We start from the raw sequence: 57,671 nt of genomic DNA on the forward strand, positions 1-57,671 counted from the left end.
ACGAGCGCCATGGGAAGGAGACGCAGACACAGCGTGTGTGCGCCGAGCCTTCGCCTCCCCCCGGACCTGCTCGAGTAGAGCTTGTCTATCACTGCTGAATTCTTTCTTGTCGCATACCGAGTGCCGTAGTTCGGCGCGGTGAGCATAGCCTCCGATTCGGGCTGACATAGCTCATTCTTGACACTCGGCTAATTGCTCTTTCCGACATCGGCTGGGCGGACGGGCGCCGATCTCTCCTGCCTTGCCCTCGGCGTACTTGAAGTAACACATTCTTTTTTGGACGAATGATGGCCTGAACGCGTCCCACGCCTCAGTGAAATCAGGCGAGATGGTAGCTTCCTCCGAACTGCCCCTCTCTCCCCATTGCGCACGGCCCCTGCCGTTGCCCGTCCTGTAAGGGAACCCTGGTGATATCGCGCGCACGCAAGATGCTCTACGCAGGCGCTGCCGGTGCCGTTTCGGTCGTCCTCGGGCTCTCGGCCCTCGGTGTTGCCGTAGCCGATCCGGCACCTGGCGGTGATGACGAAACCCCGCCGACCGGGGTGGAAACCTTCAGCTACCCCGACGCGGCGAAGCTCCGGGAAGAACGGGGAATTACCCTGCGCAGGGGAGACGGGCACATTCTGCTTGCTGACTGCGGTGCTTCGAACGACATCGCCATCATGACCTCGAAGACACACCCGGGACAGAACCCCAAGAACACCTACTGCTTCAAGGTGACCGGCGACGGAAAGAACGGCTACCTCACCCTCGAAGTCCCCGAAACCTTCAACATCATGACCGGCGGCCATGCGGTGCGGGCGACCGGGATCGTCGCCGGGCGCACGGAGACCGTCGAGGTCAACAGCAAGAAGAAGGTCGGCAGCATCGGCGAGGGCAAACCTGACCAGGACGACAACACCGCGATCCTGGTCGAGCTCCGGCTCATCGGCTGACGGCCGGCCTCCCGTATCCACCAGCACAACCGCCTTTTCTGCCTCAGACAGGAACACCATGCCCGCCAGACAACCGCGGATGGCCCGGGTGGCCGGACTGCTTGCAACCACTGCCGCGACGAGCCTGCTGCTCGCCGTCCCGGCCGATGCCGTTGTGGGTGACATCCCCAAGGACGGCACGTTCGCCTTCACCGCGAAACTCAACGTCGGCGAAGAGCGCGGCTGCTCCGCCGTCCTGGTCGACGAGCAGTGGCTGATCACTGCCGCCAGCTGCTTCGCCGACAGCCCCGCGCAGGACTTCAAGATCGCCGCCGGCGCACCCAAGCTGAAGACCACGGCAACCATCGGTCGTACCGGCGTCGGCGAGGCGGCCGGCCAGGTACGGGACGTCGTGGAACTCGTCCCGCGTCAGGACCGTGATCTCGTCATGGCCCGTCTGGCCACTCCGATTACCGGCATCGCTGCGGTGGGGCTCCCCGCCAAGGCCCCGACCGCGGGCGAGGACCTGATGGTCGCCGGATACGGCCGCACCAAGAACGAATGGGTTCCCGACCGGTTGCACAGCGCCACGTTCTCCGTGGCTTCGGTCAAGGACTCGACGCTTCGTCTCACGGGCAAGTCCCCTGAAGCCGTCATGTGCCAGGGCGACACCGGCGGGCCGGCGTTCCGTCAGGTCAATGGCCGCTACGAACTCGCCGCAGTTCACAGTCGCTTCTGGCAGGGCGGTTGTCTCGGCACCGATCCCAAGGAAACCCGCACTGGTGCCGTCGACACCCGCGTGGACGACGTCACCGGCTGGATCCAGCAGGTCCGTTCCCTGCCCAAGCGGTACGCGACCACCACAGGTGACTTCGACGGCGACGGCAAGACAGACGTCGCCATGCTCACCGACTACGGCTTGTCGAAGGACGGCAAGAGCCAGGCCGCCCTGTGGGTCCACACCGCCAACGGTGAAGGTTTCAAGGAGCCGCGCGTGGTGTGGGAGACCGGCGCGCCGGGGACGCTCGACGCCTGGCGGTGGGATGCCAGCAAGCTCACCTCCGGAGACTTCAACGGTGACGGCAAGACCGACATCGGCGTGCTCTACGGCTACGGCAAGACCAGCGACGGTGCCAGCAAGACCGGTCTGTGGACCTTCACCAGCAACGGCAACGGCTTCAACGCCCCCGAGAAGGTGTGGGAGAGCGGTTCCGGCGCTTGGAAGAGCTGGAACTGGGACAACAGCAAGGTGACCGCTGGCGACTTCAACGGCGACGGCAAGGCCGACCTGGCCGTCCTCTACGGGCTCGGCAAGAATCCGCAGGGGCGCAACGAGACCACGCTGCTGACCTTCACCAGCAACGGCAACGGCTTCGCCGCCCCCGTCAAGGTGTGGGAGAGCGGGACGGACAGCTGGAACTGGAACACCAGCAAGCTAACGTCCGGCGACTTCAATGGCGACAAGAAGGCCGACCTCGCCATCCTCTACGGCTATGGCAAGACCAGCGACGGCCGCAACGAGACCGCTCTGTTCTTCACCTCCAACGGCAACAACGGCTTCAGCGAACCCCACAAGGCCTGGGACAGCAACGCGTGGACGAGCGGCGGGCGGAGCTGGAACTGGGACAACAGCAAGGTGACCGCCGGCGACTTCAACGGCGACGGCAAGACCGATGTCGCCGTCCTCTACGGCTACGACAAGACCAGCGACGGCCGCAACAAGAGCGCCCTGTGGGTGTTTTACGGCACCGACACCGGGTTCCGCGACCCCCTCAAGCTCTGGGAAAGCGGCGTCCCGGGCTCCATCGACGCCTGGAACTGGAATGCCAGCGAACTGACCGCCGGGGACTTCAACGGTGACGGCAAGGCTGACGTGGGCATTACCTACGACTACGGTCAGAGCATCGACGGCCGCAACGAGACCGGACTCTGGACCTTCACCAGCAAGGGCGACGGCTTCAACGAGCCCCGCAAGGCCTGGACGAACAAGCTGTAGCACCGAGTGGTGCTACACAGCGCGGCACTGAACACGAGGCGGCGAAGTAACTCGGGTTGGTCTGCCAGTGCCGGAAAGTACCGGCAGACCAACTTCGCTACAGGCCGTCCAGACGTAGGTGAATACCTATCGCCGTGGCGATGGAAGCCGCCGTTTGTCGGTCGCTAGCCCGGAGGGCTTGGGCTCGCTTGCGTTTGATGTCCCAGCACTTTCGCAGCGTGGTTGCCGGGGGAGGCAGGGTGTCCGCTGTCTCAGCGGTCTGCTCGCTCGTTCCCCCCCCCCCACCTCCGACGGCTGCGCCGGTTGGCCTCGGCCACCTTGGCTCGGAGCTCGCTGCTCAGTGCCGCCCGGGCCTCCTGAGCCAACGCGTGCGATTCGAGCGTGCCCCTCCGCCAGCGGATTCCGTTGCCGGTGTGGCTGTGCCGCCGCCCGAAACCGCCTACTGGCTGACGCCGGAGTTCAACCCTCTGAACATAGGGCTCTTCACGCTGGCAGTGGGGCGCTACGACGAAGCCGCCGATCACATCTCTGCGGGACTCGCGGGCTTGCCCGAGGAGCGGTGTGCCTGGCTGTCTCCCCAAACGGGGCTTGGCCGGAGCGGGGGAAGCTGAAAGGCTTCGGGGTCTCCTTGACGGCCGGCTGATCCGCGTCTGAAGAGTGTCCGAGCACGCCTCTACAGTTCTCCTCTGACCTGATGGACCGTTGGACAGAGAGCGTGCGGTGACCCGAAGACCGTCTGAGAAGAGCACCCCTCCGCAGTACCCCGAAGGCTGGCGGACCGGGCCCGCGTGGCGGGAGATGGACGGGCGGGCCGCCCGCAGGCGACGGATACTCGGCGGCGTCGGCGCCGTCCTGGTCGTCGCCGTGGGCGCCACGATCGTGGCCGATCCCGGTGACGTCCGCTCCCGGATACCCGGCGACTGGGGCAGGAAGAAGGAGACGACGGTGGCGGCGGACACCGCCACTCCCGACCGCCCCTTCGCCGGGTCGCCGGCGGAGGAGTACGCCGACGGAGCGGCGGGGATCGTGCCGCCCGAGGCCACGGCCGTGGGGGAGTCGTCGAAGGAGCAGGTCGCCTCGGCCCTGAAGCTGACCAAGGACTTCCTCGTCGCCGCCAACCTCGACCCCGCGACGCTGCGCGGCGAGCGCCCGGCCGCCGCGCTGGGGCTGATCGAGCCGGGGGACGATCTGATCGGCAAGATGAACGCCTCGCTGAGCAAGCCCGGCAAGGAGAACGACCCGCTCGCCTTCTTCAGCCGCTTCGACCCGGATCAGGTCCGCATGGTGGGCGGCACCGTCAAGACGCGGGGCCGGATGACCTTCGCCGAGCGCGAGGCGGGCGTCGTCACCGTCCACGCCGACTACACCTTCGTCTACCCGCTGACGAAGAAGGACAAGAAGTCCCGGCAGGTCGCGCGCACCATCGTGCGCCGTGTCCTGGACGCAGAGGTCCCCGACCCCGCCCGCTTCCGGGTGGAGCCCGGCAAACTGGTCGTGCGCCGGCACATGATGGACATCGGCAACACCACCTGTGAGATCCACGACGGATTCATCCACCCGGAATTCCCCAGGCTCACGCGCCATGGCGACGGGCAGGACGAGTCGGAGCGGTCCGGGCCCGCCGTCGACCCCTACGACAGCAGCCGCGAGCTTGGTGCCCGTCACGATGTGTGCGGGACGGTCACCCGGACGTGAACCACCGGTAAAACCACTCCCGCGTTACCCAGACGTAGCCCCGGGTGGGGTGCCACCTGTGCGTTCCGGCAAGGTAGCGTCGGGGGTGCCATGAATCTCGCATACATCCCCAGCCCCTCGACCGGTGTCGTCCACCTCGGACCGATCCCGCTGCGCGGCTATGCCTTCTGCATCATCATCGGCGTCTTCGTCGCCGTCTGGCTCGGCAACAAGCGCTGGATCGCACGTGGCGGCCGGTCCGGGACGATCGCCGACATCGCCGTGTGGGCGGTGCCCTTCGGGCTCGTCGGCGGGCGGCTGTATCACGTGATCACGGACTACGAGCTGTACTTCGGCCCCGGGCGGGACTGGGTCGGCGCGTTCAAGATCTGGGAGGGCGGCCTCGGCATCTGGGGCGCCATCGCCCTCGGTGCCGTCGGAGCCTGGATCGGCTGCCGCCGGCGCGGGATCCCGCTGCCCGCCTACGCGGACGCCATCGCGCCCGGCATCGCCGTGGCGCAGGCCATCGGCCGCTGGGGCAACTGGTTCAACCAGGAGCTCTACGGCCGGCCGACCGATCTGCCCTGGGCGCTGAAGATCGACCCGGACCCGGCGATCGGCCGGATCGGCGGCACGTACCACCCGACGTTCCTGTACGAGTCGCTGTGGTGCCTCGGCGTCGCGGCGCTCGTGATCTGGGCCGACCGGAAGTTCAAGCTGGGGCACGGGCGGGCGTTCGCGGTCTACGTCGCCGCGTACACCGTCGGCCGGTTCTGGACCGAGTACCTGCGGGTCGACACGGCCCACCACTTCCTGGGCCTGCGGCTCAACGGCTGGACCGCCATCCTGGTCTTCCTCGCCGCCGTCGCCTACTTCGTGATCTCCTCGAAGCGGGTCCCCGGGCGGGAGCTCGTCGTCGAGCCCGGTGCGGCCGAGGACGAGGCCGCGGATGCCGGTGCGGATGCCGCTGCGGACGCCTCCGAAGGTGCGTCCCCGGACGGTGCCTCCGAGGGGGCGGCCAAGACCGACCTCACCAAGCCCGCCTCCGGCGTCGACAAGCGCTGACAGCCAAGCGCTGACACCCACGCGCGTCACCTCAGCCCCCTGCGGCCCTCGCCGCAGGGGGCTTTTTGGTAAACCCGCAGGTCAGCGAGGTAAGTTCGGCCTTCCTTGCTAGCGGATCATGCCCATTCGTGCGTACCTTCGACTCGTACGCGATACGCGAGAGGGAACGCGGGCGATCCGTCCGCGCCCCTGGGGAAGGGAGCATCTGGAGACATGGCTGTCCTCGATACGGCCGCGGCAACGCACATAGCCCACCGCGACAATCACACCCACCGTGATGTGAACGGCGGCTGGCTGCGGCCCGCCGTGTTCGGGGCCATGGACGGACTGGTCTCCAACGTGGCCCTGATGACGGGCGTGGCCGGTGGTACCGCCTCGTCCAGCGCCATCGTGATCGCCGGCATGGCCGGGCTCGCGGCCGGCGCGTTCTCGATGGCCGCCGGTGAGTACACCTCCGTCGCCTCGCAGCGCGAGCTGGTCCTCGCCGAGCTGGACGTGGAGCGGCGCGAGCTGCGCAAGCACCCGGCGGACGAGCTGGAGGAGCTGGCCGCGCTCTACGAGTCGCGCGGCGTCGAGCCCGCGCTGGCCCGCGAGGTCGCCCGGCAGCTGTCGAAGGACCCCGAGCAGGCGCTGGAGATCCACGCCCGCGAGGAGCTCGGCATCGACCCGTCCGACCTGCCCTCGCCCCTCGTCGCCGCCGTCTCGTCGTTCGGCTCGTTCGCGCTGGGCGCCCTGCTGCCGCTGCTGCCGTACCTGCTCGGGGCCACCGAGCTGTGGCCCGCCGTGCTGCTCGCGCTCGTGGGGCTGTTCGCCTGCGGCGCGGTCGTCGCCCGGGTGACGGCGCGGACGTGGTGGTTCAGCGGGCTCCGGCAGCTGCTCCTCGGCGGTGCCGCGGCGGGTGTGACGTATCTCCTCGGTATTGCCTTCGGGACCGCCGTCGGGTAATTCTTATGCGCGCTGCCGTATAACGTGCGTGTTTCTCCCCGGTTTCATTTCCCCGGGGGCAGGGCACAATCCGGTAGCGCTGCGGGCAATGCCGCCCGTGCCGCACCACTCTCGGGCGCGGCCGGGCCTGGCGATCCCAGGGAGCCCGGAGCGCCGCCCGAGCCCATCCGGTGTCCACATGATGGACCACCCCTTCCGCTCTTCGAGAAGCGACCCATCATGTAAGCCTGAACAACCTTCTTCCGCGAGGGCCAACGTCGTCCCTCGGCACATGCGTCACGACATGACTGCCAGACGACGACGGGAGCGCCGATGCGCCACGCATCCCACCCCGCCCACCAGGGGATGTACGACCCGCGGAACGAGCACGACGCCTGTGGCGTGGGCTTTGTCGCGACTCTCACCGGCGAGGCGAGCCATGAGCTCGTCGAGCAGGCGCTCACCGTCCTGCGCAACATGGAGCACCGCGGCGCCACCGGCTCCGACCCCGACACCGGGGACGGCGCCGGCATCCTGATGCAGATCCCCGACGCGTTCCTCCGGGAAAGCGTCCAGAGCGTCGAGGGCTTCACGCTCCCCGCCGCCGGCGCGTACGCCGTCGGCATCGCCTTCCTCCCGGCCGACGAGCAGGAAGCGGCCACCGCCGTCTCGCGCATCGAGACGATCGCCGCCGAGGAGGGCCTGACCGTCCTCGGCTGGCGCACCGTCCCCGTCACCCCCGAGCTGCTCGGCGCCGACGCCCGCGCCACGATGCCCGCCTTCCGGCAACTGTTCGTCACGGACGGCGTCAACGAGAACCTCGCCCTCGACCGCAAGGCCTTCGCCCTGCGCAAGCGCTCCGAGCGCGAGGCGGGCGTCTACTTCCCCTCGCTCTCCGCCCGCACCATCGTCTACAAGGGCATGCTCACCACCGGGCAGCTCGAGCCGTTCTTCCCGGACCTCTCCGACCGGCGCTGCGCCACCGCCATCGCGCTCGTCCACTCGCGGTTCTCCACCAACACCTTCCCGAGCTGGCCGCTCGCCCACCCCTACCGCTTCGTCGCCCACAACGGAGAGATCAACACCGTCAAGGGCAACCGCAACTGGATGCGCGCCCGCGAATCCCAGCTGGCCAGCGACCTCTTCGGGGACAAGCCGCTGGAGCGGACCTTCCCCGTCTGCACCCCCGACGCCTCCGACTCCGCCTCCTTCGACGAGGTCCTGGAGCTGCTCCACCTCGGTGGCCGCTCGCTCCCGCACAGCGTGCTGATGATGATCCCCGAGGCCTGGGAGAACCACGCCTCCATGGACCCCGCCCGGCGCGCCTTCTACCAGTACCACTCCACCCTCATGGAGCCCTGGGACGGGCCGGCCTGCGTCACCTTCACCGACGGCACCGTCGTCGGCGCCGTCCTCGACCGCAACGGCCTGCGCCCCGGGCGCTACTGGGTCACCGACGACGGACTCGTCGTGCTCTCCTCCGAGGTCGGCGTCCTCGACATCGACCCCGCCAAGGTCGTCCGCAAGGGCCGCCTCCAGCCCGGCAAGATGTTCCTCGTCGACACCGAGGCCCACCGCGTCATCGAGGACGACGAGATCAAGGCCGCCCTCGCCGCCGAACAGCCCTACCAGGAGTGGCTGGAGGCCGGCCTCATCGACCTCGCCGACCTCCCCGAGCGCGAGCACATCGTCCACACCCACGCCTCCGTCACCCGCCGCCAGCAGACCTTCGGGTACACCGAGGAGGAGCTGCGCGTCATCCTCGCCCCGATGGCCAAGTCCGGCGCCGAGCCCATCGGTTCCATGGGCACGGACTCGCCGATCGCCGCGCTCTCCCAGCGGCCGCGGCTGCTCTTCGACTACTTCACCCAGCTCTTCGCGCAGGTCACCAACCCCCCGCTGGACGCCATCCGCGAGGAGCTCGTCACCTCGCTGATCTCCTCCCTCGGGCCGCAGCGCAATCTGCTGGACCCCACGGCGGCGTCCTGCCGCAGCGTCACCCTGCCCTTCCCCGTCATCGACAACGACGAGCTCGCCAAGCTCATCCACATCAACGCCGACGGCGACCTGCCGGGCCTCAAGGCCGCGACGCTCTCCGGCCTCTACCGCGTCGCCGGGGGCGGCGAGGCGCTCGCCGCCCGCCTCGCGGCCATGTGCGCCGAGGCCGACGCGGCCATCGAGAACGGCGCCCGGCTCATCGTGCTCTCCGACCGGCACTCCGACGCCGAGCACGCCCCCATCCCCTCCCTGCTGCTCACCTCGGCCATCCACCACCACCTCATCCGCACCAAGCAGCGCACCCAGGTGGGCCTGCTGGTCGAGGCCGGTGACGTCCGCGAGGTCCACCACGTCGCGCTGCTCATCGGTTACGGCGCGGCGGCCGTCAACCCGTACCTGGCGATGGAGTCCGTCGAGGACCTCGTCCGCGCGGGGACGTTCCTGCCGGACATCGCTCCCGAGGACGCCATCCGCAACCTCATCAAGGCGCTGGGCAAGGGCGTTCTGAAGGTCATGTCCAAGATGGGCATCTCCACCGTCGCCTCCTACCGGGGCGCCCAGGTCTTCGAGGCCGTCGGCCTCGAGGAGTCCTTCGTCGACGCCTACTTCCACGGCACCGCCACCAAGATCGGCGGCGCCGGGCTGGACGTCGTCGCCCGCGAGGTCGCCGCACGCCACGCCAAGGCCTACCCCGCCACCGGCGTCCCCGCCACCCACCGTCGCCTCGACATAGGCGGCGAGTACCAGTGGCGCCGCGAGGGCGAGCCCCACCTCTTCGACCCCGAGACCGTCTTCCGGCTCCAGCACTCCACCCGCGCCCGCCGCTACGACATCTTCAAGCAGTACACGCGGCGCGTGGACGAGCAGTCCGAGCGGCTGATGACCCTGCGCGGACTGTTCTCCTTCAAGAGCGACCGCCCCTCGATCCCCCTCGAGGAGGTCGAGCCCGTCAGCGAGATCGTCAAGCGGTTCTCCACCGGCGCCATGTCCTACGGCTCCATCTCCAAGGAGGCCCACGAGACCCTCGCCATCGCCATGAACCGGCTGGGCGCCAAGTCCAACACCGGTGAGGGCGGCGAGGATCCCGACCGTCTCTACGACCCCGCGCGCCGCTCCAGCATCAAGCAGGTGGCCTCCGGCCGCTTCGGTGTCACCAGCGAATACCTCGTCCACGCCGACGACATCCAGATCAAGATGGCCCAGGGCGCCAAGCCCGGCGAGGGCGGCCAGCTGCCCGGCCACAAGGTCTACCCCTGGGTCGCGAAGACCCGCCACTCCACCCCCGGCGTCGGACTGATCTCGCCGCCGCCGCACCACGACATCTACTCCATCGAGGACCTCGCCCAGCTCATCCACGACCTGAAGAACGCCAACCCGGCCGCCCGCATCCATGTGAAGCTGGTGTCCGAGGTCGGCGTCGGCACGGTCGCGGCGGGCGTCTCCAAGGCCCACGCCGACGTCGTGCTGATCTCCGGCCACGACGGCGGCACCGGCGCCTCCCCGCTCACCTCCCTCAAGCACGCGGGCGGCCCCTGGGAGCTGGGCCTCGCCGAGACCCAGCAGACCCTGCTCCTCAACGGCCTGCGCGACCGCATCGTCGTCCAGACCGACGGCCAGCTCAAGACCGGCCGCGACGTCGTGATCGCCGCCCTCCTCGGCGCCGAGGAGTTCGGCTTCGCCACCGCCCCCCTCGTCGTCTCCGGCTGCGTCATGATGCGCGTCTGTCACCTGGACACCTGTCCCGTGGGCATCGCCACCCAGAACCCCGTCCTGCGCGAACGGTTCAGCGGCAAGGCCGAATTCGTCGTCAACTTCTTCGAGTTCATCGCCGAGGAGGTCCGCGAGCTCCTCGCCGAACTGGGCTTCCGCACCCTTCAGGAGGCCGTCGGCCAGGCCGAGCTCCTCGACACCGCCCGCGCCGTCGGCCACTGGAAGGCCCAGGGCCTGGACCTGGCCCCGCTCCTCCACGTCCCCGACCTGCCCGCCGGCGCCGTGCGCCACCACACCACCCCCCAGGACCACGGCCTGGCCAAGGCGCTCGACAACCAGCTGATCAAGCTGGCCGCCGACTCCCTGAACACCGTCGGCGACGAGGCCCCCCAGCCCGTCCGCGCCCAGGTGGCCATCCGCAACGTCAACCGGACCGTCGGCACCATGCTCGGCCACGAGGTCACCAAGAAGTACGGCGGCGCGGGCCTGCCCGACGACACCATCGACATCACCTTCACCGGCTCCGCCGGCCAGTCCTTCGGCGCCTTCCTGCCGCGCGGCGTCACCCTGCGCCTGGAGGGCGACGCCAACGACTACGTCGGCAAGGGCCTCTCCGGCGGCCGCGTCGTCGTCCGCCCCGACCGGGGCGCCGACCACCTCGCCGAGTACTCGACCATCGCCGGCAACACCCTCGCCTACGGCGCCACCGGCGGCGAGATGTTCCTGCGCGGCAGCGTCGGCGAGCGCTTCTGCGTCCGCAACTCCGGCGCCACCGTCGTCTCCGAGGGCGTCGGCGACCACGGCTGCGAGTACATGACCGGCGGCCGCGCCGTCGTCCTCGGCCCCACCGGCCGCAACTTCGCGGCGGGCATGTCCGGCGGCGTCGCCTACGTCGTCGACCTCGACCCCCGCAACGTCAACAAGGAACTGGCCGGAGCCGTCGAGCCCCTCGACGAAGCCGACCGCCGGTGGCTGCACGACGTGGTGCGCCGCCACCACGAGGAGACCGCCTCCACCGTCGCGGCCGGCCTCCTCGCCGACTGGGACACGGCGGCGAACCGCTTCCGCAAGGTCCTGCCCACCACCTACAAGGCAGTGCTCGCCGCCAAGGACGCCGCCGAGCTGGCCGGTCTGACCGAGACCGAGACCCACGAGAAGATGATGGAGGCGGCGACCCATGGCTGACCCGAAGGGCTTTCTGACCACCGACCGCGTCCTCGCCCGCACCCGCCCCACCACGGAACGGGTCCGCGACTGGAACGAGGTCTACGTCCCCGGCTCCCTCCTGCCCGTCATCAGCAAGCAGGCCGGCCGCTGCATGGACTGCGGCATCCCGTTCTGCCACAACGGCTGCCCCCTCGGAAACCTCATCCCCGAGTGGAACGACTACGCCTACCGCGACGACTGGCAGGCCGCCTCCGAACGGCTCCACGCCACCAACAACTTCCCCGAGTTCACCGGCCGCCTGTGCCCCGCCCCCTGCGAGTCCGCCTGCGTGCTCGGCATCAACCAGGCGCCCGTCACCATCAAGAACGTCGAAGTCACCATCATCGACAAGGCATGGGAATCCGGCGACGTCACCCCCCAGCCGCCCGAGCGGCTCTCCGGCAAGACCGTCGCCGTCATCGGCTCCGGCCCCGCCGGCCTCGCCGCCGCCCAGCAGCTCACCCGCGCCGGCCACACCGTCGCCGTCTACGAGCGCGCCGACCGCGTCGGCGGCCTGCTCCGCTACGGCATCCCCGAGTTCAAGATGGAGAAGCGGCACATCAACCGGCGCATCGAGCAGATGCGCGCGGAGGGCACCAAGTTCCGCACCGAGGTGGAGATCGGGCGCGACATCGACGCGGCCAAGCTGCGCCGGCGCTACGACGCCGTCGTCATCGCCGCCGGCGCCACCACCTCCCGCGACCTGCCCGTGCCCGGCCGCGACCTCAAGGGCGTCCACTTCGCCATGGAGTACCTGCCCATGGCGAACAAGGTGCAGGAGGGCGACCTGACGGTCTCCCCGATCACCGCCGAGGGCAAGCACGTCGTCGTCATCGGCGGCGGCGACACCGGAGCCGACTGCGTCGGCACCGCCCACCGGCAGGGCGCGGCCTCCGTCACCCAGCTGGAGATCATGCCCCGGCCGGGCGAGGAGCGGAACGCGAACCAGCCCTGGCCGACCTTCCCCATGCTCTACAAGGTCACCTCGGCGCACGAGGAGGGCGGCGAGCGCGTCTACTCCGTCTCCACCACGCGCTTCGAGGGCGACGAGGACGGCAACGTCCAGTGGCTCCACCTCGTGGAGGTCGAGTTCACCGACGGCAAGCTCCAGCAGAAGCCCGGCACCGAACGTCGCATCCCGGCCCAGCTCGTCACCCTCGCGATGGGTTTCACGGGAACGGACCGGCAGAACGGTCTCGTCGAACAGTTCGGCCTCGAACTGGACGACCGGGGGAACATCGCACGCGACGCGGACTACGCCACCAACGTGCCGGGCGTCTTTGTCGCCGGTGACGCCGGCCGGGGCCAGTCCCTCATCGTCTGGGCGATCGCGGAAGGACGCTCCGCCGCGCGCGGCGTCGACCGCTACCTGACGGGTTCCAGCACGCTGCCCGCGCCGGTCCTCCCGACCGACCGCGCGCTGACGGCGTAACGGAACCGCACACCGGACGGGCCGACGAAGACGTCGGCCCGTCCGGTCATTCCGTGACGGCTACTCCGCCGGCTCCGCCGCGATGTCGCTGAACACCACCCGGGCGTCCTCCGTGTACGCCCCGATGCTGCCCCGCAAGTAAGGGCGCTCCTTGTCCTCGTAGGCGACCAGGCCCTTGCCGTCGACGCTCACCTCCAGGTGCGCGCCGCGCTGGGCCACCTTCACCCCCGTCCACCGGCCGATCGGGAAGCCTTCCGCGCCCGTGGCCAGAAATCGCTGGCCACCGGGGTACGCCGGATCACGCTTGCCCAGCTCCCAGCCGTTGGGCTTGAGGGTGATGTAGTAGAAGTGCTCCGGGTCCGTGTACGCCCACACCAGCCACGGCACCTCCCAGGGATTGGGCTTGGGGGTGCGCAACTGGGCGACCGTGCGCATCCGGGCCTGGAGGTTCATGTCCCCGTACTCCCCGGTCGACACGATCAGCCCGGCGTGGGTCTCGCCGGCCTCCCGCGAGGGCTTGGGGGAGAGGGCCAGGCCGTCGTGGCGGCCGATGTTCTCGCCGTGGCCGTCGAAGACCGACCGCCACGGGCCGTGGACCGATCCCTCGGCCCACGGCCGGGCCGGCTCGCCGTCCTCGCCGCCCCAGATCGCGTTCACCGCGAAGGCGAGCGCCGCCACCGCGGCGGCGCCGAACAGGGCGAGGGCGAGGAGCCGGTGAACTCTCGTCATGCCGTCGAGTATGACCCCGGACCGCCGGGCTGGGGGACGACCAGCGGCTCCGGCGTGGGCGCCGCACCGGCGTCCGCGCCGAAGTCCTCGGCCAGCTGGGCCACGATGCGCTCGGTGGCGAGCCCGTCCCCGAAGGGGTTACCGGCCTTCGCCATCCGCGCGTACGCCTCCTCGTCGTCCAGCAGCCGCGTCGCGGCCTCCAGGATGGCCTGGGGTTCGGTGCCCACGAGCCGGGCCGCGCCCGCCTCCACCGCCTCGGGCCGCTCGGTGGTCGTACGCAGCACCAGGGTGGGCTTGCCGAGGGTGGGGGCCTCCTCCTGGATGCCGCCGGAGTCGGTCAGGACGAGGTCGCAGCCGGCGAGCGTGGCGGAGAAGTCCACATAGCCCAGCGGCTCGACGATCCGGACGGCCGGGTGGTCGGACAGCTCCGGCAGCAGGGCCTCGCGGACGGCGGGGCTCTTGTGGAGCGGCAGGACGATCTCCACGTCGCCCCGGTCGGCGAGGCGGCGCAGGGTGCGGCCCATGGCGCGCATCTTGTCGCCCTGGTTCTCCCGGCGGTGGAGGGTGACCAGGACGTGCCGCAGGTCGCTGTGGAAGAGGTCGCGGCCGTTGCCCTGGTCCAGCACCCACAGCAGGTTGTCGATGACGGTGTTGCCGGTGACGAACACCTCGGCGGCCGGTACCCCCTCCGCGGTGAGGTGGCCGGCCGCCCGGGTCGTGGGCGCGAAGTGCCAGCGTGCCATGCGGCCTATGAGCCGGCGGTTGAGCTCCTCGGGGAAGGGGTTGTCCAGCACTCCGGTGCGCAGCCCGGCCTCCACGTGGGCGACGGGGATGTGCTCGTAGAAGGCGGCGAGGGCGCCGGTGAGGGCGGAGGTGGTGTCGCCCTGGACGACGACGAGGTCGGGCCGGTGGGCGCGGACGACGTCGCCGAGGCCGTCCACCAGCCGGGCGGTGAGCTTGGAGAGTTCCTGCCGGTCGCGCATCACGTCGAGCTCGACGCTCGCGGGGACCTGGAGGAGCTCCAGCATCTGGTGGAGCATCTCGCGGTGCTGGCCGGTGGTGACGACGACGGGTTCGAAGAGCGGGGAGGCGGCCATGGCGCGGGCCACGGGCGCGAGTTTGATGGCTTCAGGCCGTGTGCCCAGGACGAGCATGGCGCGCACAGGCGTGGTGATGACGTTCGGGGACATGGTTCTCCCTCGGAAGGTGCGTGCTTGACCGATGAGTGGAGATGAGTGGAGGAGCCGGCGCGCGTCAGGTGCGCGCGGTCTTGAGCCAGGTCTGCTTGCCCGTGAGCATGCGCCACAGGCCCCACCAGCCGGCCGCGAACCAGATGTAGCCGTAGATGACGAAGAGGTGGGAGAGGAGGACGGCGCGGACGAGTCCGAGCCCCCGCTCGCGTCGTGAGTAGACCCAGCCGTAGGCGTACGCCGCGGCGAAGGACAGGACGTACGGGCCGATGATCCACATGGGGGACACCAGCGGGCGTCCGGCCTCGACCGAGCCGACGACCGTGCCGCCGACCGCGACGACGAAGGACAGCGGCAGCAGCGAGGTGAGCAGGATCAGCACCGGGCTGGAGAGGTGGTAGAGCAGGTCGACGGCGGCTTTGGTGGGCACCTCGCGCAGGATCAGGGGGACCAGCCCGGCGGACTGGAGGTGCCCCTGGAACCAGCGGGAGCGCTGGCGCACCAGCCGGCGGACGTCGAGTACGGCCTGCTGGCTGACCGCGGCGGTGGTGCAGTGGTGATTGGTCCAGCCGCGTGCGATCAGGCGCACTCCGAGATCGAGGTCCTCGGTCAGGGAGTCGCTCCAGGGGCCGTTGCCGTCCTTCATCAGGGTGTCGAGGGCGGCGAGCCGCATGAACTGGCCGTTGCCACCCATGCCGACGCTGCCGAAGTAGCGCCGGGCGGTCTGGAAGATGTCGCCGTAGATGACGAATTCCATGTCCTGGAGCCGGGCGAGGACGCCCTGGTGACGGTTGTACATCCGCACGCCGACCTGGGTGGCGCCGGTGCGCGGGTCGTCGAAGTAGGGGTCGACCGCCTGGACGATGTGGGGGTCGAGGCGGCCGTCGGCGTCCACGACGCAGACGATGACGTCGGACGGGTCGCGATCGGCGAGGATGCCGGATTCCCGCAGGTGGCGGATGCCCGCGTTGAGGGCGGCACCCTTGCCCTTGCGGGCGTTGGGCAGGTGCCGCTGGAGGAGTTTGACCCGGTCGGGGTCGGCGGAGCGGGCGATCTCGGCGGTGCGGTCGTCGGAGGCGTCGTCGATGACGAGGGCCATGAAGTTCCCGGCCGGCAGCGAGGTGATCCGGGCCAGGCTCTCGGCGAGCACCTTTTCCTCGTTCAGACAGGCGAGGAGAAAGATGTAGAGGCGTTCGGCCCGGGGGCCGCGGTCACGGCGCACCCGTTGTCTGGACAGGACGAACAGGGTGGAGTTGTAGCAGCCGGCCATCACGATGATGGCGATGCTGGACCAGAGAAGGACCTCCGTGATCATGAACGTTCACCGGAGTTCCGGAGAACGAACCAGAATTTTGCCGAAAGAAGTGCTGCGGCTATCGCGCAGTAGAGCAGGAATCCGGCACCGGCCGCTTCCTGCAGTCCCCTGGCAAAGGGTATGCCCGGTAGAACTTCTGGGGCTGCCGTCAGTCCGGCCATGGGCAGGACTGTCCCCAGAGCGGGTTTTCCGTACATGAGATCCCCCCGGATTGCGCCTCGTTCGTCGTGCCGAGGCGTGCGCAGGGAAGGTATCAGATGACTAGCAGCAATTAACCCTTCATGGTGAGAGATGTTGAATCGGAACAGAGAATTCTGTGGACCAACCGGTAGTTATGCCTGATCGCGTGGCGCATGTGACTGGTGGGGTTGAAGGTCTGCACCAATTGGGCTGTCACTAATTGCACGGTCTGGACCATGGATGTCTATTGACACTCCTCTAACGGGCCACAAGAATCGGCCAACTGTCGGGCCTTCACGTCCGCACTCATGGCGTCCTCATCGGCGACGCCCCGGGTGAAGGTCCGGCCAATAGCCGGCAAAGACCGGCCTATCAGGGGGGAACAACAATGAAAAACAAGCGGGGGAGAGCACGGCTTTCCCGGGTCCCACTCGTCCTGTCCGTCATCGCCGCCCTGCTGGGCGGCTTCGCTCTGTCGACGGGGGCCGAGGCCGCGATAGGCGGCGGCGGTGGCGGGAAGCCCCGCCCCTCCTACGGCCTCAAGGGCGTCGACAAGGCATCGCTCTCCGGGTCCAGCACCAACGACCTCAAGGCGTGGGTCGCCGCACGGCTCGCGAACGACCGCAAGCGCCGCGCCCACACGCTCACCGTCACCCCGGCCAAGGCCCCGGCGACGACGACTGTCAAGGCGGCCTCCGTCCAGAGTCTCGCCGCCGCGGCCGGCCCCTCGGCCCTCGTCCTCTACGACAACACCGGGCCCTATGGCTACCTCGGTGAGCTCTACGCGATGGCGATCGCCAACCTCTCGGGCCACTTCGGCACCGTCACCTCCAAGCCCGTCTCCGCGTACACGGCGGGCATGGTGGAGCAGTACTCCGCCACCGTCTACGTCGGCTCGACGTACTACGGCGGGACGATCCCGGACGCCATCCCGGCCGCCTTCTACCAGGACGCGCTGAAGACCAGTAAGCCCATCGACTGGATCGGCGACAACATCTGGAACATGGCCAACGCCGTGGGCATCGAGACCTTCAAGCAGAAGTACGGCTGGGACCCCACCAACTCGTACTTCGACAACGGCGGCGGCGTCGGCAACATCACCCAGGTCGCGTACAAGAACCAGACGCTGACCCGGAAGATCCCCACGGGCTACGACGGCGGTGTGCTCCACCCGGCCCTCTCCGGCGCCGGCTACCCGCAGGTCACCACCCTCGCCACGGCCACGGACGCCAACACCGGGGCCACCAGCCCCTGGGCGATCCGCACGGGCAACCTCACCTACGTCGGGGAGATCCCCTTCACCTACGTCTCCGAGTCGGACCGCGTGATCGTCTTCGAGGACCTCCTCTTCGACGCGCTCGCCCCGGCCACCGCCGAGCGCCACCGGGCGTTCGTACGGCTGGAGGACATCAGCCCCAAGTCCGACCCGACGGAGCTGCGGGCGATGGCCGACTACCTGGCCTCGCAGAACATCCCCTACGGGATCAACGTCATCCCCGTCTACACCGACCCCAAGGGCGTCTACAACAGCGGCAAGGCCGAGACGATCAGCCTGGCGCAGGCCCCGCAGGTCGTCTCCGCGCTCAAGTACATGCTCCAGCACGGCGCCGTCCTGATGAACCACGGCTACACCCACCAGTACAGCAACGTCAACAACCCCTACACCGGCGTCACGGGCGACGACTTCGAGTTCTTCCGCGCCCACGTCGACGCCAGCGACAACGTCATCTACGACGGGCCGCCCGCCGAGGACAACGCCATCTGGGCCCAGAGCCGGATCACCTCGGCCCTCGCCGCCTTCACCGCCGCGGGCTTCCCCAAGCCCACCCTCTGGACGACCCCGCACTACGCCGCCTCGGCCGCGGACTACAAGGTCTTCGGGCAGAACTACACGGCGCGGCTGGAGCGTTCGCTGTACTTCGCCGGAACGCTCAGCGGCGGAACGGTGAACCCCGCTCGATACATCGGCCAGTTCTTCCCGTACTCGGTCAAGGACGTCTACGGTACGACCGTGCTCCCCGAGAACATCGGGAACTACGAACCCGTGCCCTACAACAACCACCCGGCGCGGCTCCCCGCCGACCTGATCGCCTCCGCCAAGGCCAATCTGGCGGTCCGCGACGGAGTGGCCAGCTTCTTCTACCACCCCTACTACGCCGTGGACCCGCTGAAGCAGACGGTCGAGGGCATCAAGGCCCTGGGCTACACCTTCGTCGGCCCGACGGCCCTCGCTCAGTGAACACGCGCTCAGTGAACAGGAGCACTTCCTAAGTGAACGTGATGAGGAGGACGGCCGCCGCCCTGGCGGCGGCGGCCGTCCTCCTCGTCGCCGGATGCTCGTCGTCCGGCGGCGAGGACCCCAGCCCCGGCCCGTCCGCGAGCGACCGGAACGGCCGGCCCGACGACAGGAAGGTGAGCGGGTTGCGGGGCATGACGCTCCCCTCGTGGAACACCGACGACTACTCCCGCCCCCAGGCGGAAACGTATCTTCGGCAGATCGCCACCACCGGCACCCGGTGGGTGACCTTCACCCCCACCTGGTACCAGGACCGCGTCACCGACTCGGCCATGCGCACCACGGGCGAGACGGCGAGCGACGACAGCCTGCGGCACATCATCCGGCTCGCGCACGACGCCGGGCTGAAGACCATGGTCAAGCCCCATGTCGACCTGACCAAGGGCGGCGACCGCGCCGAGATCAAGCCCAAGGACCGGGACGCCTGGTTCACGGCGTACGGACGCTTCATCACCCACTACGCCCAACTGGCCGCCGACAACGGTGTCGAGCAGTTCTCGGTCGGCACCGAGCTCGCGGGCACCTCTCAGGACGGCGAGCGCTGGGGGAGGACCATCACCGCGATCCGCGAGCACTACAAGGGCCCGCTGACGTACGCCGCCAACTACGACGAGTACCAGAAGATCCCCTTCTGGAAGAGCCTCGACGTCATCGGCATCGACGCCTACTGGCCGCTGGCCGACAAGGCCACCACCGACGCGGCCCGGCTGCGGGACGCCTGGCGGCCCATCGTGGACGAGCTCGCCGCGTTCTCGGACCGGCAGCACCGGAAGATCCTCTTCACCGAGGCGGGCTACGTCAGCCAGCGCGGCACGACCACGGCCCCGTACTCCTGGACCGTCAGCAAGCGCGACGGCGAGGCCGAGCAGGCGGCCGCCTACGAGGCCCTGTTCGCCGCCTTCGACGGCAAGCCCTGGTGGGCGGGTGTGTGCTGGTGGATGTGGGACGACTGGCCGGACAGCGGCGAGACCGCGAAACGGCTGGCGTACACGCCGCACGGAAAGCCGGCGGAGAAGGTCCTGAAGAAGTGGTGGGGTGGGCGATAGAAGCGGGGTCCGGGGGCGCGGCCCCCGGAAAAACTATGTGTCGCACTCCAGCTCCGTACGGCACAGAACGCACCGCGCCCGCACGTGCCCCCGCACCGGCACCCGGATCCGCTGACAGCACGTGGGGCAGTCGAAGACGACCTTCGAGGGCTCCGCGCCCTCGAAGGCGTACCCCGCCTCCGCCGAGGCGGCCCGGGCGCGCCGGTCCCGCGCGTACCGGTGGCGCCCCAGCCGCCCCGCCGCCGCCAGCGGCGGCCGCCGTTCGTCGCGGCGGGCCCGCTCGCGCCCCCGGGTGTACGCCTCGTACGCCTGCGGGCTGGTGAACCACGGCGAGGGGTCCTCGCCGAAGACCAGCGCCCGTTTGGCCAGCACGTACCCGAACTCCTCCGGCGTGAGGTACCCGAGCTTCTGCGTGGCGGCCGACGACTCGCGGTACGCGTCCAGCAGCAGCCACCCCGCCCCCAGGTACGCGGCGACGGTGTCGGTGAGGATCTCGTTGTCCCGGGTGCCGGGGAACTCGAGGCCGAGCCGGTGCAGATAGACGTGGGTGACCTCGTGGGAGAGGGCGGCGCCGATGTCCCTGCGGTGCTCCTTGAAGCGGGAGTTGAGCTCGATGAAGTACTCGGGCCCAGCCGCCAGCTCGACGCTCCCGGCGTGCCGCATGTCGCGGAAGCTGACGATCATCCGGGCGTCCGGCAGCCGCAGGTGCCGCACCATCTCGCGGGCCACCCGCTGCACGCCGAGGTACGGGTCCTCGTCGTCGGCGAAGGCCACGTCCACCGGGAGGACGCTGGCGGCGAAGGCGTGGACGCCGTCGTAGGAGAGCCGCCGGTAGAGCGCCGTGATCGCCGAGCGTACGGTCTCGGCGTGCGGGAATCCGTGCTGGATCGCGATGCCGTCCGAGCCCACGCGTGACCACCCCCTGAGGTTGGCACTGCCCTTCCACTGTAGGGGCGGAACCGGGGCCTCGACTGTCCGAAAAGGCGGCTAGGTCGCAGCCGTCCCCCGGCCCGATAATCGCAACGCGCATTGTCATGAGCCCAACAAGGCCAGGGAGGGCCGTTCGGACCCGACGGGCCCGGCACCCCACCGCCCCCCGGCCCGCTCATCCGCGCGATGCGCACAACCTCCCACGAAAGGAAGAGCGTTGCGCAACCACCTCAAGACGCTCAGGAGATGCACGGCCGCCGGCGCGGTCGCCCTCGCCGCGCTCAGCCTCCAGCCCGGAACAGCCCAGGCGGCGGACCCCGGCCCCGGTGTCGTCGGCGGCGTCCGCGCCGCGCAGGGCGAGTTCCCGTGGATGGTGCGGCTGTCCATGGGCTGCGGCGGCGCCCTCTACACCCGCCAGATCGTCCTCACCGCGGCCCACTGCGTCAGCGGCAGCGGCGCCAACACCTCCATCACCGCCACCGCGGGCGCCGTCGATCTGCAGTCCTCCCAGGCCGTCAAGGTCAAGTCCACCCAGGTCCTCCAGGCCCCCGGCTACAACGGCAAGGGCAAGGACTGGGCGCTGATCAAACTCGCCAGGCCCCTCGACCTGCCCACCCTCAAGATCGCCGGCACCACCGCCTACAACCAGGGCACCTTCACCGTCGCCGGCTGGGGCGCCGACCGCGAGGGCGGCAGCCAGCAGCGCTTCCTGCTCAAGGCCGACGTGCCCTACGTCGACGACGGCACCTGCCAGGGCGCCTACGGCGACAGCCTCACCCCCGGCGAGGAGATCTGCGCCGGCTTCATGGACACCGGCGGCGTGGACACCTGCCAGGGCGACTCCGGCGGCCCCATGTTCCGCAAGGACGACGGCGGCGCCTGGATCCAGGTCGGCATCGTCAGCTGGGGCAACGGCTGCGCCCGCCCCGGCTACCCCGGCGTCTACACCGAGGTGAGCACCTTCGCCCCGGACATCGCCTCAGCCGCCGCGAGCCTCGGCGACTGAACGGCCGGCTGAACGGGCGGATGAACGGGCGCCCGGCCGGGAGCCCGGGCCGGCGGCCTGACCCGCCGACCGGCCGGGCCCCCGGTGCGCCGGTTCGAACGCTGATGGCCGGGTCCCCGGCCCCGGCCCGCCGGTGCCCGCACCGCGCGTCCGGCCCGTACCACGCGAACCGCGCCCCGACCGTCCCACCCGGCCGGTACCGCGTGGCCCTCACCCGTACGCGCGGCCGTCCGCACCCGGACGGACCAGCGACGGCGCGGGTTCCGGCGGCCGCCCCCGACCCCGCCGAGCCGCACTTCGGGATGACACGGGAGGGTCCCCGTCATCCTTTCGGCCGAGACGAGAATGGTCGGACAGTCGAGGTGTGGGGCGGATAAACGTCCGTAACGTAGGGACGCGGCCGCCGGGGACCGGCGGCCGACCGAGCCGCCCGCCATGGAAAGGCACCCCGTGTCCGTCAAGTCCCGCCTCGCCGCCGCCACCGTCCTCGCCGCCGCCGTCGCGGCCGTGGCGTACCCGGCGGCGACCGCCGTCGCGGCGGACCGGGACGGCGACGTCATCGTCGTGGGCAAGCCCGCCGACGCCGCCCCCGCCGTGGCACCCGTACCCGCGCCCCCGGCCGCCGGCACGCCCGGCCGCGCCGACCACGACACCCGCGCCGACCACGACACCCGCCCGGGCCGCCCCGGCGCCACCGTCCGCCAGGTGCTCCTCCCCGACGGCAGCCGGGCCCGGCTGACCTCCGGTGACGGCCCCGCCAGCGTCACCGTCACCCACGGCGGACAGCGCCACACCATCGACGCGAGCCGCCCCTCGGCCGAGCTCGACCGGATCCACCTGCGGATCATCGGCGCCGACACCACCCACCCCACCCTGCGCGCCCAGCTGGAGGGCAGCCGGCTGCCCAACTACTACGACTTCGCCTCCGGCTCCCTGCGCCACACCCTCGACGGCACCGACCTCGACCGCCTCGCCGCCACCGGCGACACGATCAAGGACTACCGCAAGGCCCCCGCCGCCGGGCACGCCACCCACGCCGCCCACCCCGGCGACGCCCGGACCAAGACCTCCCAGTCCTCGCAGTCCTCCCACGACGTCCACATCAAGGGCCGGGGACACGCCAAGCCGCCCCACGACACCTCCGGCAACCCCGTCAAGCGCGTCGTCGAGGCCGGCCAGGTCATCAAGGCCAGCCACGACGCCGGAGAGGTCGGCACCCCTGTGATCGTCGGCGGCATCGCCCTGCTGGCCGCCGGCGGCGCCTACGGCGTCCGCGTCGCGCTGCGCCGCAACGGCCGCAGCGCCGACTGACCGGACCGCGTCGGTGGAGACACCCGCCGGCCGGGCCGGAGGCGCTGCGGTTGCGGCGCCCCCGCACCCCCGGTGACATGGAGGGACCCGGCAGCGCGGCCACGGCTCCCCGAGCGACACCCGTGGCGACGGCGCCATGGCTTCTTCCGAGGCTTCCGAGGAGCGAGGGCACAGTATGTCGACCAGCGTGGTCATCGCGGACGACCAGGAGATGGTCCGCACCGGGTTCCGGATGATCCTGGAGAGCCAGCCCGACATCGAGGTCGTCGCCGACGTCGTCGACGGCGAGGCCGCCCTGGCGGCCGTCGAGGAGCACGACCCCGACGTCCTCCTCCTCGACATCCGCATGCCCAAAGTGGACGGACTGGAGGTCACCCGCCGGCTGTCCGCCCGCGCCGCCGAGCACCCCGACCGCGCGCAGCGCCCCCGCATCGTCATCGTCACCACCTTCGACCTCGACGAATACGTCCACACCGCGCTGCGCAACGGCGCCTCCGGCTTCCTGCTGAAGGACGCCAGCCCCGCCATGCTCGTCGAGGCCGTCCACGCCGCCGCCGTGGGCGACTCCCTGATCTCCCCGGCGATCACCGTCCGGCTGCTGCGCGACATGGCCCCCGGCGGCGCGGGCACACCCCCAGCCGCCCGGCGGCCCTCCGAACCCCTCACCGACCGCGAGGCCGACGTCGTGCGCTGCCTCGCCCGCGGCGCCACCAACGCCGAGATCGCCGCGGAACTGTTCGTCTCCCTGTCCACGGTCAAGACCCATCTGGCCAACGTGCAGCTCAAGCTCGACGCCAGGAACCGCGTCGAGATCGCCGCCTGGGCCTGGGAGAGCGGGCTGGCCACGGGCGGCACATGAGCAGATGGGCCGGATGGGCCGTCCGGTACCCCCGGCGGGCCACAGTCGCCAAGGCCGCCCTGGGGACGGTCCTGCTCGGCCTCGTCGCCTTCGAGGGCAGCAGGCTGGCCAGCCAGCCGAGCACCCCGCACGCCGTCGTCCTCGCCTCCGGCGTCCTCGTCTGCCTCTGCGCCGTCCCCTACGGCTGGATCCCGCTGACCGTCCGCGCGAGCGTCGCGGTCACCGTCTCCCTCACCGCCTCCGCCGTCCTGATGATCGGCCGGCACCCCCGGATCGTGTGGGGCATGGGCGAGGACGTCGCCCTGCTCGTGCTGCTCACCGTCGTCGTCAGCCGCGCCGGCGCCCGTGCCGCGGGCGTCCTCGGGCCGCTGCTCGCCGTCGCGATCGTCGCCGCGCCGATGCGCGACCTCAACCCCCAGTGGTTCACCGCGATCTTCTCCCTGCTGCTGGTGGTCGTCGGCACGTACTCGCTGCTGCTGCGCGGCCACGCCCGCCAGCGCGTCCGCGACCTGGCCGCCGTCCGTACCGCCGAACGGCTCGAACTCGCCCGTGAACTCCACGACCTCGTCGCCCACCACGTCACGGGCATCGCGGTGCAGGCCCAGGCCGCCCGCTTCACCGCCCTGGAGGGCCCCGCGGCGGCCGGCGCCTTCCAGCGCATCGAGACGTCGGCGGGCGAGGCGCTGGGCGCCATGCGCCGCCTGGTCGGCGTGCTGCGCGAGGGGGAGGCCGAGACCGAGCCCGTCGCCGGGCTGCCGGAGGTCCGCGCCCTGACCGAGGACTTCGCCCGGACGGGCCCGCCCGTCGCCCTGTACATCGAGCGGGGCATGGAGAACTGGATCCCGGGCGAGGTCGCGGCGGGCGTCCACCGCGTCGTCCGCGAGTCCCTCACCAACATCCGCAAGCACGCCGCCGACGCCACGGCCGTACGGATCGGGGTGCGTGGCGTCCCCTCGGGCGTCGAACTGCGCATCGCGGACGACGGCGGGCGGGGCGCGCAGCTGCCGGAGAAGGCCCGGGGCGGCGGCTTCGGGCTCGTCGGGCTGGCCGAGCGCGCCAAGGCGATGGGCGGCTCGCTGCGGGCCGGTCCGGCGCCGGAGGGCGGCTGGCAGGTGACGGCACTGTTCCCGGTGGACCGGGCGGGACGGGGTGGGCAGGCGTGACGTTCGCGCGTTCGCCGGGGGCTCAATCCGCCGACGGCGCAAAGCCTGGGGCCTTCGCGTGGCGCGCGTCTAGCGTGACCATATGACGGAGACGAAGATCGAAACCTCTCAAGTGACCCCCGATATCTGGATGATGACGTTCACCGCGGGCCAGGCGTACGCGGTGCGCCTGCCGGGCGCGGAGGGCTGGGCGCTGGTGGACACGGGGCTGCCGGGGCACGCGGAGCGCGTGCTGGACGAGCTGGCGAAGCTGGGCGCCCGCCCGGAGGACGTCCGGGACATCGTGCTGACCCACTCCCACCTGGACCACATGGGCTCGGCGGCCGAGCTGGCCGAGGCCACGGGGGCGAGGGTGCTGGCGGGCGCGGGGGACGCGGCCGTGATCCGGGGCGAGGCGCCGGAGCCGCCGCCGGTGTTCGAGGAGTGGGAGATACCGCTGTTCGAGTCCGTGCAGAAGGGCCTCGCGGGCCTGCCGGCGCCGCGGCCGTGCCGGGTGGACCGGGAGCTGGGGGAGGGGGACGTCCTGGACTGGGGCGAGGAGGTCCGGGTCGTGCCGGTGCCGGGTCACACGGAAGGCAGCACGGCCCTGCACCTGACGCGCTCCGGGGTGCTGTTCACGGGCGACACCATCGCCAACGTGGGGCAGCTGACGATGGGCGTCTTCAACGTCGACCGGCCGCGGGCCGTCGCCTCCTTCCGCCGTCAGTCGGCGCTGGGAGTTCAAACGGCCTGTTTCGGCCATGGCACGCCGATCGTGGGCGGTGCGGGGGAGGCCCTGAAGGCCGTGGCCGACAAGCTGACGGCGTAGCACGGCTCAAAGTCGAGCGGGGGCGCCGAAGACGCCCCCGCTCGTCACCCGTTCGTGGGTCAGATCTTCCAGACCTGGTCGGACCAGGCCGGGTTGCAGTCGTGCTGGGCGGCCGGGGAACCGTTGTCCTGGCCGTTGGCGTAGACGACCAGGCACCGCTTGCTGTAGGTGTTGCGGATCTGGTAGCCGCCGCTCGCGACCGGCACGAGGTCCCACACCTGGTCGGACCAGCCGGAGTTGCAGTCGTGCTGGGCGGCGGGAGAGCCGTTGTCCTGGCCGTTGGCGTAGACGACGAGGCAGCGCTTGCTCAGCGAGTTGCGGATCTGGTAGCCGCCGGTCGCGACGGACTCCAGCTCCCACACCTGGTCGCCGTAGGCGGGGTTGCAGTCGTACTGCGTGGCCGGGGCGCCGTTGTCCGGCGTCCGCCAGGACACCACCAGGCAGCGCTTGCTGAAGTCGTTCATCAGGGACGCGGTCTTCAGCCGGGCCTGCCGGACCCACGGGCCGAGGTCGTCCACGCGGGTCTCGGTGACGCCCTTGCGGGTCTCGGTGGAGCCGAGGCAGCCGGTCTGCCAGGAGGCGGTGCTGATGGCCGTCAGCTCGGCGCGGCCGTCCTTCTCCCGGAACGCCGGGCCGCCGCTGTCGCCCTTGCAGACGCTCGCGTCGGCCGGGGCCTTGGCGGCGAGGCCGATCGTGGTGCCCTGGACGGACGCGACGGTGAAGGCGGCCGAGTGGAGCCGGGAGGGCACCCACTCGTCCTTCGTCCGGCCGTAACCGGTGACGCGCAGCGCCTCGCCCTGGGCGGGCGCGGTCGCGCCGATGGCGATCGGGGCGACGTCGGTGACGGGCTCGGCCAGCTTGGCCAGGACGACGTCGCGGTCGTCCCGGGTGAGCAGCTCGGTGACCGCCACCGTGCGGCCCTTGTCGGTGCCGAGGTCGGTACGGCCGACGGTCACCGTGGTCTTGAGCTTCGGCGCCCCGGCGGTGGGCTTGGCGGTGCCGTCGGCGAAGCAGCCCGCCGCGGTCATCACCCAGCGCTGGTCCACCAGCGCGCCCGAGCAGCTCCGCTTGCCGTCGCCGATGTCCACCTTCGCGGTGAAGGCGTAGGCGCCGTCGGCGACCGGGTCGCCGACGACGGCGTGCGCCGGCGCCGAGGTGAGCAGGCCGGCCGCGAGAGCGGCGGGAAGGAGAGCCGTGAGCCACGCGGCGCGCGGACGTCTGCCAGACATCATCTCGAGGTCCTTAGTGGTGCGAAGTGCGGGAGAAGCTGGCACGGTCCGGACGGCCGGGAACGATGATCCCAGAAGTGGATCAAGCTCGGCTAGCCACCGGAAACAAGTGATATGGCGCATTCCTTATCCCCGGGACGACCCCGCTACGGCCTCGGGACGACTCCGGGACGTCTCAGGACGGCACCACCCCCTGCTGCCCGTAGCAGAGGCAGAAGGGATGCCCGGCCGGGTCGGCGAACACGACGAACCCGCGTTCCCGCCCGCCGCTGTCGTGCAGGAACGTCGCACCGAGCGCGAGAACCTCCCGCTGGGCGCGCTCCACATCCGCGCGGGTGTCGACGTCGAAGTCCAGGTGCATCTGCTGCGGATGCGCCGGATCCGGCCACCGGGGCGGGACGTATGCGCTCTCCACCCGCTGGAAGGCGATCCGCTGCCGCGTGGCCGGATCGGTCAGCCACACCCAGCCGGGGTCGCTGTCGTCGGTGTCCACCCGCCAGCCGAGCACGGCGGAGTAGAAGCGCGCCAGGGCGAGCGGATCGGGACAGTCGACGACGACACACTGCAATTTCGCGATCATGAAGCCATGATGCCGCGCCGCCCATGGAATGCCGCGTCGTCTTCCCGATAGTCCAAGACGACAACAGGCTTTGTCCATGGTCACCTTCGCCCCTGCCGTCACACAGTGACGGCGTGACCGTAGAAGCCACAGGACCCAGCCGTCGCGCCGTCGTCGTCACCGCCGCCGCCCTCGCGGGCGCCGGCGCGTTCCCGGCCCGCGCCACGGCACACGGCACCGAGGCCCTCCTGCGCTCCGAGACCCTGGACGTGCGCGTCGATACGGCCTTCCCCCGGATCGTCTCCTACACCGACCGCGCCACCGGCGCCGTCCTCCACGGCCAGGAGGACCCCGTCACCTCCCTGCTCGTCGACGAGACCGAGCACACCCCGCACGTCACCGCGTCCCTCACCGCCGACCGCGCCGCGTACACCCTCACCCTCCCCGCCGGTACCCGGATCGACGTCGAGATCCACGTCCACGGCTCCCGCGTCGACTGGCGCGTCACCCGGATCGCCGAGGCCCCCGGACTCCCCGTCGGCACCCTGCGAATCCCCGGCCTCGCCTTCCTCTCCGTCCGCAGCACCCAGCCCGGCGCGGAACTCCTCGCCGCCCGCCTCCAGCTGGACGCCGCCAAGAGCGGCGACACCCACATCCGCCCCACCCCCACCACACCGCCCGACGCCACGCCCACCGGCTGCGCCTACGCCGTCGTCGCCACCGGCGAACTCGGCGGCGGCATCGAGACGAACACCGTCCACGACCGGCCCGACGCCGCCACCGCCTGGGAGAACGGCCGCTTCCGCCGACAGGTCCTCGCCCGCGACGGCCGCACCGAGGCCCGGATCACCTGCGGCCAGTGGACCCACCGCGCCGCCGGCGCCCCCGGCCACGACACCGAGCCCCTGCCGTACGTCCACGTCGTCGTCACCCGCGACCGCAACGGCGACGGACGCGCCGACTGGCAGGACGCGGCCATCGCCACGCGCGACATCATGACCGACCCGCTCGGCGCCGACGAGCAGCACCTGCGCGTCGTCCCCCACATCCCCTTCAACTTCGCCAGCCAGGCCACCAACCCGTTCCTCGCCGTCCTCGACGACGTCAAACGGATCCACCTCGCCACCGACGGGCTGCGGCAGTTCACCCTCCTGAAGGGCTACCAGTCCGAGGGCCACGACTCCGCCCACCCCGACTACGGCGGCAACTACAACACCCGCGCCGGCGGTCTCACCGACCTCAACACCCTGCTGCGTGCGGGAAAGCGCTGGAACAGCGACTTCGCCGTCCACGTCAACACCACCGAGTCCTACCCGGTCGCCCACGCCTTCTCCGAGACGCTCGTCGACCGGAACGACCCCCAATGGGACTGGCTCGACCAGTCCTACCGCATCGACCCCCGCCGCGACCTGCTCTCCGGCGACATCGTCCGCCGCTTCCGCCGGCTGCGCGAGGAGACCGACCCGGCGCTCGACACCCTCTACATCGACGTCTTCCGCGAATCCGGCTGGACCTCCGACCGCCTCCAGCGCGAACTGCGCGCCCAGGGCTGGCGGATCACCACCGAATGGGGGCACGGACTCGAACGCTCCAGCCTCTGGTCCCACTGGGCCACCGAGACCGACTACGGACCCGACACCTCACGCGGCGTCAACTCCCGCCTCATCCGCTTCATCCGCCACCACCAGAAGGACGTCTTCGCCGATAAATGGCCCCTCCTGGGCACCGCCCGCCTCGGCACCTTCGCAGGCTGGCAGGGCAAGACCGACTGGACGGCCTTCCACCGCCTGATCTGGACCCACAACCTCCCCGCCAAATACCTCCAGGCACACCCGATCCGCACCTGGACCGACCACGAGATCACCTTCGCCGGCCCGGCCGGGACCTCCGTCTCGGACGCCGACGGCACCAGGACGATCACCACCGACGGACGCGTCGTCCTCCGCGGCGACACCTACCTCCTGCCCTGGGAACCCCGCCGCGCCACCGACCCCGGCAGGCTCTACCACTACAACCCGCACGGCGGCACCACCACCTGGACCCTGCCCCGCGCCTGGTCCCGGCTGCGCGCCGTCGCCCTCCACCGCCTCACCGACCGGGGCCGCGCCGACACCCTCCGGCTGCCCGTACGGGACGGCCGCGTCACCCTCCGGGCCGCCCCCGACCAGCCCTACGTCCTGACCCGCCCGGACGAACGCCCACCGCGCCGCGACCCCCGCTGGGGCGAGGGCACCCCGCTGCGCGACCCGTCCTTCACCTCCGGCACCCTCGACGCCTGGCGGGCCAGTGGACCCGCCCGCGTCGAGCGCAGCGCCCTCGGCGACTGGGAACTGGTGATCGACGCGGGGGAGGCGGCCACCGTCGGCCAGCGGCTCGCCCGGCTGCGGCCCGGTACCTACTCGGCGTCCGTCCAGGTCGAGGTCGGCGCGGTCGCGGGGGAGCGGCGCCGGGCCGCGCTGAGCGTCCGCACGGCCGACGGGATCACCGCGACGAACTGGACGGACACCTCCACGGCCGTCAACTTCGTGGCCGCCGACCGCAAACACGGCACCCGCTTCCAGCGGATGTTCACCTGGTTCACCGTGCCGGAGGGCGGCGGGCCCGTCACCCTCGCCCTGACCGTCGGCCCAGGGCGGGCGCGGGTGCGGTTCGACGCCGTCCGCGTCGTACCCGGCCGCAGGGCCACGACTGAGGGCGCCCTCGCCTTCGAGGACTTCGAGAACGTGCCCCAGGGCTGGGGCCCCTTCGTCAAGGGGGACGCCGGCGGGGCCACCGACCCGCGCACCCACATCGCCCAGCGGCACGCGCCCTACACCCAGCGCGGCTGGAACGGCAAGGCCGTCGACGACGTCATAGACGGCACGCAGTCGCTGAAGTCGCGCGGCGAGAACCCCGGGGTGGTCTACCGCACCGTCCCTCATACCGTGCGCTTCACGCCGGGGCGCCGTTACCGGGTGTCCTTCCGCTACGAGAACGAGCGGGCGGGCCAGTACGCATGGGTGACGGCCGTCGACGAACCGGGAGCGCGTGAACTGGTCCGTACGCCCCTGGCCGTCGCCGTGCGACCGGCCACGTTCTCATACGAGTTCACGGCACCGGAGACGGGTGAGGCGTGGGTGGGACTGCGGAAAGTGGGGGACAACGGGACTGCTGAGTTCTGCCTGGACCGCTTCATCGTGCAGTTAGTAGGGCAATAAACCACCACGGGGTTCCGTCCCGTTGGCCACCGTCATCGGCCGGTGACCAGCGGGACGGACGCTCAGCCCCCGTTGTGGCCGGGCACTCCGCCCAGCCGGACCTCCGGCTCGCCCGGCCCCTCCAGCTCCAGCACCAGCACCTCGTTCGCCCCCTCGCGCAACACCGGCCCCGGAACGTACAGCGGACGACGCGGGCCCCGGTCCCAGTAACGCCCCAGACAGAAACCGTTGACCCACACGAACCCCCGTACCCAGCCGGGCACCTCCAGCACCGCGTCCCCCGCACCCACCACCCACAACGTCCCCCCGTACAGCCCCGGCCCCCCACCCGGCCCCGCCCGCCACGGCACCCGCGCCGACGCCCCGGGCTCCTCCAGCGCCGCCAGCCGCAGCCCCCGCGCCCGGACCCCGTGCACATACTGCCGCTCGTGCAGCAGCCCGCCCGTGACGCCCTTGGCCTCCCCGAGCCGCGGCCCGTAATTGACCCGGCCCAGCGACTCCACCCACAGCTCCACCACGGCCGGCCCCGCGACCTCACCGATCGGCACCGGATCCCGGGCGCCCTCGACCACCGCCACCCGCGCCCCGTCCACGAGGACCGTCGCCAGATCGCGCAGCCCCAGCACCCACAACGGGGACGCCTTCCGGGGCCCCGGGACCTCGAAGCGGTACCGCACCAGCCCCCGGTCCACCCCCAGGTCCTCGAACACCGGCGGCAGGGCCGTCTCGCTCTCCGCGCCCCCCAGCGCGTCCACGACCCCGTCCAGCGGCGCCCACCGCTCCAGCCGCCCCACCACCGGAGCTCCCAGCACCGGCGGCGCCGGCGGCGGCTCCGGCACCGGCCCCGCCACCCCGCCCGGGACGGCCGCCCCCTCCCGGAAACCCGCCAGCACCTCACGGAACGCCCAGAACTTCGCCGTCGCCCGCCCGTACTCGTCCACCGGAGCGTCGTAGTCGTACGACGTCACCGTCGGCAGCAACGCGCCGAGATGATCCTCACCGGCCCGGTTCGCCCCCGCCCAGCCACCGAAACTCGTCCCGCCGTGCGCCATGTACAGATTCACCGACGCCCCGCACTCCAGGACCTCCCGCAGCGCCCCCGCCGCCTCCTCCGCCCCGCGCACGGCCTCCTCCGCGCCCCAGTGCGTGAACCAGCCGCACCAGAACTCCATGCACATCAACGGACCACCCGGCCGGAACCGCCGCAGCACCCCGAACGCCTCACGCGCCCCCGAACCGAAATTCACCGTCGCCAGAACGCCGGGCACCGAACCGCCCGACAGCATGTGCTCCTCCGGACCGTCCGACGTCACCAGCGGAACCGTCACCCCCAACGCCTTCCACCGTTGGACGAGCCACCGCAGATAAACCCGGTCGCTGCCGTACGACCCGTACTCGTTCTCCACCTGCAGCAGCACCACCGGACCGCCCCGGTCCACCTGCCGCCCCACCACCTGCTCCGCCACCAGGGCCAGCCAGCCGTCCACCGCCCGCAGGTACCCCTCGTCCCGCGTCCGCACCCGCGCCGCCGGCCCCCCGGTCACCCACGCCGGCAGCCCACCGTTCTCCCACTCCGCGCAGATGTACGGACCCGGCCGCACGATCGCGAACATCCCCGCCGCCGCCACCGCGTCCAGGAACCGCCCCAACGGCCCCATGTCCACCGGCCCACCCTCGACCGGAGCATGCCAATTCCAGGGGACGTACGTCTCCACGCACGTCAGCCCCATCGCCCGCAGCATCCCCAGCCGATGCGCCCACAGCCCCTCGTGCACCCGGAAGTAATGCAGCGCCCCCGACAACAGCCGCACCGGCCGCCCGTCGAGCTCGAAATCCCCGTCCCCCACCACGAACCGCGGCACGAGCCCCGCCTCCCCACACACCGCCCGGACAGCGCGAACGCCGACCATCCTCGCCCTCTGGCGGCGGCGAAGGCCATGGACAAAGATCAGCCCTGATTGGACACCCGGACACCGGACCCACACGGACTTCCGATGCCCGGGAAACCGACACCCGGCAGCCGCGGAGGGCGGACACGCGTGTACCACACCTGGATGCGCTACTTCACGCCCGGACCGGTCCACCACCGGCTCGGCCTCGTCTGCCTCGGCGTCGGCCTCCAGCACGGCGCCCTCCCCACCGTCGGCCCGCGCACCCTCGACCACCACGTCGCCGTCGTCATCAGCGCGGGCACCGGCTGGTACCGCACCCCCGACCACCGCCTGACCACCATCACCGCCCCCGCCCTCATCCAGCTCCTCCCCGGCGTCCCCCACCACTACGGCGCCGCCCCCGGACCCGGCTGGGACGAAAGCTTCGTCGACTTCACCGGCACCGCCGTCACCGCCTACACCGAACTCGGCTACATCGACCCCGACCGCCCCGTCCTCCCCCTCACCGACACCACCGCCGCCCGCGCCGCCGTCACCCGCATCGCCCGCGCCGCCCGCCGCGGCAACCCCCACCTCGAAGTCGAGACCTCCGCCGCCGTCCACGAACTCCTCGTCGCCCTGCGCCGCTCCCGCGCCGACACCACCGGCGACACCGACCCCCTCCTCCACGCCCTCGCCCGCGACGCCTTCCTCCCCCTGACCGTCGCCCAGCACGCCGCCCGCCACGGCATGACCCCCGCCGAACTGCGCACCGCCGTCCGCCGCGGCGCCGGATGCAGCCCCAAGGACTACCTCCTCGGCATCCGCCTCGGCCGCGCCAAGGAACTCCTCGCCGCCACCGAGCTCCCCGTCGCCGCCGTCGCCCGCCGCGTCGGCTACACCGACCCCGCCTACTTCAGCCGCCTCTTCACCCGAAGGGTGGGCACCGCCCCCGTCCGCTTCCGCGAACGCCAGGGCCGAGCCGTACCGGGCGGCTGGAGCAGCACCGTCCCCGATCCGGAGCACCCACCGGTCATCGGACCACGCCCGTCCGCATAGGGTCGTCACCGTGGAGAAGAACAACAACGTCATCGACGAGTCCGTACGCGCCGAGCTGAGCCGGCTGCGCGACAGCATCGACAACATCGACGCGGCGGTGATCCACATGCTCGCCGAACGGTTCAAGTGCACCCAGCAGGTCGGTCACCTCAAGGCCGAGCACAAGATGCCGCCCGCCGACCCCTCCCGCGAGGCCCGCCAGATCGCCCGGCTGCGCGAGCTCGCCGAGAACGCCAAGCTCGACCCGGCCTTCGCCGAGAAGTTCCTGAACTTCATCATCGCCGAGGTCATCCGCCACCACGAGACCATCGCCCGCGCCTGACCTGAGGGCCCCTCGGGCCCAGCCGGGCCCCCGGACGCGTGGGGCCCGCTCCCGGGGACGACAAAAGGCCGCCCCCGGAGACGACAAAAGGCTCCCGCGCCCCTCCAGGGGCACGGGAGCCTCAAGGCCTATGGCTGGCTCCGCCGTCGTCAGCCGCGCGCTTCGCCCGCCGCCGCGTCCGACGCCTTCGCCGTGCGCAGCTCGTCCAGGTAACGGTCGACGACGCCGCTCTGCCGGGCGTAGTCCGCCATCGGCTCGCCGACGATCCGGCCCGCCAGCTCCGTGGCCAGCGCGCCCACCTGCTCGCGCAGCTCGGCCTCGGCCACCGCGCGCTCGGCGTCGATCACCGCGTGACCGGCGGAGATGATCTCCTCGCGCTGACGCTGACCCTCGGCACGCAGCTCCGCGATGATCGCGTTGCCCTGCTCAAGGGACTCCTGGCGCAGCCGGGCGGCCTCGTGGCGGGCCTCCGCCAGCAGCTCCTGGTACTCGGCGTGGACCCGCGCCGCCTCGGCGCGCGTCTCCTCCGCCTCGTCCATCCGGCCGTCGGTGGCCTGCTCGCGCTCGACGAGGACCTTGTTGATCCGGGGAAGGATCGCCTTCGCCATCACGGCGAAGACGAGGAAGAACAGCACCAGGCCCAGAACGAGCGGGGCGAGGTCGGGCTTCAGGGGCCCTACGTCGAGAGCGAAAGTCATGGCCATGGTGTGCACATTACCTTGCGGCGCCGCCCCGCCCCGCCCCCGACCCCGCCGAACACCGCCCGAGGCCCCCCGCCCGGCCCCGGCCCCCACACCCCAACTCGCCCCCGCCACAAGGCCAGGGCACCCAATACCCACCATCGGGCGAAACCTCCCGCACCCCGGGTCACGGCACGTGTACAGCCGGTAGCTTGGCCGGTCGGTGCTGCCCGTGCCCGTTTGAACTCGTGGAAGGCCACTCGCCCCGATGACCACCCCCCAGACCCCCGCATCCGCCCCCGACCAACCCCTGGACCTCGTGGGCATCGGCATCGGCCCCTTCAACCTCTCCCTCGCCGCCCTCGCCCAGCCCCTCTCCGACCTCCGCGTCGCCTTCTACGACCAGAACCCCGCCTTCCACTGGCACCCCGGCCTGCTCATCGACGGCACCACCCTCCAGGTCCCCTACCTCGCCGACCTCGTCACCCTCGCCGACCCCACCAGCCCCTGGTCCTTCCTGAACTACCTCAGGACCCGAGAGCGCCTCTACCCCTTCTACTTCTCCGAGCGCCAGCACATCCACCGCGCCGAATACGACGCCTACTGCCGCTGGGTCAGCCAGAACCTCCCCGGCCTCCACTTCAACCACCACATCGACGCCGTCCGCTGGAACCCCGAACGCGTCCTCTTCGAGATCGACTACACCCAGCTCGACCCCGAAGGCGAAGCCGACGCCCTCGGCCGCGCCTACACCCGCAATCTCGTCCTCGGCGTCGGCACCGCCCCCTACATCCCCGAACCGCTGCGCCCCCTCGCCGAAGCCCCCAACGTCCCCGTCACCCACTCCGCCGACTACCTCGACCACCGCGACAAGATCCTCGACGCCGAACACATCACCGTGATCGGCTCCGGCCAGTCCGGCGCGGAGATCTTCCTCGACCTCCTCCGCAGCCGCCCCGTCGGCCGTGAACGCCTCCACTGGCTCGCCCGCACCCCGGCCTTCGCGCCCATGGAATACAGCAAGCTCGGCCTGGAGCACTTCACCCCCGACTACACCCACTACTTCCGTGCCCTGCCCGAGCCCGTCCGCGACCAGGTCCTGCCCCAGCAATGGCAGCTCCACCAGGGCATCGACCGCCACACCATCGCCGACATCCAGGACGAGCTCTACCGCCGCAGCCTCCACGGCGGCTGGCCCGACGCCGTCCTCACCCCCGGAGTCTTCGTCCGCACCGCCGGCCGCGTCGGCACCACCCGCGTCGAACTCCACCTCGAACACACCCAGCAGGGCAGCCGCTCCCGCCTCACCACCGACGCCGTCGTCCTCGCCACCGGCTACCGCGAACGCCGCGTCGACACCCTCCTCGCCGCCCTCGACCCCTACATCCGCCGCGACTCCAACGGCCGCGCCCGCGTCGACGAACACCACCGGCTCGTCCTCGACCCCTCCGTCAAGGGCGCCATCCACGTCCAGAACGCCGAAACCCACACCCACGGCGTCGGCGCCCCCGACCTCGGCCTCGCCGCCTGGCGCAGCGCCGTCATCCTCAACGCCCTCATCGGCCGCACGGCATACCCCCTGCCCCACCGCACGGCCTTCACCACCTTCGGCCTGGAGCCGCGGACCCAGCCACGGCCCCAGCACGCCGTCGGCGGCACCGGTTCAGAAAACCGGCACACCATCCCGCGTCAGCTTCCAGTCCACTGACGCGAACACCCCCACATCAATGGAGCCCTTGGCCTTCACCCAGCCGATGATCGTGTTACGGATCTCCTCGGAATTCGCCCACAGCTGCTTCGACCGCGCGACATGCGGGAAATTCCCACCACCGCTCGCCCGGTAGTTGTTCACCGCCAGCACGAACTCCGCCGCGTCGTCGAGGGGCTTCCCCCGGAACGACAGATTCACAATCCGCGAACCCGGCTCCTTCGCGATGTCGATCTCATAGGAGAGACCGCTCACCACGTCATAGTTGTAATCCGGAATCGACTCGGCGTTCGTCAGCTTCGCCGGGTCGACCGGAGCGCCGGGAGCCGTCCGCACGTAATAGCGCGCCGAGAACTCCAGATACGCCCGCAGCTGCGCACCGGTCAGCAGCCGGGCCTCCAGCGTGTTCTCGAACGGATACAGCCCCGCCACCTCGCGAATCGTCACCTTCCCCGCCGGCACCGACGCCGTCCGCGAGAAACACGACGCCTGCGACAGAACGGGGAGCGAGGCATGGGCGGTGCCCGCCAGAGCCGCCTTCACCGTCTCCGCCTGCACATGATTGATGAAATCGATGATCGGCGTGTCCTTGTACGCCGCCTCCGCCGCGCTCATCACCGCCGACGACGTACCGATCACCTGATTCACATACGCCACGACCTTCCGGTGCTCCTTCACCAGCAGACCGGTGATCCGGCGATCCTCCGCCACGGTATTGGAATTCAGCACCTTCGCCGAAACCGACTCCACCTGCCAGCGACCCCGCTCCCACACCAGACCGAAGTCGAACAACGTCAACCGCTGCCCCCACTTCAGCGGCTCCGAAAGCACCACCTGCTTACCGGACTCCTTGTTCGTCACCCGGTACTCGGGAATCTCCGTATGCGCGTGCCCCACCAGAATCGCGTCGATACCCGGCACCCGCTCCGCCACCAGCGCCGCGGCGTTCTCCACATACGGCAACTGATCACCGTACGACGACGTACCACTCGAACCCGAATGCGCCGCCACGATCACCACATCCGCACCCATGGACCGCAGCTTCGGCACCCACTTCGCCGCCTGCTCCTCCAGCCCCGGGAACACCATCTTCCCCTGCACATTCGCCTTGTCCCAGATCGCGATCCCCGGATTGGTCAGACCCAGAATCGCCACCCGCACATCACGACCGTGCGGAGTGCACACCCGCTTGATCACATACGGACGGAACGCCGGCCGCAGCGACTTGGCATCCAGCGCGTTCGCGGCCAGCAGCGGAAAATCACACTGCTCCTCGAACTTCCGTAGCGTCGGAATACCGTAATTGAACTCATGGTTGCCGACCGCCGCCGCGTCGTACCCGATCGCGTTCATCGCCCGCGCCATCGGATGCACCGGGCCGCCCGCACCCGTGATCGGATCCACCTTCGCGTAGTAGTACGACAGCTGGGTGCCCTGAATCGTGTCACCCGCGTCGATCAGCAGGGTGTTCCGCCGGCCCTTCTCGGCCCGCACCTGCCCCACCAGCGTCGAAATCTTGGCAAGACCGACGTCATTGTGCGCCTTGTCGTCGAACTCGGCATCCGTGAAGTAATCCCAGTTGAAGACATTGCCATGCAGGTCGGTCGTCCCCATCACGGTCAACGCGTACCGCTTCTTCCGGCGAGCACCCCCGTCCCCGGCGAGCCCCTCCGCCTCCGCCGGCACGGCCCCCACGGCCCCCGCCAACGCCACACCGGCGCCCGTCACGGCCGTACGCTCCAGGAAATTCCTACGGTTGAGCGGCATATGTTCTGTTCTCCCCATTCATATCCAGAACCAACGCGCGTAGATTCTGACCCACCCCCCACACCCACCAACACCCTCAACCCCCTGCGATCCCCATCACCACGCGCCATCCCTCCCCGTCCCCACCCCCGCCTGAGACGCTGACCCCATGACCGACCTCCCCTACGGAACCCCCGACGCCCCCCGCGTCGCCGTCCGAGGCGAAGCCCGCCTCGAAGTCGACCCCGAGATCGCCCGCATCGGCATCACCGTCACCGCCCGCGGCACCGACCGCCGCAACGCCCTCCAGGACCTCACCCGCCGCAACAACCAGGTCCTCGACCTCCTCAAGTCCTACGGCGACGGCGTCGAGAAGACCGAGACCGGAACCTTCAGCATCACCCCCCAGCTCACCGACAAGGGCCGCCACGAACGCGTCCGCGCCTACCACGGCCACGTCCGCATCACCGCCACCCTCGCCGACTTCACCGCCCTCGGCGAACTCGCCACCCGCCTCGCCGAACTCGACCTCACCAGCGTCGACGGCCCCTGGTGGAGCCTCCGCCCCGACTCGCCCGCCCACGGCGAAGCCCGCCGGCAAGCCGTCCGCGAAGCCGTCCAGCGCGCCCGCGAATACGCCGCCGCCCTCGGCGCCGAACTCGCCGCCGTCGTCGAGATCGCCGACATCGGCGCCGAGAACACCGTCCCGGCCATGCCCGTCGCCCCCGGCGGCATGATGCGCTCGGCCGGCTACGGCGGAGCGCCCACGCCGCCGCCCGCGCTCGACCTCGAACCCCAGCGCCAGACCGTCTACGCCAGCGTCAACGCCCGCTTTACGATGACCCGCCCGACGCTCTGAGGGGTGTACCGGTGACGCATGGGGGTGCTCATCAGAGCACCCCCATGCACGTTTCACAAGGTGTCAACAAGCTTTTACCGAAAGGTCGTTGGCCAGTTGCGGGGGGCCAATTCTCTACCCACCGGTAGGTCATAAGGTCGTGCCATGCGCCGAGCGAAAATCGTCTGCACCCTTGGGCCCGCCACCGACTCGTACGAGCAGATCAAGGCACTCGTGGAAGCCGGCATGGACGTAGCCCGCTTCAACCTCAGCCACGGCACGTACGCCGACCACGAAGCGCGCTACCAGCGGGTACGCAAGGCAGCGGAGGAAACCGGCCGCAACGTCGCCGTACTCGCCGACCTTCAAGGCCCGAAGATCCGCCTGGGCCGATTCCGCGAAGGACCCGTACTCCTTGAACGCGGCGACGAATTCACCATCACCGTCGAAGACGTCGAAGGCGACCGCCACCAGTGCGGCACCACCTACAGCGGCCTCGCCTCCGACGTCGCCAAGGGCGAACGCATCCTCGTCGACGACGGACGCGTCACCCTCGAAGTCGTCCAGGTCACCGGCCCCCGCGTCAAGACCCTCGTCCTCGAAGGCGGCATGGTCTCCGACCACAAGGGCCTCAACCTCCCCGGCGTCGCCGTCTCCGTCCCCGCCCTCTCCGAAAAGGACATCGACGACCTCCGCTGGGCCATCAGGACCGGCGCCGACGTCATCGCCCTCTCCTTCGTCCGTAGCGCACGCGACATCGAGGACGCCCACCGCGTCATGAACGAGGAAGGCCGCCGCCTCCCCGTCATCGCCAAGATCGAAAAGCCCCAGGCCGTCGACAACCTCGACGGCATCGTCGCCGCCTTCGACGGCATCATGGTCGCCCGCGGCGACCTCGGCGTCGAAATGCCCCTGGAATCCGTCCCCATCGTCCAGAAGCGCGCCATCAAACTCGCCAAGCGCAACGCCAAACCGGTCATCGTCGCCACGCAGATGCTCGACTCGATGATCGAGGCCTCCCGCCCCACCCGCGCCGAGGCCTCCGACGTCGCCAACGCCGTCATCGACGGCACGGACGCGGTGATGCTCAGCGGCGAGACGAGCGTCGGGAAGTACCCCGTCGAGACGGTCCGCACGATGGGGCGCATCGTCATCGCGGCGGAGGAGGACATCCTGGCGAAGGGCCTCCCACCACTGACCGAGCGCAGCAAGCCCCGGACGCAAGGCGGCGCCGTCGCCCGCGCGGCGGCCGAAATGGGCGACTTCCTCGGCGCGACGTTCCTTGTGGCCTTCACTCAATCCGGTGATACGGCTCGCCGGCTTTCGCGCTACCGCTCGCCGATTCCGCTCCTGGCGTTCACGCCGGAACCGGCGACGCGGGCGATGCTCAACCTGACGTGGGGCGTGGAGACGTTCCTCGGCCCGGTGGTCGAGACGACGGACGAGATGGTCGACCAGGTGGACGAGTACCTGCTGAGGATCGGGCGCTGCCGCCAGGGCGACATGGTCATCATCACGGCGGGCTCCCCGCCGGGCATGGCGGGGACCACGAACCTGGTGCGGGTGCACCACATCGGGGAGGACGACGCGCCGAAGGAGTAGGGGTCAGTATTTCGGGCCTATGTGGGCGTCCATGAGGGCGACGGAGTCTTTGCGGGCGACGGAGACGTTCCAGGCGTTGGCCTGCTTCCAGCTGACGCCGAGTCTGTCCAGGGCGTCGGTGTACAGCCGCCGGATGTCCGCGGACTTGTTGGTGAAGAAGTAGCGCGGGTATTCGTAGCGCTTGGGTCGGCCCCGCACTGGTCGGGTGGCCCAGTTGGTGATGCGGCATCCGTCGGAGTGGACGAGGCCGCGTACGAACTCCCACGGGTGCGCGTTCACGATCTGCTGCTGCCAGGGTTCGAGGCTGATCTCGCGCTCGTGCTTCTTGCCAGGGCCGTGCTGAGGGAAGAGGCACGCCCAGTGACGGCTGGTGCTGGCTACCGAGACGCAGCCCTGCTTCTGGACGACGCACACGCTGTTCTCCGGCCGCACGCCCTTCATCGCGTCGCGACAGGCCATGATCAGCCCGGGCCACGCGTCGGCGCATGCGATGCGGAGGGCGTAGGTGCCGCTCGACTGTCTGCTGACGCAGCCGTCGCCCAGGTAGAGGCCGAGCAGGTACGCGTACGCGGCGGGATCGTCGGGTGGTCGCGGGACGGGGCCGCAGCGGCAGCAAGCCGACGCCGGGCGTGCGCGGGGTTCGATCCGGGTCTGCCATGAGCGGAGCGCGTACCGGGATATCCCGGTCTCCTTGCTCACGGAGTTGAGGCTGCGGCCTTGATCGACGAGGGCGAGGGCTCGCTGACGTGTTGTGAGGTCGTACACGTCGTGAGCGTCGCTGATGGGCTGCGGCGGAGGGCGGAATTCGAAGCCGTGTTCACCGTGGCGAGTGAAGATCGCCAAGCATCCGCCAACCTTCGAATCGAAGGTGAAGTGCCCTGGGTGGGACTCGAACCCACACTGAATACTGTTTGAGAGTATCGTCTCTGCCGATTGGACTACCAGGGCTGGCTACGAAACCAAGGTTAGCGTAGTCGGGTCGTACATCAAACCTACAGGAGCTAGGTAGGCTCGTGCAGCAGCACCCCGCTTGAGCAAGGAGACCCGTGACCGCCGCCGAGCCCACGCCGCCCGTCGACGACGAGCCGCAGCACACCCCTCCGCACGTCACCCGTGTCGTGATCGCCGAGGACGAGGCCCTGATCCGTCTCGACCTCAAGGAGATGCTCGAGGAAGAGGGCTACTCCGTCGTCGGTGAGGCGGGCGACGGTGAGACCGCCGTGGCGCTGGCCCGCGAGCACAAGCCGGATCTGGTGATCCTCGATGTGAAGATGCCCGTCCTCGACGGGATCTCCGCCGCCGAGCGGATCGCGTCCGAGTCGATCGCCCCCGTGCTGATGCTCACCGCGTTCTCGCAGCGCGACCTCGTGGAGCGGGCCCGGGACGCCGGGGCCATGGCCTACCTCGTGAAGCCGTTCAGCAAGAGCGACGTCGTGCCCGCCATCGAGATGGCGGTCTCCCGCTTCACCGAGATGAAGGCGCTGGAGCAGGAAGTCGCCGACCTCGCGCAGCGGCTGGAGACGCGGAAGCTCGTAGACCGGGCGAAGAGCATCCTCCAGACGCAGTACGGGCTGACCGAGCCCGCCGCGTTCCGGTGGATCCAGAAGACGTCGATGGACCGCCGGCTGTCCATGCAGCAGGTGGCCGAGGCGGTCATCGAGGACGCCCGGGAGAAGAAGGCGGCCAAGGAGCAGTAGGCATCAACGCCCGGTGAAGGGCCCGTGTCCGGTAGGCCGGACACGGGCCCTTTCGCATGCGCGCGCAGAGGTCAGTCCTCGCCCAGGTACGCCTTGCGCACCGACTCGTCGTGGAGCAGCTCGGCCCCCGTTCCGGAGAGGACGATCCGTCCCGTCTCCATGACGTGTCCCCGGTCGGCGAGACCCAGCGCTGCCTGGGCGTTCTGTTCGACGAGGAGGATCGTCGTACCGCTCGCCTTGAGCTCGGCGATGGTGTCCATGATCTTCCGCATCATGATCGGGGAGAGGCCCATGGAGGGCTCGTCGAGCATGAGGAGCTTGGGGCGCGACATGAGGGCTCGTCCCATCGCGAGCATCTGTTGTTCGCCGCCGGACAAGGTGCCCGCCGGCTGCCTGGCGCGTTCGCCGAGGATCGGGAAGAGCTCGTAGACGCGCCGGATGTCGTGGGCGATGCCGTCGCCGTCCTTGCGGAGGAACGCTCCGAGCTGGAGGTTCTCGGCGATGGTGAGGCGGGGGAAGATGTGGCGGCCTTCGGGGGAGTGGGCGAGGCCGAGGGCGACGACGCGGTGGGCGGGGATGCCGGTGAGGGGGCGGCCGTCGAAGCGGATGGTGCCGGAGCGGGGGGTGAGGAGGCCGGAGAGGGTGCGGAGGGTGGTGGTCTTGCCGGCTCCGTTGGTGCCGATGAGGGTGACGATCTGGCCGGTGTCGACGGCGAACGAGATGCCTTTGACGGCTTCGATCTTGCCGTAGGCGACGTGGAGGTCCTCGACTTCGAGGAGGGCGGTCATCGGTCGGTCTCCTCTGCGGCGTGGGCCTCGGCCGCCTGTACTTCCGCGGCTTCCGCCTCGCCGGGTGCGCCGTCGAAGGGGGTGCCGAGGTAGGCGGCGATGACGCGTTCGTCGCGTTGGACGGTTTCCGGTGTGCCTTCGACGAGTTTCTCGCCTTGTACCAGCACGGCCACGTGGTCGCAGAGGTTGAAGATGAAGCGCATGTCGTGCTCGATGACGAGGACGGCGGTGCCCTGGTCGAGGATGGCGAGGACGAGCCCTTCGGTGTCGCGGGTCTCTTGGGGGTTCATTCCGGCGGTGGGTTCGTCGAGGAGGAGCAGGCCGGGGTCGCTGGCGAGGGCGCGGGCTATTTCGAGTCTGCGTTGTTCGCCGTAGGGGAGGTTGCGGGCGAGGTGGTCGCGTTTGGCGGCGAGGCCGGTGAATGCGAGGAGTTCCATGGCGCGGTCCTCGGACGCCTTTTCGGCGCGGCGGAAGGCGGGGCCGCGGAGGAGGGCGGAGAGGAGGCCCTCTTTGGTGCGGGTATGGCGGCCGACGAGGACGTTTTCGAGGACGGTCATATTGGCGAAGAGGCGGATGTTCTGGAAGGTGCGGGCGATGCCGGCCTGGGTGACGAGGTGGGGTTTGGGCGGGAGGACGGTGTCGCGGTAGGTGACGGTGCCTTCGGTGGGGGTGTAGAGGCCGGTGAGGCAGTTGAAGAAGGTGGTTTTTCCGGCGCCGTTGGGGCCGATGAGTCCGACGATCTGACCTTCCCGGACGGTGAGGTCGACGGCTCGTACGGCCGTGAGTCCGCCGAAGCGCATGGTGACGCCGGTGGCGGTGAGGACGGGGGCCGCGGTGGCGGTCGTGGTCGTCATGGTGGCTATGCCTCCGCCTTGGTGAGCCGGATGCCGTCGGCGCCCGGGCCCGGGTCGGTCGAGGCTTCGTGGAACTCCAGCTGCCGGCGGCGGTTGGGGATGATTCCTTCGGGCCGGAAGCGCATGAGGAGGATGAGGGCGAGGCCGAAGGCGAGGAGCTGGTAGTCCTGGAGGAACTGGAGTTTGGCGGGGATGAGGTAGAGCAGCGCGGCGCCGAGGAGGGGGCCGGTGATGGTGCCCATGCCGCCGAGGATGACGGCGGCCAGCAGGAACGCGGAGTTGGGCGGTACGGGTCCGGCGAAGACGTATTGCTCGGGAACGACGGTGTAGGCGACGTGGGCCTGTACGGTGCCGGCGAGTCCGGCGAGGGTGGCGCCGAGGGCGAAGGCGATGAGTTTGAGGCGGAAGCCGTTGATGCCCATGGCGGTGGCGGCGGTTTCGTCCTCGCGGATGGCGACCCAGGCGCGGCCGATGCGGGAGTTTCCGGCGCGGCTGAAGACGAGGACGACGAGGGCGGTGAAGAAGAGCATCAGGAGGTAGTAGTTGGCGAAGGGGGTGAGGGTGAGGCTGCCGAGGGAGTGTTTGGCGCCGAAGTCGTAGCCGAGGATGACGAGGTCGGGGATGTTGGGGATGCCGTTGGGGCCGTTGGTGAGTGAGGGGCCGGATTCTCCGTTGAGGTTGCCGACGGTGATGCGGAAGATCTCGCCGAAGCCGAGGGTGACGATGGCGAGGTAGTCGCCGCGGAGCCGGAGGGTGGGGGCGCCGATGACGACGCCGAAGACGAGGGAGGCGGCGGCGCCGGTGAGGACGGCGGCCCAGAAGGGGAAGTGGATGTGGAGGGTGGAGGCGGTGGAGCCGGAGACGAGGGCGGCGGTGTAGGCGCCGACGCCGAGGAACGCCACATAGCCGAGGTCGAGGAGGCCGGCGAGGCCGACGACGACGTTCAGGCCGAGGGCGACGGTGGCGAAGATGAGGATGTTGACGATGATGAGGGTGTATTCGTCGGTGTCCTGGGTGAGGGGGAAGAGGACGGCGGTGACGAGGGCCGCGGTGAGGGTGACGCGGCGGTGCCGGTGGGTGAGGGCGGTGAGCCGGGCGCCCAGTCCGCCGGCGGAGAGGGCGGCGGTGGTGAAGCCGGTGAGCAGGAGGAAGCCGGTGAAGAGTTCGCCGTAGGCGGTGCCGATGCCGTAGGTGAGGACGCGGAGGGCGAGTCCGAACACGGCGGCGATGACGGCGATTTCGGCCCATGCGGGGAGGGCGCGGGCCGGCGGTAGGGGGCGTGCGGGGGTGTGGGGGAGGGCGAGGGCGCCGGTGAGGGTGGTGAGGGCGGCCGCTCCGGCGAGGTAGCCGCCGGGTTCGAGGTTGACGAGTCCGCCGAGGCGGGCGGCGATGGCGATGAGGGTGTACCAGGTGGTGGCCAGGGTGCCGGCGGCCAGGAGGAGGGTGGCGGTGTGGCGGCCGGAGGGGTTGAGCCACCGGAGCCCGGGGAGGCCGGTTGGGGCGGGAGTGGCGAGGACTTGGGCCAGGGTGAGCGCCGCGCCGGTGAGGGTGAGGATCTGGAGGCCGCCGGGGTAGCCGGTGACGGTGAGGTTGCCGGGGAAGGCGCGGGTCCAGGTCCAGGGGAGGAAGGTGGAGAGGAGGGTGAGGAGTGCTCCGCCGGCCGTGAGGATCTTGGCGGTGGTGGCGGGCAGAGGGATGAGGGGAAGACCGAGCCGGGGGACGGCGCGGTGGCCGGTGCCGGCGTCGGCGTCGGCGTCGGTCCGGTGGTGTTGTGGGGTCATGGGTCTCACGCCCGATCCGCGACGCGTTCGCCGAGCAGTCCTTGTGGCCGCACGAGGAGGACGACGATGAGCAGGACGAAGGCCCAGACGTCCTTCCAGCCTCCGCCGCCGAGCTGCTGCATTCCGGGGATGTGCTGGATGTAGGTGGTGGAGGCGGTTTCGGCGATGCCGAGGACGACGCCGCCGAGCATGGCGCCATAGATGTTGCCGATGCCGCCGAGGACGGCGGCGGTGAAGGCCTTGAGGCCGAGGATGAAGCCCATCTCGAAGTTGATCTGTCCGGCGCGGAGTCCTTGGGCGACGGCGGCGACGGCCGCGAAGGCGCCGCCGATGGCGAAGGCGAGGACGATGATCCGGTCGGTGTCGATGCCCATGAGCCGGGCGGTGTCGGGGTCCTGGGCGGTGGCCTGCATGGCGCGTCCGGTGCGGCTCTTGGCGACGAAGAGGCCGAGGGCGAGCATGCACAGGGGGGCGGCGACGAGGACGAAGACGTCGTCGCGCTGGAGGTGGACGTTGCCGGTGAGTGCGAAGGCGTCGCCGTGGAACTGCGGGAAGCTGCGGGATTTCTTGGCGTCGGGGTAGAAGGCCCAGACGAGTTGCTGGAGGGCGATGGACAGGCCGATCGCGGTGATGAGGGGGGCGAGGCGGGGGGCGTCGCGGAGGGGGCGGTAGGCGAAGCGTTCGGCGGCGGTGGCGACGGCGACGGAGGTGAGGGCGCCGCCGAGGAGCATGAGGGGGAGGGCGGCGGTGAGGGGGACGGTGTCGGGGAGCCAGAGCCGGACGGTGAGGGCGCCGAAGCCTCCGATCATGACGATCTCGCCGTGGGCGAAGTTGATGAGCTGGACGATGCCGTAGACCATCGTGTAGCCGATGGCGATGAGGCCGTAGAGCGTTCCCAGTGCGAGTCCGCTGACCAGTGTCTGCGGCAGTTCGTGCACCGCGTGCCTCCCCGTGGGGTGTGGTGGACGGTGCCGCGCGAGGGTGCGCGGGTGCGGGTGCCTTCGCGCGGGTGGCCCGGTCAGTCCTGGAAGGTGGCGCTCTTGAGGGATTTCCAGGTCTCGCCTACGACCTGGTAGACGGTGAGCTGTTTGTTGGTGGTGTCGCCGTACTGGTCGAAGGAGACTTTTCCGGTGACGCCGTCGAAGGAGACCTTGGCCATGGCGTCCCGGACTTTGTCGCGGGCGTCGGCGGGGAGTTTGCCGTTGTTGTCCTCGACGGTCTTCTTGACGGCCTGGACGATGGCCCAGGCGGCGTCGTAGGAGTATCCGCCGTAGGTGGCGTAGGCGTCCTTGTAGCCGGCGTCCTTGTAGCCCTGGACGAATTTCTTGGCGGAGTCGAGTTCTTCGACGGGGTAGCCGACGGAGGTGGCGAGGTCGCCGTCGTTGGGTTCGCCGGAGGCGGTGATGAAGCCGGGGTTGTAGATGCCGTCGCCGCCCATGAGGGGGATGCGGGCGCCGGCCTTCTTGACCTGGTCGGAGAGGAGGCCGGCTTCGGGGAACTGGCCGCCGAAGTAGACGGCGTCGGCTCCGGAGTTCTTGATCTTGTTGGCGATGCCGGAGAAGTCGGTCTCCTTGACGGTGAGGTGGTCGGTGCCGGCGATCTCGCCGCCGAGGCGTTTGAATTCCTCGGCGAAGATGGTGGCGAGGCCGACTCCGTAGGTCTGTTTGTCGTCGACGACGAAGGCCTTTTTCTTCTTGGCTTCCTTGTAGAGGTGCTGGGCGGCGAAGCGGCCCTGGATGATGTCGGTGGTGGCGGTGCGGAAGTAGGTCTTGAAGGGACGGTTCTTCTCGCCCTTGGCCCAGTTGTCGCCCTGGGTGAGGGCGGGGTTGGTGTTGGCGGGGGAGACCAGGGTGAGGCCGGCTTTCTCGAAGACGCCCTGCATGGACTGGGCGACGCCGGAGTTCATGGGGCCGACGACGCCGAGGACGTCCTTGTCGGCGGCGAGTTTGGCGGCGTTCTGCTGTCCGGTGCCGGGGACGGCCTGGTCGTCGAGGGCGGTGGTCCGGAAGGTGACGCCCTTGACCTCGTTGTTCTTGTTGGCGGTGCGTACGGCGAGGTCGACGGAGTTCTTGATGCCCTGCCCGAAGGGGGAGAGCGAGCCGGTCAGCGGGGCGTCGACGCCGATGGTCACGGTGGTCTTCGCGCCGCCGTCGCCGGAGCCGTTGTCCTTGCCGGCGCCGGCGTCGCGTGATCCGCAGGCGGTGAGGGCGAGGGCTCCGGTGGTGAGCGCGGCGGTGAGGATGGCGAGGGAGCGGTGGCGCACGCTGGGTCCTTTCCCTGGCGCGGTGGCCTCTGGAGAGGTGCCGTGTCACTCGCCGGGCGGCTTCGGGCGCGGGGTGGGAAGGTGCTGTGCGGGATGGCTGCGGTGTGCTGGACGAACGGCCCGGCGGTCACGATGTGCCGCGACTGTAGGGGGTGGGCGCGGGGATCGGGCAGAGGTGGCGCCGATGCTGTGACTTTCTTGTTATGACGGAGATCACACTCCGCTTTTCGGTCGTCGTCGGGTGTCCGGATGCGCGACGGGCGGCCGCGGGGTTCCGCGGCCGGCCGTCGTCAAGGGTGGGGTGCGTCCGTCAGCCGGCCGTCTGCTCGCGGATGACGCAGGTGAGGCGGGCGGAGCAGACGCGGCGGTCCTGCTCGTCGGTGATGGCGATCTCGTAGGTGGCGGAGGTGCGGCCGCGGTGGACGGGGGTGGCGACGCCGGTGACGAGGCCGGAGCGGACGCCGCGGTGGTGGGTGCAGTTGAGGTCGACGCCGACGGCGATCCGGGTGGGTCCGCCGTGGAGCATGGCGCCCACCGAGCCCAGGGTCTCGGCGAGGACGGCGGAGGCGCCGCCGTGCAGCAGGCCGTAGGGCTGGGTGTTGCCCTCGACGGGCATGGTGCCGACGACGCGTTCGGGGGAGGCCTCGACGACGGTGACGCTCATCCGCTCGCCCAGGTGGCCGGCGGAGAACAGGGCGTTGAGGTCGAGTCCGCTGTCGGCCCACTGGTCGAGGATGTCCTGCGGGAACGTGGTCTTGCTGTGCTCGCCCATGTGCTGCGGCTCCGATCGCCCGTGGTCATTGTGTTGTGAACGTTTTTTCAGCCGGACCGTCCTGTCGTCAACTGCCGTTAACGCCCGCGGGCGCGGCCGCCGGCTCGAGCCGGATGACGACCGACTTGCTGGCGGGCGTGTTGCTGGTGTCGGCGGTGTGGTCGAGCGGGACGAGCACGTTCGTCTCGGGGTAGTAGGCGGCCGCGCAGCCGCGCGGGGTGGGGTAGTGGACGACGCGGAAGCCGGGCGCGCGGCGTTCGGTGCCGTCGGTCCACTCGCTGACGAGATCGGCGTACGCCCCGTCGGCCAGGCCGTGCTCGCGGGCGTCGTCGGGGTGGAGGAGGACGACGCGGCGGCCGTTCTTGATGCCGCGGTAGCGGTCGTCGAGGCCGTAGATGGTGGTGTTGTACTGGTCGTGGGAGCGCAGGGTCTGCAGCAGCAGCCGTCCTTCGGGCACCCGCGGGTACTCGACGGGGGTGGCGCTGAAGTTGGCCTTGCCGGTCGCGGTGGGGAAGCGGCGGGCGTCGCGGGGGGCGTGGGGGAGGGTGAAGCCGCCGGGGCGGGCGACGCGGGCGTTGAAGTCCTCGAAGCCGGGGATGACGCGGGCGATGCGGTCGCGGATCGTCGCGTAGTCGCGTTCGAAGTCCTCCCAGGGCGTGGGGCTGGCCTCGCCGAGGGTGCGGCGGGCGAGGCGGCAGACGATGGCGGGCTCGGAGAGGAGCTGGGGGCTCGCGGGTTCGAGGCGGCCGCGGGAGGCGTGGACCATGCCCATGGAGTCCTCGACGGTGACGAACTGGTCGCCGGCGTGCCGGCGGTCCCGTTCGGTGCGGCCGAGGGTGGGGAGGATCAGGGCGCGGGCGCCGGTGATCACGTGGGAGCGGTTGAGCTTGGTGGAGACGTGCACGGTGAGCCGGGCGCGTCGGACGGCGGCTTCCGTGACGTCGGTGTCGGGTGTGGCGGAGACGAAGTTGCCGCCCATGGCGAAGAAGACCTTGGCCTGTCCGTCGCGCAGGGCGCGGATGGCGCGGACGACGTCGAGGCCGTGTTCGCGCGGCGGCGTGAAGCCGAATTCCTTCTCGAGGGCGTCGAGGAAGGCGGGGGCGGGGCGTTCGAAGATGCCCATGGTGCGGTCGCCCTGGACGTTGCTGTGGCCGCGGACGGGGCAGACGCCGGCGCCGGGGCGGCCGATGTTGCCGCGCAGCAGGAGGAAGTTGACGACTTCCTTGATGGTGGGGACGGCGTGCTTGTGCTGGGTGAGGCCCATGGCCCAGCAGACGATGACGCGCCGGGAGTCCAGGACCATGCGCAGGGCGGTTTCGATCTCCTCGCGGCGCAGTCCGGTGGCGCGGAGGGTCTCGTCCCAGTCGGCGGTGCGGGCGGCGTGGGCGAAGTCCTCGAAGCCGTGGGTGTGCTCGTCGACGAAGGCGGTGTCGACGGCGCCTTCGGTCTCCAGGATCAGGCGGTTGAGGAGGCGGAAGAGGGCCTGGTCGCCGCCGAGGCGGATCTGGAGGAAGAGGTCGGTGAGGGCGGTGCCGCCGGCGGCGAGGCCGCGGGCGTTCTGGGGGTTCTTGAAGCGTTCCAGGCCCGCTTCGGGGAGCGGGTTGACGGTGATGATCCGGGTGCCGCCGCGCTTGGCCTTCTCCAGGGCGCTGAGCATGCGGGGGTGGTTGGTGCCGGGGTTCTGGCCGGCGACGATGATCAGGTCGGCCTTGTAGAGGTCGTCCAGCAGGACGCTGCCCTTGCCGATGCCGATGGTCTCGGTGAGGGCGGAGCCGGAGGACTCGTGGCACATGTTGGAGCAGTCCGGCAGGTTGTTGGTGCCGAACTCGCGGGCGAAGAGCTGGTAGAGGAAGGCGGCTTCGTTGCTGGTGCGGCCGGAGGTGTAGAAGACGGCTTCGTCGGGGGTGGCGAGGGCCTGGAGTTCCTCGGCGATGATGTCGAAGGCGCGTTCCCAGGTGACGGGTTCGTAGCCGGTGGCGCCCTCGGCGAGGTACATGGGGTGGGTGAGGCGGCCCTGCTGGCCGAGCCAGTAGCCGCTGCGCTCGGCGAGGTCGGCGACGGGGTGGGCGGCGAAGAAGGCCGGGGTGACGCGGCGGAGGGTGGCTTCCTCGGCGACGGCTTTGGCGCCGTTCTCGCAGAATTCGGCGGCGTGGCGCTTGTCGGGCTCGGGCCAGGCGCAGCCGGGGCAGTCGAAGCCGTTCTTCTGGTTGACCTTGAGGAGGGTCAGGGCGGTGCGGCGGACGCCCATCTGCTCGTGGGCCATGCGCAGTGAGTGGGCGATGGCGGGAAGCCCGGCGGCGGCGTGCTGCGGGGCGGTGACGCTGGGCGCGTCCTGTACGGGGTCGCCGGTGGGCGGCTTGCCTGCCATCTCGCTCTCCCTTGAGCGGTCGGTGGATCTTGGGACGGGCGTACGGGCCGATCCTGTCACGGGGCCGGGACGGTGGCGGTGGTGAGGGTGACCGGTGTGCGGGGCGGTCGGGATTGTCAGTGGGGCGTGGCAGGATCGGGGGCGTGGCATCCAAGGCATCGAATACCCCGACCGAAGCGAACGACCCGACCGGCGACGCCGGGGGAGGCCGTCCCCGTCTGCTGTTGATGGACGGGCACTCCATGGCGTACCGGGCGTTCTTCGCGCTGCCCGCCGAGAACTTCACGACGTCTGCCGGTCAGACGACGAACGCGGTGTACGGCTTCGCGTCGATGCTGGCCAACACGCTGCGTGATGAGCGGCCCACGCATTTCGCGGTGGCGTTCGACGTGTCGCGGAAGACGTGGCGCTCGGAGGAGTTCCCCGAGTACAAGGCGACGCGTTCGGCGACGCCGGACGAGTTCAAGGGTCAGGTGAAGCTGATCGGTGAGCTGCTGGACGCGATGAACGTGCGGCGTTTCGCCGTGGACGGCTTCGAGGCCGACGACGTCATCGCCACGCTGGCGACGGAGGCGGAGGCCGAGGGCTTCGAGGTCTCGATCGTCACGGGCGACCGCGATTCCTTCCAGCTGATCACCGACGCGGTCACGGTGCTGTACCCGACGAAGGGCGTCTCGGAGCTGACGCGCTTCACTCCGGAGAAGGTCCAGGAGAAGTACGGGCTGTCCCCGTCGCAGTATCCGGACTTCGCGGCGCTGCGCGGCGACCCGTCGGACAATCTGCCGGGCATCCCGGGTGTCGGTGAGAAGACGGCAGCGAAGTGGATCAACCAGTTCGGTTCGTTCGCGGAGCTCGTCGAGCGGGTCGACGAGGTCAAGGGCAAGGCCGGGCAGAATCTGCGCGACCATCTGGAGGCGGTCAAGCTCAACCGCCGGCTGACCGAGATGGTGCGGGACGTGGCGCTGTCCACGCATCCGGACGATCTGGAGCGCCGGGCCTACGACCGGAACGCGCTGGTGACGTTCCTGGAGGGCCTGGAGATCCGTAACCAGGGTCTGCGGGACCGGCTGCTGGCGGCCGACCCGGGCGCCGACTCGGCCGAGGAGGCGGCCCCGGAGGCGGGCGCCGAGGTCGACGGCGTGGTGCTGGGCACGGGCGCCCTGGCCCCGTGGCTGGCCGAGCACGGCGCGGGCCCGCTGGGTGTGGCGATCACGGATTCGTGGGCGAAGGGCAGTGGCCGGGTCGCGGAGATCGCGCTGGCGACGGGTGAGGGCCCGGCCGCGTGGTTCGACCCGGCGGAGCTGGACGAGGCCGACGAGCGGGCGTTCGCCGAGTGGAGCGCGGACCCGGCGCGTCCGAAGGTGATGCACGACGCGAAGGCCGCGATGCGGGTCTTCGCCGATCACGGCTGGTCGGTCGAGGGCGTGACGATGGACACGGCGCTGGCCGCGTACCTGGTCAAGCCGGGGCGCCGGTCGTTCGCGCTGGACGCGCTGTCGGTGGAGTACCTGGGGCGCGAGCTGGCGACGGCCGCGGCCGGTGACGGCCAGCTGGCCTTCGGGGCCGACGAGCAGGCCGAGGCGGACGCGCTGATGGGCCGGGCCCGTACCGTGCTGGATCTGGGCGGCGCGTTCGCCGGGCGGGTCGAGGAGGTGGGCGCGGCGCGGCTGCTGGCCGATGTGGAGCTGCCGACGAGTGCCGTGCTGTCCGCCTGTGAGCGGGCGGGCATCGCCGCCGACCGGGGCTGGCTGGAGCGCATGGAGCAGCAGTTCGCCGCGGCCGTGCAGCAGGCGGTGGAGTCGGCGCATCTGGCGGCGGGCCGCGAGTTCAACCTGGGCTCGCCCAAGCAGCTGCAGGAGGTCCTCTTCGGTGAGCTGGGCCTGCCGAAGACGAAGAAGACCAAGACGGGCTTCACCACGGACGCGGACGCGCTGGCCTGGCTCGCCGCGCAGACGGACAACGAGCTGCCGGTGATCATGCTGCGGCACCGTGAGCAGTCCAAGCTGCGGTCCACGGTCGAGGGCCTGATCAAGGCGATCGCCGCCGACGGCCGGATCCACACCACGTTCAACCAGACCGTGGCGGCCACGGGCCGGCTGTCCTCCACCGACCCCAACCTCCAGAACATCCCGGTGCGGACGGACGAGGGCCGGGCCATCCGCCGGGGTTTCGTGGTCGGTGAGGGCTTCGAGTCTCTGATGACCGCCGACTACAGCCAGATCGAGCTGCGGGTGATGGCCCACCTCTCGGAGGACGAGGGCCTGATCGAGGCGTTCACCTCCGGTGAGGACCTCCACACGACGGTCGCCTCCCAGGTGTTCGGCGTCGCCAAGAGCGAGGTCGACCCGGAGATGCGCCGGAAGATCAAGGCGATGTCGTACGGCCTGGCGTACGGGCTGTCGGCGTTCGGGCTCTCGCAGCAGCTGAACATCATGCCGGACGAGGCGCGTCGTCTGATGGACACGTTCTTCGAGCGGTTCGGCGGTGTGCGCGACTACCTCCAGCGCGTCGTCGAGGAGGCCCGTGCCACGGGCTACACCGAGACGATGCTGGGTCGGCGCCGCTACCTGCCGGATCTCAACAGCGACAACCGGCAGCGGCGCGAGATGGCCGAGCGGATGGCGCTGAACGCCCCGATCCAGGGCACGGCCGCCGACATCGTCAAGATCGCGATGCTGCGGGTGGCCGAGGCCCTGGCGGCGGAGAAGCTCACCTCCCGGATGCTGCTCCAGGTGCACGACGAAATTGTGCTGGAGATCGCGCCGGGGGAGCGGGAGAAGGTCGAGGAGCTGGTCCGTCGCGAGATGGCCGGCGCCGTCGAGCTGCGCGCCCCGCTGGACGTGTCGGTGGGCGTCGGCGGGGACTGGGAGTCCGCCGCGCACTGACGCCCCGCGTACCGGGTGTCGTACGGCCCGTCCCCGGCGATCGTTCGCCGGGGGCGGGCCGTACGGCGTTGTTCTCTTCGGCGCCGGGCGTTGCTACCGTGCCCCCTCACCTGACGTCTCGTCAGGTGAGGGGAATCCGCCGGGAGGCTCCGCATGCGCGCACTGGCCGCCGCGGCCATCGGACTGGCCGCGGCCCTCGCCCTCGTCCTCGCCGTCACGGCCGTCGGCCCGCCCCGGGGCGAGACCTCCCCCGAGCCCCTGCTCACCTCCGCCCCCGCCCGGCCCTAGCGGAGCGCCGCCATGCGCCGACGGGCGAGCCTCGTACTGCTGGCCTTCGCGGTCTTCTGCACCGCGCTGTCACCCCTGCTGCGCTGGTACGCCTTCCCCCGCCTCGCCAAGGTCCCGGCCGGCCAATACCGGACCGTCGTCATGGAGGCCGAGAACGCCACCCTCATCGACTACGGCACCCTCAAGCCCCGCACCGTCCCCCGCCTCACCGTGGTCCAGACCCTCAAGGGCAACGTCGAGAAGGCCCGGGAGGTCGGCGCCGAGACCGGCCGCGACGTCGTCGTCTGGGACACCCTCTCCTACGCCGCCGGACCCGACGGTGCCATGGTCTCCATGATCCCCGAACGGTACGTCTTCGACGCCCACAGCCAGGAACCCGTCCACGCGGGCGGCGAACACGTCGACGGCACCCCGGTGCGCCGCGACGGCATCGAGTTCAAATGGCCGTTCCTCGTCGAGAGACGCGACTACCGCTACTTCGACCTGATGACCCGCACCTCCGCGCCCATCCACTACAAGGGCACCCGCGTCTTCCACGGCCTGGACGTCTACTACTTCGAGCAGACGATCCCCTGGACGAAGGTGCCCCTGCCCAGGAAGCTGCCGCTCGGCATCAGCCCCGACACCGTCCGCCGGCTCGGCCTGGAACGCTGGTACACCACCCGGCGCATGTTCTGGATCGACCCCGTCACCGGCGCCCCCGTCAACGGCGAGGAGATCCACCGCGAGGAGATGCGCTGGACCGGCGCCCCCGGCAAGGAACCGATCCCCGCCTTCTCCGGCCATGTGAAGATGCGCCCCGACTACGTCGACTCGACCGTCGCCCTCGTGGCCTCCCAACGGCAGCTGGTCCTCCTGCTCACCAGCTACCTCCCCTGGGGCCTCCTCGGCCTCGGCGGCGTCCTGCTCGCGCTCTCCCTCGCCCTGGAGGCCCGAGATCGGCGTGCGATCGCGGCGGACCGGGCACACGATGGAGGGAAACCCGAACGGGTGACCCCGAAAGAGGTCGCCTGAGCAGAGGAGGCCCGCCGTGAAGGATTCCCCGGAGGACGCGTCCACCCCGTCCCGCCCCAGCCGGCTCTACACCGGCGGCGAGCGGCCCTTCGACCCCGAGGACCTCGTCATGGCCTCCGGCCATGACGTGACCCCCGAACGCGTCGAGGCGGCCAGGCGCCACATAGAGGAAAAGGGAGCCGCCGCCCTGGAGCGGTACCTCCCCTGACGACGGGGCCGGCGGACGGGACGCACCACGAAGCGGACGGGACGACCACGCACGGTCATCCGCGAGGCGACGCGCTAGCGCCTGGCGTTGGCGCGCCGCGTCGCGGTGGCCGTGGCCGGGTCCTCCGGCCAGGGGTGCCGCGGATACCGGCCGCGCAGCTCGGCCCGTACGGACCGGTAGCCGTCCCGCCAGAACGACGCCAGATCCGCGGTGACCGCCGCCGGACGCCCCGCCGGGGACAACAGATGGACGAGCACGGGCACCCGCCCTCCCGCGACCCGGGGCGTCTCGTGCAGCCCGAAGAGCTCCTGGAGCTTGACCGCCAGCACGGGCTGCTCACCGCCGTAGTCCACCCGGATCCGTGAGCCGCTCGGCACCTCGATGCGCTCCGGCGCCAGCTCGGCCAGCCGCACGGCGTCACCGCTCGCCCACGGCAGCAGTCGCTCCAGCGCCGCCCCCGCGTCCAGCCGCTCCAGATCCGCGCGCCTGCGGGCCCGGTCCAGCTCCACGCCCAGCCATTCGTCCGCCCGCGCCAGCAGCGCCTCGTCGGACACGTCCGGCCACGGCTCGCCCAGCTCACGGCGGAGGAACGCCAGCCGCTGCCGCAGCGCCGCCGCCTCCGCGCCCCACCGCAGCAACCCCAGGCCCTCGCGGCGCAGCCCCTCCAGCAGCGCCGCCCGCACCAGCCCCCGGTCCGGCGCGCTCAGCACGCTCGCCGTCAGCTCCACCGCGCCCAGCCGGGCCACGCGGCGCGCCACGACGTCGCGCCGCTCCTCCGACCAGCGCACCTCGTCGCCCTCGTCGAGCAGCGACCCGGCGGCGGCCCGCGCCGTCTCCTCGTCGATCACCGCGCCCAGCCGCACCCGCGCCGACGCGGCGGCGACGGGCCGGTCCGCGACGGCCACCGCGAGCCAGGGCGCGGTGCGCAGCCGGGACCCGTCACCCAGCTCGGCGCCGGTGCCGGACACCATCAGGTACGAGGCCCCGCCGCGCAGCCGCGCCACCCGCTCGGGGAATGCGAGCGCGGCGATCAGGCCGGCGACGGCGTCGTCGCTGTCCGCACGGGACGCGGCCGCGGCGGGCTCCTCGGAGACGCTCCGCAGCGCGCTCTCCAGCCTGCGCGCCTCCACGCGCCAGCGGGAGCCGTAGGCGTCGTTCCCGCGCCGGGCGGAGCGCCACGCCGCCGCCAGATCGTCCCCGTACTCCCTCGGCGGTTCCTCGCTCAGCAGCGCCACGACCTCCGCCGCCCGGCGTGCGCCGACCTCGCGCGCGCCGTCCAGCAGGGCGCGTGCGAGCCGGGGGTGCACGCCCAGGCGCGCCATGCGCCGGCCCCGGTCGGTCGGCCGCCCGTCGGCGTCCACCGCGCCGGTGGCCGCGAGCACCGACCGCGCGGCCGCCAGGGCGCCGGCCGGCGGGGCGTCGAGCAGCGCGAGGCCGGTCGCGTCGGGATCGCCCCAGCAGGCCGCCTGCAGGGCGAACGCCGTCAGGTCCGCCACCGTGATCTCCGCCGCCGGGAACGCGGGCAGCCGCGTCTCGTCCGCCTCCGTCCAGCAGCGGTACACCGCCCCCGGGGCCTCGCGCCCCGCGCGGCCCGCCCGCTGGCGGCCGGACGCGCGGGACGCCCGTACGGTCGTCAGCGCGCTCAGCCCCCGGGCGTGGTCCATGCGCGGCTCCCGGGCCAGCCCGGCGTCCACGACGACCCGTACGCCCGGCACGGTCAGGCTCGACTCGGCCACCGAGGTCGCCAGCACCACGCGCCGCGTCCCGGTGCCACCGGCCAGCACCGCGTCCTGCACGGCGGCCGGGGCCCGCCCGTGCACCTGGAGCACCTCGGCCCCGCCGGGCGCCCCGCCCAGCAGACCCGCCACCCGGCCGATCTCGCCCACGCCGGGGAGGAAGCAGAGCACGTCGCCCTCCCGCTCGCGCAGCGCCCGCCGCACCACGGCCGCCACGTGCTCCAGCAGCGCCGGATCCACGCGCATGCCGTGCGGCGGCCGTATCGCGCGCTCCGGCGGCGCCCACACCACCTCCACGGGGTGCGACACCCCCGCCGCCTCCACCACCGGCGCGCCGCCCAGCAGCCGCGCCCAGCCCTCGGCGTCCGTCGTCGCCGACGCGGCCACCAGCCGCAGCTCCGGGCGCAGCGCGGCCCGGACGTCCAGGAGGAAGGCGGCGGCGGTGTCGGCGTCC

The 57,671-nt window shown here is 70.9% G+C and carries 43 protein-coding genes and 1 tRNA gene (1 of these 44 running past the window's edge); 25 read left to right on the top strand and 19 right to left on the bottom strand.

What is annotated here, in order from left to right; genetic code table 11:
- Positions 1-407: 407 nt before the first annotated feature.
- The 7 genes from ACX9I7_RS13980 to ACX9I7_RS14010 all read left to right on the top strand — a co-directional run bounded on the left by ACX9I7_RS13980 (position 408) and on the right by ACX9I7_RS14010 (position 12,919).
- Positions 408-935: a hypothetical protein gene (locus tag ACX9I7_RS13980; RefSeq protein WP_459387514.1), complete on the top strand. Its 528-nt coding sequence runs from the start codon at positions 408-410 to the stop codon at positions 933-935.
- Positions 936-993: 58 nt separating this feature from the next.
- Positions 994-2,910, top strand: coding sequence for an FG-GAP-like repeat-containing protein (locus ACX9I7_RS13985; RefSeq protein WP_459387515.1), 1,917 nt, complete (start codon positions 994-996; stop codon positions 2,908-2,910).
- A 720-nt stretch (positions 2,911-3,630) separates the two neighbouring features.
- Positions 3,631-4,605, top strand: a complete 975-nt coding sequence (locus tag ACX9I7_RS13990; RefSeq protein WP_459387516.1) for a hypothetical protein — start codon at positions 3,631-3,633, stop codon at positions 4,603-4,605.
- Positions 4,606-4,695: 90 nt separating this feature from the next.
- Entirely contained in the window at positions 4,696-5,649 is a 954-nt protein-coding gene (gene lgt, locus ACX9I7_RS13995; RefSeq protein WP_358217082.1) for a prolipoprotein diacylglyceryl transferase, read from the top strand.
- Positions 5,650-5,862: 213 nt separating this feature from the next.
- Positions 5,863-6,594, top strand: coding sequence for a VIT1/CCC1 transporter family protein (locus ACX9I7_RS14000; RefSeq protein WP_189455128.1), 732 nt, complete (start codon positions 5,863-5,865; stop codon positions 6,592-6,594).
- 312 nt (positions 6,595-6,906) lie between these two features.
- Entirely contained in the window at positions 6,907-11,466 is a 4,560-nt protein-coding gene (gene gltB, locus ACX9I7_RS14005) for a glutamate synthase large subunit (RefSeq protein WP_459387517.1), read from the top strand.
- Entirely contained in the window at positions 11,459-12,919 is a 1,461-nt protein-coding gene (locus ACX9I7_RS14010) for a glutamate synthase subunit beta (protein WP_358630330.1), read from the top strand. Before gltB ends, ACX9I7_RS14010 begins: the two co-directional genes overlap by 8 nt.
- A 60-nt stretch (positions 12,920-12,979) precedes the next feature.
- Here ACX9I7_RS14010 and ACX9I7_RS14015 read toward each other — a convergent pair whose 3' ends face one another.
- The 3 genes from ACX9I7_RS14015 to ACX9I7_RS14025 form a co-directional block, all read right to left on the bottom strand.
- The gene (locus ACX9I7_RS14015; RefSeq protein WP_387577513.1) at positions 12,980-13,648 is read right to left on the bottom strand and encodes a calcium-binding protein; all 669 of its coding nucleotides are present in this window, start codon (positions 13,646-13,648) and stop codon (positions 12,980-12,982) included.
- The gene (gene wecB / locus ACX9I7_RS14020; protein WP_229820564.1) at positions 13,645-14,838 is read right to left on the bottom strand and encodes a non-hydrolyzing UDP-N-acetylglucosamine 2-epimerase; all 1,194 of its coding nucleotides are present in this window, start codon (positions 14,836-14,838) and stop codon (positions 13,645-13,647) included. The genes ACX9I7_RS14015 and wecB overlap by 4 nt, the downstream gene beginning before the upstream one ends.
- Positions 14,839-14,902: 64 nt before the next feature.
- Positions 14,903-16,153, bottom strand: coding sequence for a glycosyltransferase (locus tag ACX9I7_RS14025; protein ID WP_387577516.1), 1,251 nt, complete (start codon positions 16,151-16,153; stop codon positions 14,903-14,905).
- A gap of 568 nt (positions 16,154-16,721) precedes the next feature.
- Here ACX9I7_RS14025 and ACX9I7_RS14030 point away from each other — a divergent pair.
- Both ACX9I7_RS14030 and ACX9I7_RS14035 read left to right on the top strand, forming a co-directional pair.
- Positions 16,722-18,572 (top strand): DUF2334 domain-containing protein, encoded by a 1,851-nt coding sequence (locus tag ACX9I7_RS14030; protein ID WP_459387518.1) that lies wholly within the window; start codon positions 16,722-16,724, stop codon positions 18,570-18,572.
- 41 nt (positions 18,573-18,613) lie between these two features.
- A complete protein-coding gene (locus tag ACX9I7_RS14035) occupies positions 18,614-19,675 on the top strand; it encodes a glycoside hydrolase family 113 (RefSeq protein WP_459387579.1) in 1,062 nt (353 codons plus the stop codon).
- Positions 19,676-19,708: 33 nt separating this feature from the next.
- Here the strand turns inward: ACX9I7_RS14035 and ACX9I7_RS14040 are convergent, their stop codons facing one another.
- Positions 19,709-20,584, bottom strand: a complete 876-nt coding sequence (locus ACX9I7_RS14040) for a hypothetical protein (RefSeq protein ID WP_459387519.1) — start codon at positions 20,582-20,584, stop codon at positions 19,709-19,711.
- 238 nt (positions 20,585-20,822) lie between these two features.
- Between ACX9I7_RS14040 and ACX9I7_RS14045 the strand changes: the two genes are divergently transcribed.
- The 5 genes from ACX9I7_RS14045 to ACX9I7_RS14065 all read left to right on the top strand — a co-directional run bounded on the left by ACX9I7_RS14045 (position 20,823) and on the right by ACX9I7_RS14065 (position 25,752).
- The gene (locus tag ACX9I7_RS14045) at positions 20,823-21,611 is read left to right on the top strand and encodes a S1 family peptidase (protein WP_387577522.1); all 789 of its coding nucleotides are present in this window, start codon (positions 20,823-20,825) and stop codon (positions 21,609-21,611) included.
- A gap of 450 nt (positions 21,612-22,061) precedes the next feature.
- Complete coding sequence (locus ACX9I7_RS14050) at positions 22,062-22,922, top strand: hypothetical protein (RefSeq protein ID WP_387577524.1); 861 nt, start codon at positions 22,062-22,064, stop codon at positions 22,920-22,922.
- A 175-nt stretch (positions 22,923-23,097) separates the two neighbouring features.
- Positions 23,098-23,781 carry a response regulator gene (locus tag ACX9I7_RS14055; protein ID WP_459387520.1) on the top strand — a complete coding sequence of 228 codons (684 nt, stop codon included), beginning with the start codon at positions 23,098-23,100 and terminating at the stop codon, positions 23,779-23,781.
- Complete coding sequence (locus tag ACX9I7_RS14060; protein ID WP_387577528.1) at positions 23,778-24,944, top strand: sensor histidine kinase; 1,167 nt, start codon at positions 23,778-23,780, stop codon at positions 24,942-24,944. The genes ACX9I7_RS14055 and ACX9I7_RS14060 overlap by 4 nt, the downstream gene beginning before the upstream one ends.
- Positions 24,945-25,026: 82 nt before the next feature.
- On the top strand, positions 25,027-25,752 hold the full coding sequence (locus ACX9I7_RS14065) for an MBL fold metallo-hydrolase (protein WP_459387521.1): 726 nt from the start codon (positions 25,027-25,029) through the stop codon (positions 25,750-25,752).
- Between the two features lie 59 nt (positions 25,753-25,811).
- On the opposite strand, the gene ACX9I7_RS14070 is transcribed toward ACX9I7_RS14065, so the two are convergent.
- Together ACX9I7_RS14070 and ACX9I7_RS14075 are read right to left on the bottom strand one after the other, a co-directional pair.
- Complete coding sequence (locus ACX9I7_RS14070; RefSeq protein WP_387577532.1) at positions 25,812-26,981, bottom strand: RICIN domain-containing protein; 1,170 nt, start codon at positions 26,979-26,981, stop codon at positions 25,812-25,814.
- A gap of 175 nt (positions 26,982-27,156) precedes the next feature.
- Entirely contained in the window at positions 27,157-27,561 is a 405-nt protein-coding gene (locus tag ACX9I7_RS14075; protein WP_459387522.1) for a VOC family protein, read from the bottom strand.
- A gap of 113 nt (positions 27,562-27,674) precedes the next feature.
- Between ACX9I7_RS14075 and ACX9I7_RS14080 the strand changes: the two genes are divergently transcribed.
- Entirely contained in the window at positions 27,675-30,737 is a 3,063-nt protein-coding gene (locus ACX9I7_RS14080; RefSeq protein ID WP_459387523.1) for an endo-alpha-N-acetylgalactosaminidase family protein, read from the top strand.
- Between the two features lie 62 nt (positions 30,738-30,799).
- Here ACX9I7_RS14080 and ACX9I7_RS14085 read toward each other — a convergent pair whose 3' ends face one another.
- Positions 30,800-32,599 (bottom strand): glycoside hydrolase family 35 protein, encoded by a 1,800-nt coding sequence (locus ACX9I7_RS14085; RefSeq protein WP_459387524.1) that lies wholly within the window; start codon positions 32,597-32,599, stop codon positions 30,800-30,802.
- 177 nt (positions 32,600-32,776) lie between these two features.
- On the opposite strand from ACX9I7_RS14085, the gene ACX9I7_RS14090 reads away from it, so the two are divergent.
- Both ACX9I7_RS14090 and ACX9I7_RS14095 read left to right on the top strand, forming a co-directional pair.
- A complete protein-coding gene (locus ACX9I7_RS14090; RefSeq protein ID WP_358630289.1) occupies positions 32,777-33,667 on the top strand; it encodes a helix-turn-helix domain-containing protein in 891 nt (296 codons plus the stop codon).
- A 10-nt stretch (positions 33,668-33,677) separates the two neighbouring features.
- Positions 33,678-33,989 carry a chorismate mutase gene (locus ACX9I7_RS14095; RefSeq protein ID WP_126913669.1) on the top strand — a complete coding sequence of 104 codons (312 nt, stop codon included), beginning with the start codon at positions 33,678-33,680 and terminating at the stop codon, positions 33,987-33,989.
- Between the two features lie 149 nt (positions 33,990-34,138).
- Here ACX9I7_RS14095 and ACX9I7_RS14100 read toward each other — a convergent pair whose 3' ends face one another.
- Positions 34,139-34,693 (bottom strand): F0F1 ATP synthase subunit B, encoded by a 555-nt coding sequence (locus ACX9I7_RS14100; RefSeq protein WP_358630287.1) that lies wholly within the window; start codon positions 34,691-34,693, stop codon positions 34,139-34,141.
- Positions 34,694-34,937: 244 nt separating this feature from the next.
- Here ACX9I7_RS14100 and ACX9I7_RS14105 point away from each other — a divergent pair, with 244 nt between their 5' ends.
- Positions 34,938-36,377 (top strand): lysine N(6)-hydroxylase/L-ornithine N(5)-oxygenase family protein, encoded by a 1,440-nt coding sequence (locus ACX9I7_RS14105; protein WP_459387525.1) that lies wholly within the window; start codon positions 34,938-34,940, stop codon positions 36,375-36,377.
- Here ACX9I7_RS14105 and ACX9I7_RS14110 read toward each other — a convergent pair.
- Positions 36,333-38,144, bottom strand: coding sequence for a bifunctional metallophosphatase/5'-nucleotidase (locus tag ACX9I7_RS14110; RefSeq protein ID WP_459387526.1), 1,812 nt, complete (start codon positions 38,142-38,144; stop codon positions 36,333-36,335). The two genes, ACX9I7_RS14105 and ACX9I7_RS14110, sit on opposite strands and share 45 nt — an antisense overlap.
- Positions 38,145-38,292: 148 nt before the next feature.
- Between ACX9I7_RS14110 and ACX9I7_RS14115 the strand changes: the two genes are divergently transcribed.
- Together ACX9I7_RS14115 and pyk are read left to right on the top strand one after the other, a co-directional pair.
- Positions 38,293-38,982: an SIMPL domain-containing protein gene (locus tag ACX9I7_RS14115; protein WP_459387527.1), complete on the top strand. Its 690-nt coding sequence runs from the start codon at positions 38,293-38,295 to the stop codon at positions 38,980-38,982.
- A gap of 144 nt (positions 38,983-39,126) precedes the next feature.
- Positions 39,127-40,563: a pyruvate kinase gene (pyk, locus tag ACX9I7_RS14120; protein WP_459387528.1), complete on the top strand. Its 1,437-nt coding sequence runs from the start codon at positions 39,127-39,129 to the stop codon at positions 40,561-40,563.
- Between the two features lie 3 nt (positions 40,564-40,566).
- Here pyk and ACX9I7_RS14125 read toward each other — a convergent pair whose 3' ends face one another.
- Both ACX9I7_RS14125 and ACX9I7_RS14130 read right to left on the bottom strand, forming a co-directional pair.
- The gene (locus ACX9I7_RS14125) at positions 40,567-41,328 is read right to left on the bottom strand and encodes a transcriptional regulator (protein WP_459387529.1); all 762 of its coding nucleotides are present in this window, start codon (positions 41,326-41,328) and stop codon (positions 40,567-40,569) included.
- A 109-nt stretch (positions 41,329-41,437) separates the two neighbouring features.
- A tRNA-Leu gene (locus ACX9I7_RS14130) sits at positions 41,438-41,511 on the bottom strand.
- A gap of 98 nt (positions 41,512-41,609) precedes the next feature.
- Here ACX9I7_RS14130 and ACX9I7_RS14135 point away from each other — a divergent pair.
- Positions 41,610-42,260, top strand: a complete 651-nt coding sequence (locus ACX9I7_RS14135) for an ANTAR domain-containing response regulator (protein WP_126913662.1) — start codon at positions 41,610-41,612, stop codon at positions 42,258-42,260.
- Between the two features lie 71 nt (positions 42,261-42,331).
- Here ACX9I7_RS14135 and ACX9I7_RS14140 read toward each other — a convergent pair whose 3' ends face one another.
- From ACX9I7_RS14140 to ACX9I7_RS14170, 7 genes are all read right to left on the bottom strand, one after another.
- Entirely contained in the window at positions 42,332-43,048 is a 717-nt protein-coding gene (locus tag ACX9I7_RS14140; protein WP_459387530.1) for an ABC transporter ATP-binding protein, read from the bottom strand.
- Positions 43,045-43,902 (bottom strand): ABC transporter ATP-binding protein, encoded by an 858-nt coding sequence (locus ACX9I7_RS14145; RefSeq protein WP_459387531.1) that lies wholly within the window; start codon positions 43,900-43,902, stop codon positions 43,045-43,047. The genes ACX9I7_RS14140 and ACX9I7_RS14145 overlap by 4 nt, the downstream gene beginning before the upstream one ends.
- Before the next feature lie 5 nt (positions 43,903-43,907).
- A complete protein-coding gene (locus ACX9I7_RS14150) occupies positions 43,908-45,683 on the bottom strand; it encodes a branched-chain amino acid ABC transporter permease (RefSeq protein WP_459387532.1) in 1,776 nt (591 codons plus the stop codon).
- A 5-nt stretch (positions 45,684-45,688) separates the two neighbouring features.
- Entirely contained in the window at positions 45,689-46,621 is a 933-nt protein-coding gene (locus ACX9I7_RS14155) for a branched-chain amino acid ABC transporter permease (protein ID WP_387577555.1), read from the bottom strand.
- An 80-nt stretch (positions 46,622-46,701) separates the two neighbouring features.
- The gene (locus tag ACX9I7_RS14160; protein WP_459387533.1) at positions 46,702-47,946 is read right to left on the bottom strand and encodes a branched-chain amino acid ABC transporter substrate-binding protein; all 1,245 of its coding nucleotides are present in this window, start codon (positions 47,944-47,946) and stop codon (positions 46,702-46,704) included.
- A gap of 310 nt (positions 47,947-48,256) precedes the next feature.
- Positions 48,257-48,718, bottom strand: coding sequence for a PaaI family thioesterase (locus tag ACX9I7_RS14165; protein ID WP_126913656.1), 462 nt, complete (start codon positions 48,716-48,718; stop codon positions 48,257-48,259).
- Positions 48,719-48,785: 67 nt separating this feature from the next.
- Positions 48,786-51,086, bottom strand: a complete 2,301-nt coding sequence (locus ACX9I7_RS14170; protein ID WP_387577559.1) for an FdhF/YdeP family oxidoreductase — start codon at positions 51,084-51,086, stop codon at positions 48,786-48,788.
- Between the two features lie 227 nt (positions 51,087-51,313).
- Between ACX9I7_RS14170 and polA the strand changes: the two genes are divergently transcribed.
- The 4 genes from polA (at position 51,314) to ACX9I7_RS14190 (ending at position 55,481) form a co-directional block, all read left to right on the top strand.
- Positions 51,314-53,971: a DNA polymerase I gene (polA, locus tag ACX9I7_RS14175; protein ID WP_459387580.1), complete on the top strand. Its 2,658-nt coding sequence runs from the start codon at positions 51,314-51,316 to the stop codon at positions 53,969-53,971.
- Positions 53,972-54,124: 153 nt separating this feature from the next.
- Positions 54,125-54,259: an SPW_0924 family protein gene (locus ACX9I7_RS14180; protein WP_189455060.1), complete on the top strand. Its 135-nt coding sequence runs from the start codon at positions 54,125-54,127 to the stop codon at positions 54,257-54,259.
- Between the two features lie 12 nt (positions 54,260-54,271).
- Positions 54,272-55,273, top strand: coding sequence for a DUF3068 domain-containing protein (locus ACX9I7_RS14185; protein WP_459387534.1), 1,002 nt, complete (start codon positions 54,272-54,274; stop codon positions 55,271-55,273).
- Positions 55,274-55,289: 16 nt separating this feature from the next.
- Entirely contained in the window at positions 55,290-55,481 is a 192-nt protein-coding gene (locus ACX9I7_RS14190; RefSeq protein WP_126913652.1) for a hypothetical protein, read from the top strand.
- A 74-nt stretch (positions 55,482-55,555) separates the two neighbouring features.
- Here the strand turns inward: ACX9I7_RS14190 and hrpB are convergent, their stop codons facing one another.
- Positions 55,556-57,671, bottom strand: the 3' portion of a protein-coding gene (hrpB, locus tag ACX9I7_RS14195; protein WP_459387535.1) for an ATP-dependent helicase HrpB. Its footprint extends 413 nt past the window's final position; only the last 2,116 of its 2,529 coding nucleotides appear in the window; its start codon lies off the right edge, out of view; its stop codon occupies positions 55,556-55,558.

It is taken from the genome of Streptomyces sp. L500 (assembly GCF_054551825.1).

Excerpts from the sequence above, each read along its gene's own strand:
- ACX9I7_RS13985 (WP_459387515.1), top strand. The coding sequence starts at position 994 with ATGCCCGCCAGACAACCGCGGATGGCCCGGGTGGCCGGACTGCTTGCA.
- lgt (WP_358217082.1), top strand. The coding sequence starts at position 4,696 with ATGAATCTCGCATACATCCCCAGCCCCTCGACCGGTGTCGTCCACCTC.
- ACX9I7_RS14000 (WP_189455128.1), top strand. The coding sequence starts at position 5,863 with ATGGCTGTCCTCGATACGGCCGCGGCAACGCACATAGCCCACCGCGAC.
- gltB (WP_459387517.1), top strand. The coding sequence starts at position 6,907 with ATGCGCCACGCATCCCACCCCGCCCACCAGGGGATGTACGACCCGCGG.
- ACX9I7_RS14010 (WP_358630330.1), top strand. The coding sequence starts at position 11,459 with ATGGCTGACCCGAAGGGCTTTCTGACCACCGACCGCGTCCTCGCCCGC.
- ACX9I7_RS14015 (WP_387577513.1), bottom strand. The coding sequence starts at position 13,648 with ATGACGAGAGTTCACCGGCTCCTCGCCCTCGCCCTGTTCGGCGCCGCC.
- wecB (WP_229820564.1), bottom strand. The coding sequence starts at position 14,838 with ATGTCCCCGAACGTCATCACCACGCCTGTGCGCGCCATGCTCGTCCTG.
- ACX9I7_RS14025 (WP_387577516.1), bottom strand. The coding sequence starts at position 16,153 with ATGATCACGGAGGTCCTTCTCTGGTCCAGCATCGCCATCATCGTGATG.
- ACX9I7_RS14030 (WP_459387518.1), top strand. The coding sequence starts at position 16,722 with ATGAAAAACAAGCGGGGGAGAGCACGGCTTTCCCGGGTCCCACTCGTC.
- ACX9I7_RS14035 (WP_459387579.1), top strand. The coding sequence starts at position 18,614 with ATGAGGAGGACGGCCGCCGCCCTGGCGGCGGCGGCCGTCCTCCTCGTC.
- ACX9I7_RS14055 (WP_459387520.1), top strand. The coding sequence starts at position 23,098 with ATGTCGACCAGCGTGGTCATCGCGGACGACCAGGAGATGGTCCGCACC.
- ACX9I7_RS14060 (WP_387577528.1), top strand. The coding sequence starts at position 23,778 with ATGAGCAGATGGGCCGGATGGGCCGTCCGGTACCCCCGGCGGGCCACA.
- ACX9I7_RS14065 (WP_459387521.1), top strand. The coding sequence starts at position 25,027 with ATGACGGAGACGAAGATCGAAACCTCTCAAGTGACCCCCGATATCTGG.
- ACX9I7_RS14070 (WP_387577532.1), bottom strand. The coding sequence starts at position 26,981 with ATGTCTGGCAGACGTCCGCGCGCCGCGTGGCTCACGGCTCTCCTTCCC.
- ACX9I7_RS14075 (WP_459387522.1), bottom strand. The coding sequence starts at position 27,561 with ATGATCGCGAAATTGCAGTGTGTCGTCGTCGACTGTCCCGATCCGCTC.
- ACX9I7_RS14100 (WP_358630287.1), bottom strand. The coding sequence starts at position 34,693 with ATGGCCATGACTTTCGCTCTCGACGTAGGGCCCCTGAAGCCCGACCTC.
- ACX9I7_RS14105 (WP_459387525.1), top strand. The coding sequence starts at position 34,938 with ATGACCACCCCCCAGACCCCCGCATCCGCCCCCGACCAACCCCTGGAC.
- ACX9I7_RS14110 (WP_459387526.1), bottom strand. The coding sequence starts at position 38,144 with ATGCCGCTCAACCGTAGGAATTTCCTGGAGCGTACGGCCGTGACGGGC.
- ACX9I7_RS14115 (WP_459387527.1), top strand. The coding sequence starts at position 38,293 with ATGACCGACCTCCCCTACGGAACCCCCGACGCCCCCCGCGTCGCCGTC.
- pyk (WP_459387528.1), top strand. The coding sequence starts at position 39,127 with ATGCGCCGAGCGAAAATCGTCTGCACCCTTGGGCCCGCCACCGACTCG.
- ACX9I7_RS14140 (WP_459387530.1), bottom strand. The coding sequence starts at position 43,048 with ATGACCGCCCTCCTCGAAGTCGAGGACCTCCACGTCGCCTACGGCAAG.
- ACX9I7_RS14145 (WP_459387531.1), bottom strand. The coding sequence starts at position 43,902 with ATGACGACCACGACCGCCACCGCGGCCCCCGTCCTCACCGCCACCGGC.
- ACX9I7_RS14150 (WP_459387532.1), bottom strand. The coding sequence starts at position 45,683 with ATGACCCCACAACACCACCGGACCGACGCCGACGCCGACGCCGGCACC.
- ACX9I7_RS14165 (WP_126913656.1), bottom strand. The coding sequence starts at position 48,718 with ATGGGCGAGCACAGCAAGACCACGTTCCCGCAGGACATCCTCGACCAG.
- ACX9I7_RS14170 (WP_387577559.1), bottom strand. The coding sequence starts at position 51,086 with ATGGCAGGCAAGCCGCCCACCGGCGACCCCGTACAGGACGCGCCCAGC.
- polA (WP_459387580.1), top strand. The coding sequence starts at position 51,314 with ATGGACGGGCACTCCATGGCGTACCGGGCGTTCTTCGCGCTGCCCGCC.
- ACX9I7_RS14180 (WP_189455060.1), top strand. The coding sequence starts at position 54,125 with ATGCGCGCACTGGCCGCCGCGGCCATCGGACTGGCCGCGGCCCTCGCC.
- ACX9I7_RS14185 (WP_459387534.1), top strand. The coding sequence starts at position 54,272 with ATGCGCCGACGGGCGAGCCTCGTACTGCTGGCCTTCGCGGTCTTCTGC.